This is a genomic window from Streptomyces sp. AC627_RSS907, assembly GCF_019049165.1.
The window spans coordinates 1-46,416 of sequence record NZ_JAGMUE010000052.1; the positions used below are offsets into that span (position 1 = coordinate 1).

35 protein-coding genes and 2 pseudogenes are annotated in these 46,416 nt (G+C 71.8%); 21 read left to right on the forward strand and 16 right to left on the reverse strand.

Translation table 11 applies throughout. The annotated features are described in order from the left end of the window. The coding region (locus KUM32_RS14510) for a DEAD/DEAH box helicase (protein WP_254405553.1) at positions 1 to 1,909 on the reverse strand (1,909 nt) is incomplete at its 3' end. A gap of 508 nt (positions 1,910 to 2,417) precedes the next feature. Here KUM32_RS14510 and KUM32_RS14515 point away from each other — a divergent pair. Next, positions 2,418 to 3,155: a ferritin-like domain-containing protein gene (locus KUM32_RS14515; RefSeq protein WP_217142282.1), complete on the forward strand. Its 738-nt coding sequence runs from the start codon at positions 2,418 to 2,420 to the stop codon at positions 3,153 to 3,155. 213 nt (positions 3,156 to 3,368) lie between these two features. On the opposite strand, the gene KUM32_RS14520 is transcribed toward KUM32_RS14515, so the two are convergent. The 4 genes from KUM32_RS14520 to KUM32_RS14535 all read right to left on the reverse strand — a co-directional run bounded on the left by KUM32_RS14520 (position 3,369) and on the right by KUM32_RS14535 (position 5,383). Continuing rightward, positions 3,369 to 3,638, reverse strand: a complete 270-nt coding sequence (locus tag KUM32_RS14520) for a hypothetical protein (RefSeq protein WP_217142283.1) — start codon at positions 3,636 to 3,638, stop codon at positions 3,369 to 3,371. Between the two features lie 287 nt (positions 3,639 to 3,925). Next, positions 3,926 to 4,153 (reverse strand): DUF3107 domain-containing protein, encoded by a 228-nt coding sequence (locus KUM32_RS14525; protein WP_217142284.1) that lies wholly within the window; start codon positions 4,151 to 4,153, stop codon positions 3,926 to 3,928. 158 nt (positions 4,154 to 4,311) lie between these two features. Continuing rightward, on the reverse strand, positions 4,312 to 4,953 hold the full coding sequence (locus KUM32_RS14530) for a TetR/AcrR family transcriptional regulator (protein ID WP_217142285.1): 642 nt from the start codon (positions 4,951 to 4,953) through the stop codon (positions 4,312 to 4,314). Positions 4,954 to 5,161: 208 nt separating this feature from the next. Continuing rightward, positions 5,162 to 5,383, reverse strand: coding sequence for a hypothetical protein (locus KUM32_RS14535; RefSeq protein WP_217142286.1), 222 nt, complete (start codon positions 5,381 to 5,383; stop codon positions 5,162 to 5,164). A 208-nt stretch (positions 5,384 to 5,591) separates the two neighbouring features. Between KUM32_RS14535 and KUM32_RS14540 the strand changes: the two genes are divergently transcribed. The 7 genes from KUM32_RS14540 (at position 5,592) to moeZ (ending at position 14,620) form a co-directional block, all read left to right on the forward strand. Continuing rightward, positions 5,592 to 6,614: an alpha/beta fold hydrolase gene (locus tag KUM32_RS14540; protein WP_217142287.1), complete on the forward strand. Its 1,023-nt coding sequence runs from the start codon at positions 5,592 to 5,594 to the stop codon at positions 6,612 to 6,614. A gap of 8 nt (positions 6,615 to 6,622) precedes the next feature. Beyond that, a complete protein-coding gene (locus tag KUM32_RS14545; protein WP_217142288.1) occupies positions 6,623 to 8,182 on the forward strand; it encodes a DUF3152 domain-containing protein in 1,560 nt (519 codons plus the stop codon). 238 nt (positions 8,183 to 8,420) lie between these two features. Next, a complete protein-coding gene (locus KUM32_RS14550; protein WP_308408654.1) occupies positions 8,421 to 10,133 on the forward strand; it encodes a DUF3492 domain-containing protein in 1,713 nt (570 codons plus the stop codon). After that, entirely contained in the window at positions 10,130 to 11,491 is a 1,362-nt protein-coding gene (locus tag KUM32_RS14555) for a hypothetical protein (RefSeq protein WP_217142290.1), read from the forward strand. The genes KUM32_RS14550 and KUM32_RS14555 overlap by 4 nt, the downstream gene beginning before the upstream one ends. 100 nt (positions 11,492 to 11,591) lie before the next feature. Continuing rightward, positions 11,592 to 12,641: an NAD-dependent epimerase/dehydratase family protein gene (locus tag KUM32_RS14560; protein ID WP_217142291.1), complete on the forward strand. Its 1,050-nt coding sequence runs from the start codon at positions 11,592 to 11,594 to the stop codon at positions 12,639 to 12,641. Next, positions 12,629 to 13,378 carry a spherulation-specific family 4 protein gene (locus tag KUM32_RS14565; protein WP_217142292.1) on the forward strand — a complete coding sequence of 250 codons (750 nt, stop codon included), beginning with the start codon at positions 12,629 to 12,631 and terminating at the stop codon, positions 13,376 to 13,378. Before KUM32_RS14560 ends, KUM32_RS14565 begins: the two co-directional genes overlap by 13 nt. Before the next feature lie 63 nt (positions 13,379 to 13,441). After that, the gene (gene moeZ, locus KUM32_RS14570; protein WP_100048931.1) at positions 13,442 to 14,620 is read left to right on the forward strand and encodes an adenylyltransferase/sulfurtransferase MoeZ; all 1,179 of its coding nucleotides are present in this window, start codon (positions 13,442 to 13,444) and stop codon (positions 14,618 to 14,620) included. A 71-nt stretch (positions 14,621 to 14,691) separates the two neighbouring features. On the opposite strand, the gene KUM32_RS14575 is transcribed toward moeZ, so the two are convergent. The 3 genes from KUM32_RS14575 to KUM32_RS14585 form a co-directional block, all read right to left on the reverse strand. After that, positions 14,692 to 16,233 carry an alpha/beta hydrolase gene (locus tag KUM32_RS14575; protein WP_217142293.1) on the reverse strand — a complete coding sequence of 514 codons (1,542 nt, stop codon included), beginning with the start codon at positions 16,231 to 16,233 and terminating at the stop codon, positions 14,692 to 14,694. Positions 16,234 to 16,371: 138 nt separating this feature from the next. Beyond that, complete coding sequence (locus KUM32_RS14580) at positions 16,372 to 17,919, reverse strand: alpha/beta hydrolase (protein ID WP_217142294.1); 1,548 nt, start codon at positions 17,917 to 17,919, stop codon at positions 16,372 to 16,374. Positions 17,920 to 18,036: 117 nt separating this feature from the next. Next, on the reverse strand, positions 18,037 to 20,811 hold the full coding sequence (locus KUM32_RS14585) for a YbhN family protein (protein ID WP_217142295.1): 2,775 nt from the start codon (positions 20,809 to 20,811) through the stop codon (positions 18,037 to 18,039). 185 nt (positions 20,812 to 20,996) lie between these two features. Between KUM32_RS14585 and KUM32_RS14590 the strand changes: the two genes are divergently transcribed. From KUM32_RS14590 to nudC, 5 genes are all read left to right on the forward strand, one after another. Continuing rightward, positions 20,997 to 21,383 carry an MGMT family protein gene (locus KUM32_RS14590; RefSeq protein ID WP_302185144.1) on the forward strand — a complete coding sequence of 129 codons (387 nt, stop codon included), beginning with the start codon at positions 20,997 to 20,999 and terminating at the stop codon, positions 21,381 to 21,383. A 365-nt stretch (positions 21,384 to 21,748) separates the two neighbouring features. Then, positions 21,749 to 25,420, forward strand: a complete 3,672-nt coding sequence (locus KUM32_RS14595; protein WP_217142297.1) for an ATP-dependent DNA helicase — start codon at positions 21,749 to 21,751, stop codon at positions 25,418 to 25,420. Between the two features lie 132 nt (positions 25,421 to 25,552). Beyond that, a complete protein-coding gene (locus KUM32_RS14600; RefSeq protein WP_217142298.1) occupies positions 25,553 to 29,188 on the forward strand; it encodes an ATP-dependent DNA helicase in 3,636 nt (1,211 codons plus the stop codon). A gap of 10 nt (positions 29,189 to 29,198) precedes the next feature. Continuing rightward, entirely contained in the window at positions 29,199 to 30,611 is a 1,413-nt protein-coding gene (locus KUM32_RS14605) for a dipeptidase (protein ID WP_217142299.1), read from the forward strand. A 161-nt stretch (positions 30,612 to 30,772) separates the two neighbouring features. Next, complete coding sequence (nudC, locus tag KUM32_RS14610) at positions 30,773 to 31,717, forward strand: NAD(+) diphosphatase (RefSeq protein WP_217142300.1); 945 nt, start codon at positions 30,773 to 30,775, stop codon at positions 31,715 to 31,717. Between the two features lie 104 nt (positions 31,718 to 31,821). On the opposite strand, the pseudogene KUM32_RS14615 reads toward nudC, so the two are convergent. Beyond that, positions 31,822 to 31,917 (reverse strand): annotated as a pseudogene (locus tag KUM32_RS14615) (NrdH-redoxin); the annotation flags it as partial. Positions 31,918 to 31,969: 52 nt separating this feature from the next. On the opposite strand from KUM32_RS14615, the gene KUM32_RS14620 reads away from it, so the two are divergent. Further along, complete coding sequence (locus KUM32_RS14620; protein ID WP_308408655.1) at positions 31,970 to 33,673, forward strand: recombinase family protein; 1,704 nt, start codon at positions 31,970 to 31,972, stop codon at positions 33,671 to 33,673. A 54-nt stretch (positions 33,674 to 33,727) separates the two neighbouring features. Here KUM32_RS14620 and KUM32_RS14625 read toward each other — a convergent pair whose 3' ends face one another. Then, a complete protein-coding gene (locus KUM32_RS14625) occupies positions 33,728 to 34,345 on the reverse strand; it encodes a helix-turn-helix domain-containing protein (protein ID WP_217142302.1) in 618 nt (205 codons plus the stop codon). Positions 34,346 to 34,937: 592 nt separating this feature from the next. Between KUM32_RS14625 and KUM32_RS14630 the strand changes: the two genes are divergently transcribed. After that, a complete protein-coding gene (locus tag KUM32_RS14630) occupies positions 34,938 to 35,522 on the forward strand; it encodes a recombinase family protein (protein WP_217142303.1) in 585 nt (194 codons plus the stop codon). A gap of 741 nt (positions 35,523 to 36,263) precedes the next feature. Here the strand turns inward: KUM32_RS14630 and KUM32_RS14635 are convergent. The 4 genes from KUM32_RS14635 to KUM32_RS14645 form a co-directional block, all read right to left on the reverse strand. Then, complete coding sequence (locus KUM32_RS14635) at positions 36,264 to 37,097, reverse strand: helix-turn-helix transcriptional regulator (protein ID WP_217142304.1); 834 nt, start codon at positions 37,095 to 37,097, stop codon at positions 36,264 to 36,266. After that, positions 37,094 to 37,609 (reverse strand): DUF6879 family protein, encoded by a 516-nt coding sequence (locus KUM32_RS14640; RefSeq protein ID WP_217142305.1) that lies wholly within the window; start codon positions 37,607 to 37,609, stop codon positions 37,094 to 37,096. Before KUM32_RS14640 ends, KUM32_RS14635 begins: the two co-directional genes overlap by 4 nt. Next, positions 37,593 to 37,799, reverse strand: a complete 207-nt coding sequence (locus KUM32_RS43460; RefSeq protein WP_254405556.1) for a hypothetical protein — start codon at positions 37,797 to 37,799, stop codon at positions 37,593 to 37,595. Before KUM32_RS43460 ends, KUM32_RS14640 begins: the two co-directional genes overlap by 17 nt. Positions 37,800 to 38,053: 254 nt before the next feature. Then, a complete protein-coding gene (locus KUM32_RS14645) occupies positions 38,054 to 38,311 on the reverse strand; it encodes a mycoredoxin (RefSeq protein ID WP_145867355.1) in 258 nt (85 codons plus the stop codon). A 166-nt stretch (positions 38,312 to 38,477) separates the two neighbouring features. Here KUM32_RS14645 and KUM32_RS14650 point away from each other — a divergent pair, with 166 nt between their 5' ends. The 4 genes from KUM32_RS14650 (at position 38,478) to KUM32_RS14665 (ending at position 42,027) form a co-directional block, all read left to right on the forward strand. Further along, positions 38,478 to 40,679 (forward strand): ATP-dependent DNA helicase UvrD2, encoded by a 2,202-nt coding sequence (locus KUM32_RS14650; protein ID WP_217142306.1) that lies wholly within the window; start codon positions 38,478 to 38,480, stop codon positions 40,677 to 40,679. A 164-nt stretch (positions 40,680 to 40,843) separates the two neighbouring features. Continuing rightward, entirely contained in the window at positions 40,844 to 41,164 is a 321-nt protein-coding gene (locus KUM32_RS14655) for a hypothetical protein (protein WP_217142307.1), read from the forward strand. Between the two features lie 174 nt (positions 41,165 to 41,338). Continuing rightward, entirely contained in the window at positions 41,339 to 41,707 is a 369-nt protein-coding gene (locus KUM32_RS14660) for a WhiB family transcriptional regulator (protein WP_125504338.1), read from the forward strand. Beyond that, positions 41,704 to 42,027: a hypothetical protein gene (locus tag KUM32_RS14665; protein WP_217142308.1), complete on the forward strand. Its 324-nt coding sequence runs from the start codon at positions 41,704 to 41,706 to the stop codon at positions 42,025 to 42,027. Before KUM32_RS14660 ends, KUM32_RS14665 begins: the two co-directional genes overlap by 4 nt. Before the next feature lie 112 nt (positions 42,028 to 42,139). Here KUM32_RS14665 and KUM32_RS14670 read toward each other — a convergent pair whose 3' ends face one another. Continuing rightward, positions 42,140 to 43,525, reverse strand: coding sequence for an AarF/ABC1/UbiB kinase family protein (locus KUM32_RS14670; protein ID WP_217142309.1), 1,386 nt, complete (start codon positions 43,523 to 43,525; stop codon positions 42,140 to 42,142). After that, positions 43,518 to 44,733, reverse strand: a pseudogene (locus KUM32_RS14675) (TOMM precursor leader peptide-binding protein). Before KUM32_RS14675 ends, KUM32_RS14670 begins: the two are co-directional and overlap by 8 nt. 268 nt (positions 44,734 to 45,001) lie before the next feature. On the opposite strand from KUM32_RS14675, the gene KUM32_RS14680 reads away from it, so the two are divergent. Together KUM32_RS14680 and KUM32_RS14685 are read left to right on the forward strand one after the other, a co-directional pair. Next, positions 45,002 to 45,598, forward strand: a complete 597-nt coding sequence (locus tag KUM32_RS14680) for a M48 family metallopeptidase (protein WP_217142310.1) — start codon at positions 45,002 to 45,004, stop codon at positions 45,596 to 45,598. Positions 45,599 to 45,734: 136 nt separating this feature from the next. After that, positions 45,735 to 46,416 (forward strand): TerD family protein (locus tag KUM32_RS14685; protein ID WP_217142311.1); only part of this gene is annotated, 682 nt, incomplete at its 3' end.

Below are 46,416 nucleotides of genomic sequence, written 5' to 3' on the forward strand. Positions count from 1 at the left end.
GTGCCTGTGCTGCTGTCTCGGTCACGGTCTGGGGGGCCTCGGCCGTCTTGCGGGTGCGGCGGCGGGGCTTGGTTTCCGTGGCTTCGGTGGTGTCGGCGGCGGTTTCTGCTGTGGTGGCCGTCTTGCGGGTGCGTCGGGGCTTGGGCTCGGTGGTTTCCGGTGCCTGTGCCTGTGCTGCTGCCTCGGTCACCGTCTCGGGGGCCTCCGCCGTCTTGCGGGTGCGGCGGCGCGGCTTCTCCGCGGGGGCCTCGGCCGCCGGGGCCTCGACGCCCGCCGGTTCGACGGCGGCAGGCTCGACGACCGGGGTGGTCTCCAGCGGGCCGGCCGACGCCTCGGCCGACTTGCGGGTGCGGCGGCGACGCGGCTTCACCGGCGTCTCCGCGGCCTCCGGGACTTCGGCGACCTCGGGCGCGGTGTCCTCCGGCGTCTGTGCCGCGGGAGCGTCCGCCGGAACGGCCGTCACCGGCTGGCGCGACGGCTCGCCACCGCGCGTGCGGCGCCGGCGGCGCAGCGTGCGGGGTCCCTGGGCGGCGTCCGTGTCCGTGGCGCCGTCCGCACCGGTCACTGCCTCGGGCGCGGCGGTCGCGGAGACCTCCGCGTCCACCGGCGCACCTCCGCGCATCCGGCGGCGGCGCCGCGGCGTCGTACGGGACGAACGCTCGCGCTCGGCGGATCGGGACTCGTCCCGGCCGCCGCGCGCGCGGCCCCCGCGTCCGCCCGGCTCACCCAGGTCCTCCAGCTCTTCCGCGTCGAGCCCGGCGCGCGTGCGCTCCGAGCGCGGCAGGACACCCTTGGTGCCCTCGGGGATGCCGAGGTCGGTGTACAGGTGGGGGGAGGTGGAGTACGTCTCCGGCGGGTCGTTGAAGCCCAGGTCGAGCGCCTTGTTGATCAGCTGCCAGCGCGGGATGTCGTCCCAGTCGACCAGCGTGATCGCCGTACCCTTCGCGCCCGCGCGGCCGGTGCGGCCGATGCGGTGCAGGTACGTCTTCTCCTCTTCCGGCGACTGGTAGTTGATGACGTGCGTCACGCCCTCGACGTCGATGCCGCGGGCGGCGACGTCGGTGCAGACGAGCACGTCCACCTTGCCGTTGCGGAAGGCGCGCAGGGCCTGCTCGCGGGCGCCCTGGCCGAGGTCGCCGTGGACCGCGCCGGAGGCGAAGCCGCGCTGCTTGAGCTGGTCGGCCAGGTCGGCCGCCGTGCGCTTGGTGCGGCAGAAGACCATGGCCAGTCCCCGGCCCTCGGCCTGCAGTATGCGCGCCACCATCTCGGGCTTGTCCATGTTGTGCGCGCGGTAGATGAACTGCTTCGTGTTCGCGACCGTCGCGCCCTCGTCGTCCGGCGAGGTGGCACGGATGTGGGTGGGCTGCGACATGTACCGGCGGGCGAGTCCGATGACCGCGCCCGGCATCGTGGCCGAGAACAGCATGGTCTGGCGCCTGGGCGGCAGCATGTTGATGATCTTCTCGACGTCAGGCAGGAAGCCCAGGTCGAGCATCTCGTCGGCCTCGTCGAGGACCAGGCACTTGACGTGCCCCAGGTTGAGCTTCTTCTGGCCCGCCAGGTCCAGCAGGCGGCCCGGGGTGCCGACGATCACGTCGACGCCCTTCTTCAGGGCCTCCACCTGCGGCTCGTAGGCCCGGCCGCCGTAGATCGCGGTGACGCGCACGTTGCGGACCTTGCCGGCGGTCAGCAGGTCGTTGGTGACCTGCTGGCACAGCTCGCGCGTCGGGACGACGACGAGGGCCTGCGGGGCGTCGGTCAGGGACTCGGGCGCGGCGCGACCGGCCTCCACGTCGACGGGGACGGTGACGCGCTCGAGGAGCGGAAGGCCGAAGCCCAGCGTCTTGCCGGTGCCGGTCTTGGCCTGGCCGATGACGTCCGTGCCCGACAGGGCCACGGGGAGCGTCATCTCCTGGATGGGGAAGGGAGTGGTGATGCCGACGGCTTCGAGTGCTTCGGCGGTCTCGGGGAGGATCCCGAGGGATCGGAACGTCGTAGTCAGGGTGCTGCCTCTTCTGTGTACGTGGTGCGAGGCGAGCGCGCGGGTCGTGCCGGACCGTGTCGGGGACGTCGGCCGCCTTGCGGGGCCGTAGGACACGGGACCTCTGTCGACGCTCCAGCGCTCGTACCACTGAGGGTCCCCCTCCGGGTCCCGGACGCAGTGGGCGTACGGGAGGAGGGCTGTCGGGTCGGAGCCGATCGGGCCACCGACCGGGCATCCTCATGCGTGCGGCCCGACGACGATGTCACGTACCCGTACGTCACATACTCGGCAGGCGCATTACCACCATACCCCGGATTCGCGCACACGCGATGGCCGATTTGGTCACGTAGTCGTCGTCACACTGCCCGACCAGCGGCACTCAGCGCCCACCGGGGGCCTTCCGGCGGGCGACGGGCGGGCTATTGTGCGCTGCATGACGAGCTCTGACAAGCCTGGCAACGCCCCCGCCGAACCCACTTCGGTCGCCGCCCGGGACTGGGCGACGGCCGCCGCCGACCCTCAGTACCGCGCCGCTGTCGTGGACCTGCTCGGCGCTCTCGCGTACGGCGAGCTGGCGGCGTTCGAACGGCTCGCGGAGGACGCCAAGCTGGCGCCCACGCTGGCGGACAAGGCGGAGCTGGCGAAAATGGCGTCGGCGGAGTTCCACCACTTCGAGCGGCTGCGCGACCGGCTCGCCGAGATCGGTGAGGAGCCGACGGCGGCGATGGAGCCCTTCGTGGCCGCCTACGACGGCTTCCACCGGCAGACGGACCCCTCCGACTGGCTGGAGGGGCTCGTCAAGGCCTACGTCGGCGACTCCATCGCCAGTGACTTCTACCGCGAGGTCGCTGCCCGCCTCGACTCCGACACCCGCGAGCTGGTGCTCGCCGTCCTCGACGACACCGGGCACGCCGGTTTCGCCGTGGAGAAGGTGCGCGCGGCGATCGACGCGGACCCGCGCGTGGGCGGGCGGCTCGCGCTGTGGGCGCGGCGGCTGATGGGTGAGGCGCTCTCCCAGTCCCAGCGGGTGGTGGCCGACCGGGACGCGCTGTCGACGATGCTCGTGGGCGGTGTCGCGGACGGGTTCGACCTCGCCGAGGTGGGCCGCATGTTCTCCCGGATCACCGAGGCGCACACCAAGCGGATGGCGGCGCTCGGGCTGGCGGCCTGATCGCCCCCGTGGGCGACCCCGGCAGGCGGCGGCAGCGGCGGACGCCCGGACGGCGACGGGGGCTGGTCGCCGACGGGCGAGTGAGGACGCGTGTTGCGCGTGTTTGATCGTCGCGCGTGTTCGATCTACGCGCGGCTGGTCGCCGATGAGAGGCCGGCCGCCCCGGGGCGGCTGAAAGTCGTCAGTGCGGGCGCCACCGCGGTCGGCGGCCGGTCAGGCGGTCGCCGACCGGCGGCGGAGTCTTCCCGCGGGGCGCAGCAGCAGCGACAGCGAGGCCGCGGAGAGGGCCGCCGAGCCCAGGAGAACCAGCAGGAGACCGCCGGCACCCAGCGCGGTGTGCGTCACGAACGCCCCGAAAAGGGCCCCGGCGATCCCCGTCGGCAGCACCAGGACGCGGGCCGGGAGGCGGTGCGGCAGACGGTGGGCGGCGGCCCAGGCCAGCGCGAAACCGAGGATCGTGGCGCTGAGCGCTTCCAAGAGCATGTCGGGGTCCCTCCCAGATGGCCGGCCTGCCCTGACGGTCACAGCCGTCTTACCCCTGACCTGCGGAATGCAATCCTCCCCCTGTGGGTGAACTGTGCTCCGCACGTGAACGGGAAGTCCGCGCGCGAAATACCGGAACTCGCGCGTGAAGCGCGGGGAGTCCGAGCGTGATGCGCGGGGAGTCCGAGCGTGATGCACGGGGAATCCGCGCGTGAAGCACGGGAGGGCCCGGCGGTGACTCACCGCCGGGCCCTCCCGTTCCGCGTCGTTCGTACCGCGTCCGCCGACTACAGCGCGCCGAAGCCCACCTTGCGCGGGGACGGCTCGCCGATCTCGACGTAGGCGAGACGGTCGGCCGGCACCAGGACCTTGCGGCCGTGGTCGTCCACGAGGCTCAGCAGCTGCGACTTGCCGGCCAGTGCCTCGGCCACCACGCGCTCGACCTCCTCGGCACTCTGACCGCTCTCCAGAACGATCTCGCGGGGCGCGTGCTGCACGCCGATCTTGACCTCCACGGCTATGTCCCTCCGACGGTCAGTGAAGTGCGCGATCTTCCGCGCCGTACCCAGCACACATTAGCCCGGTGAGGGGACGTACACGGTGCGCCGGAGAACGCCAGGAGCGAACAGCCGACGGGAACAGAACCGGCGCACGCCCCGGAGCGCCGCGACGGTCAGTGCTGCTCGCTGCCGTGCAGGGGGAAGCCGGCGATGCCCCGCCAGGCCAGCGAGGCCAGCAGCTGGACCGCCTGGTCGCGCGGCACGCTGCGGTCGCTGTGCAGCCAGGAGCGGGCCACCACCTGGGCGAGGCCACCCAGCCCGGAGGCCAGCAGCATCGACTCGGCACGCGAGAGACCGGTGTCCTCGGCGATCACGTCGCAGATCGCCTCGGCGCACTCGTTCGTGACCTTGTCGACACGCTCGCGCACGGCGGGCTCGTTCGTCAGGTCCGACTCGAACACCAGGCGGAAGGCGCCGCCGTCGTCCTCGACGTACGCGAAGTAGGCGTCCATCGTCGCGCGGACGCGCTGCTTGTTGTCGGTCGTCGACGCGAGCGCGTGCCGTACGGACTGGATCAGGGCCTCGCAGTGCTGGTCCAGCAGGGCGAGGTAGAGGTCGAGCTTGCCGGGGAAGTGCTGGTAGAGCACCGGCTTGCTGACACCGGCCCGCTCGGCGATGTCGTCCATCGCGGCCGCGTGGTAGCCCTGGGCCACGAACACTTCCTGTGCGGCGCCCAGCAGCTGGTTGCGTCGGGCACGGCGGGGAAGGCGTGTGCCCCGCGGGCGTACCGCCTCTGTCTGCTCGATGGCTGTCACGCCGCCTCCCATAGTCGTCCACGTGCGGTGTGCGCCGCCTCACCATCGTACTTTTCGGTAACCGTGCTGTGCGCGGTGCGGGCGCAGAATTTCACGGACCGGACGGTGATGAAAGCCGCACAACAGGTTTCAAAAGGGATCAGGCCGGGCAGAATTCGGCCTCCCTCCTGCTCGGCGGGTCTCTCGGCCGCCTTCGCGGCACCACGCCTCAGCGGTAGTCGTCCTCGTCGTGGGAGACGACGCGGGCCTGTTCCACCAGGTCGGCCTCGTTGGCGTGGCCCGGTTCGACGCCGGTCAGCGAATCGTCGCGCTGCGGCGCGATGTCCGTCTGCTGCTCGGCCGCGTCGGCGTCGGGCGCCTCGACGTCGAACTCCTGGGGTTCCTCTGTCTCCTCGTCGAAGGTGTCGGGGTCGGTCGGGTCGACGGTCATGCTGGGCTCCCTTCCTACGGACGTCCCTGAAGATGCAGGGGCCACACGCGGGTGCCCACTCCACGAGCGTAGGAGACACCCGATCCGGACGCCATGTGTCGTCATGCCCCGGGACGCGGCCATGAGTACCCGCCTCCCGCGTCGGCGCACGCCTCCCTGTGACGGCGAACACATGAGCCACTGCGTGATCGTCTCGTAACATTGCCGCATGTCTTCGACCGAGCTGCCGCCCGTGCCGCCCGCCAACGTGCTGCCGAAGGTCACAGCCGTCAGGGTCGCGGACGGTGAGCACCTCAGGTCGGTCCGCCTGCCCGGTATCACCCTGGCGGTGCGCTCCAGGCGACCGGTGCGCCAGGGACTCCCGCCCGCGCTGTACGTCCACGGCCTCGGCGGCTCGTCGCAGAACTGGTCGGCGCTGATGCCGCTGCTGGACGACGTCGTCGACAGCGAGGCGGTGGACCTGCCGGGCTTCGGCGACTCCCCGCCGCCGGACGACGGCAACTACTCGGTCACGGGCCACGCGCGCGCGGTCATCCGCTACCTCGACGCCTCCGGGCGCGGCCCCGTGCACCTCTTCGGCAACTCGCTGGGCGGCGCCGTCGTGACCCGCGTCGCCGCGGCGCGGCCCGACCTCGTGCGGACGCTGACCCTCGTGTCGCCCGCGCTGCCGGAGATCCGCGTGCAGCGCAGCGCCGTACCGACGGGGCTGCTGGCGCTGCCGGGCGTGGTGTCGCTGTTCACCCGGCTCACCCGGGAGTGGACCGCGGAGCAGCGGGTCCGCGGTGTGACGGCGCTCTGTTACGGCGACCCGGGGAGGGTGACGCCGGAGGGTTTCCGCAACGCCGTAGAGGAGATGGAGCGGCGGCTGCAGCTGCCGTACTTCTGGGACGCGATGGCGCGCTCCGCACGCGGGATCGTCAACGCGTACACGCTGGGCGGCCAGCACGGACTGTGGCGACAGGCCGGGCGGGTTCTCGCTCCCACGCTCCTGGTCTACGGTGGACGGGACCAACTCGTCGGCTATCGCATGGCCCAGCGGGCTGCCCGCGCCTTCCGTGACTCCCGGCTGCTGACCCTGCCGGACGCGGGACACGTGGCGATGATGGAGTATCCGGAGACCGTGGCCACGGCGTTCCGCGAACTCCTCGCGTACGCCGGCGAGTCGACGGCCGATGACAGGACCGGCGGGATCGTCGACGACGAGCCCGCCCAGCAGACCACAGGAGGCTGAGGCGCGACGTGGGACGCCACAGCCGCCGCGGACCCGCCCCCAGGGCCGACGACGCGAACACCGCGGCGACGCGGGAGACCCGGTCCGGGTGGCCGGCCCGCCGTCGGGCGCCGGGCCCTCCGGCGGGGGAGCAGGCGCCACCGGCGAGCGGGAGGCCCGGTGCGGCGCCCCATGGGGCGCCGGACGGCACCCCGGGGCACCGCCAGGGACAGACGGGGCACGGCCAGGGACAGACGGGGCCGGGCCGTCGGCTGCCGGACGAGGCGCCGGCCCATGGGTTTCCGCGGGCGGGCGAGGGTACGCCCGCGCAGGGCGTCGCCGGATTCCCCGACGGCAGCCCGGCGCACGGTGCGCCCCAGGTCCGCGGTGGTCACCCCGAGCAGCATGAGACCGGCGGCGGCTGGGGCGAGTTGAGCGGGCGGACCAGTGCCGGGTACGGCACCCCCGCGGGGCCGCCGAAGGGTGCCCCAGCGCAGCACCCGGGCCGGTCCGTGCAGTCCGGCCCTCCCTTCCCGCGGCAGCGGCAGGCGCCTTCGGGAGGGCCGCGCCAGGAGTACCTGGACGCCTTCGGCGAGGGCGGCGACGCCGTCGGGGGCCGTGCCTCGCGACGCCGAGCCCGCCTCACCGATCAGCCCGCCGACCCGTACGCCTCCGTCACCGGCCGGAGCGCCGACGGCGGAAGCGGCGGCAGCGCGGGCGGCGGCAGCGCGTCCGAAGCGGACGACACGCCGCCCACCGGTGAACCCGCGCCGGCCAGGGGTGCCAAGGGCCGGACCTTCACCGGTGTCGCCGCGGCCGCCGTCACCACGGTGCTGGCCGTCGTCGTGGCCGGCCAGGTCGCCGACGGGCCGCCGGGCGAGGACGTGCGGACGCAGGCCGCCACCGACCAGGCCCGCCACGCCCGGGACTCCGCGTCGCGGACGGACGAGCGGCCGACGCCGTCCGCCCCCGCGGCGCCCGCGCTGACGTACGAGCAGAAGATGGGCAAGAGGTACCCGCTCGGCGCCACGCTGAAGGGTTCCGGGAAGTTCGACGCGATCCCCGGCATCGCCAAGGGGCCGGGGACGGGACGGAAGTACACCTACCGCGTGGACGTGGAGCAGGGGCTCGGTCTGGACGGAGAACTCTTCGCCGAGGCCGTGCAGAAGACGCTCAACGACAACCGGAGCTGGGCCCACAACGGCGCGCGCACCTTCGAGCGCATCCACTCCGGGCAGCCCGACTTCGTGATCACGCTGGCCAGCCCCGGCACCACCGCCGAATGGTGCGCCAAGTCCGGACTGGACACCACCGTGGACAACGTGTCCTGCGACTCGGCCGCCACCGAGCGCGTGATGATCAACGCCTACCGTTGGGCGCAGGGTGCGGAGCCGTACGGCGACGAGCTCCACGCGTACCGGCAGATGCTGATCAACCACGAGGTCGGCCACCGCATCGGCTTCAACCACGTCACCTGCGACAAGGACGGCGAACTCGCCCCGGTCATGCAGCAGCAGACCAAGTTCGTCGACCACGACGGCATCGACTGCCGCCCCAACCCCTGGGCATACCCCAGCAGTGACGACTGACCCGGCGACAGCGGTGTCGCCGACCGGCTAGCCCTGGCCGGAGCGTGGCGCACGGTGACGCCGTGATCTCTTAACGCGACCGAACGCGTCCCGCACGGGAAAGTTACGTCCGTTCACCCCTTTTGGTGGCGCGATGGACAACCGTCCGTCGCGCCACCGGCTTGTCCGCATACGTTCGTCCCGCTGCGAGCCGCCGGGCCAACGGCGGCTCCCCACACGGGAGATCGGGGGTGCGCGCGTGCGCATCGGACTGCTTACGGAGGGCGGCTATCCGTATGCGAGCGGTGAGGCCGGGCTCTGGTGCGACCGGCTCGTGCGCGGGCTCGGACAGCACGAGTTCGACGTCTACGCGCTCAGCCGCAGCGAGCGTCAGGAGGCCGCGGGATGGGTCCCGCTGCCGCCGCAGGTCAACCGGGTGCGCACCGCGGCGCTCTGGGGCGCCGAGGAGGACGGGATCGTCCACGGGCGGCGCGCGCGCCGTCGCTTCGCCGAGCACTACGGCGAACTGGCCGCGGCTCTGAGCGTCACCGCCCCCGGGGACTCGTCCGGGGCCGCGGAGGATGCGTCGGCCCATGAGGCGGACCGTTTCGCCAACGCGCTGTACGGGCTCGCCGAGCTTGCCCGCGACGAGGGCGGACTGTCCGGCGCACTGCGCTCGGACACCGCCGTACGCGCACTGGAACGCGCCTGTCGCGCGCCCGGCGCCCACCGCTCCGCCCGCGAGGCGCGCGTCCCCGAGCTGCTCGCCGTCGCCGGGCGCCTCGAAAGCGCTCTGCGCCCCCTGTCGCTCGACTGGTACGAGGGTGACGGCCTGGGCGCGGTCGACCTGTGCCACGCGGCTTCCGGCGGCACGGCGGCCCTTGTGGGCCTGCTCGCGCGGCACTTCTGCGACGTGCCCCTGCTGGTGACCGAGTACGGGGTGCGGCTGCGTACGCACTACCTCACGGAACCCGACTCCCCACCGGCGATACGGTCCCTGCTGGCCGCCTTCCACGGCAGGCTGGCCGCCGAGACCTACCGGCGCGCGGCCGTGATCACGCCCGGCGACACGCACGCCCGCCGCTGGCAGGAGCGCTGCGGGGCCGACCGCGCCAAGCTCCGGACGGTCTACCCGGGGACGGACGGGGCCCCCTTCGCCGAGGCGGGTGAGTCGCCGCAGGGCGCCGACCCGCACACCCTCGTCTGGGTCGGCCGCGTCGAGCCCGCCAAGGACCTGGTCTCGCTGCTGCACGCCTTCGCGGAGATCCGCGAGGAAGAGCCCGGAACACGCCTGAAGATCATCGGCGCCCCCGGCGGTCCCGAGGGCGCGGCCTACCACGCCCACTGCAAGGGCCTGGCCGCGCAGCTCTTCCCCGACGAGGCCGACGGCCCGCACGCCGTCGGCCGCAATCCGGTCTCCTTCGAGGAGACCGGCGGGCCGGAACTGCCGTCCCGCGCCGAGGCGTACGCCTCCGGCGCCCTGGTCGTCCTCTCCAGCGTCGCCGAAGGGTTTCCGGCCGGCCTGGTGGAGGCGATGTTCTGCGGTCGCGCGACGGTGTCCACGGACGTCGGCGCGGTGGTGGAGGCCGTCGGCGGCACCGGGCTCGTGGTACCCCCGCGCAACCCGCGGGCGCTCGCGGAGGCGTGCGTCGCCCTGTTGCGCGACCCCGAGCGCCGTGAGCGACTCGGTGCCGCCGCGCGTGCCCGCGCACTGGAGCTCTTCACCGTGGAGCAGAACGCCGCCGCGTTCCACGGCATCTACCTGGACATCCTCGCGCGCACCCCGCAACGCCGCGTCGTCCTCGACGGCACCGGCGGGCCCCTGCCGTTCGCCGTCCCGGCCGAGGCTCACGTCCCCGGCCGTTGGACCGACCCGACGGCCCGTGTCGTGGCGCGGGGCGGCCCCGGCTGGGCGACGGACGCTCCGGTGCGGGCCACGACCTCCCTCTCCGCGACCGAGGGGGCGCGATGAGCGGCCTCGGTGAACTGGACCGCCCCGTGGACCGCCCCGCGTCGCCGGGCAGCCCCGGAGCCCGGGGCGAGACAGGCGGGGATCGTCTCTCGGGTGCGGGCCGGCCGTCGGGTGCGGGCGGATCGCCGAAGCCGGACCAGGACCGGCGGGCGGGCGAGACGCTGCGGCCGGGCGAGGGGCGGCCTCCCGAGGAGGGCGGACGGGCACGCGAGGGAAACGGTGGCGCGGCGGCCGACGGTCGCGAGCAGTCACCGTCCGCCGCTCGCCGCGCCGCCGCGGACCCCGTGAAGGCCCTGATGCACCGGCACCGCGACCTCTGCGAACGGGCCGTGGACCCGTTGGACATCGCCGCGGGCCTGGAGGCGCGCGGCGTCACCGACCGGAGCGCGGCGCACTTCCGGCACCGGGACGTCTTCGCCCTCGCGGAGGAGATGTACGCCCGCGTACCGCGCGAAGCCGAACCCTCTCCGCCCGCCGCGGACCCGCCGACCCCCCGGGCGGGCGTCGCGTGGCTCGTCCTCGCCCTGCTGCCGGGCGTGCTGTGCGCCGCGGCCGTGGCCGGCCTGCGCCTCACGGACGGCCGGCCGCGCCTGATCGTGGCCGCCGCCGGCGCTCTCGCGGTGACCCTGGCCCTGCGCGCCGCCCTGCGCCGGGGTCCGCTGACCGCCCCGACGCGCACGACCGCCACCACGCGCACCACCGGCCCCTGGGCCTGCTGGCTCCTCGGCTACGCCCTCCTCGGCGACGGCCTGCTCGGCGCCGCCCTCACGGGTGGCCCCGACGGTCTGCCCGACGGCACCACCGACGGTCCGTGGCCCGTCACCGTCGTCCCCGTCCTGGCCCTCGCCCTCGCCTGTGCGCCCGCGGCCATGAGCGCACACTTCTTCGCCGTGCGCGCGCGCCGCAAACTGACGGACAGCCGCGGCCTGGCCGACTTCTCCGCCTCCGTACGCCCGCTGCTGCTCGGCACGTTCGCCCTGTTCCTGGCCGCCCTGACGGCCTTGCTCGCGCTGACCGGCGCGGTCCTCGACGAGCCCGCCCGCTACCCGCAGGCGCTCACCCTGGGCGCCCTTCTCCTGCTCGCCCGCCTGCTCACCGCGCACGGCCACACCCATGCCCCCGCGCTCGTCCTCACCGCCGCCGCCACCGCCGAGGCAACCGCCCTGGCGACGCTCTTCGCCGGCCGCCTTCCCGGGTGCGACTTCCTGGCCGTCCCCGTGGAGGCGCTCGTCGCCGCCTGCGGCCCGGCCGGCGTTCCGGCGGCGGCCTGCGGCACCGGCGCCCTCACCCTCCTGATCCACGCGACCCGCCGGCTGACCAGGGCGTCGGCCCACGCGGCCACGGAGCAGCAGCGGTGACCGCGCGCCCGGACAGCCACCCACACATCCGCACCACTCTCCGAAGGAGCCCCCAGATGACCACCTCCCGACCCGACGTCTCGGCACCGGGAGCCGCCCGATGAGAGTCCTGCTGATCGGAGCCAACGGCTACATCGGCCGCTTCGTCGCCGACCGTCTGCTCGCCGACCCCGCCGTCCAGCTCACCGCCCTCGGCCGCGGTGACGACGCCGACGTCCGCTTCGACCTCGCCACCGGCAGCCCCGGTGCCCTCACCCGTTTCCTCGACGCGGTCCATCCCGGTGTCGTCGTCAACTGCGCCGGTGCCACCCGCGGCGGCGCCCGCGAACTCACCCGGCACAACACCGTCGCCGTCGCCACCGTCTGCGAGGCCCTGCGCCGCAGCGGCTGCGGCGCCCGCCTGGTGCAGGTCGGCTGCAGCGCGGAGTACGGCCCCAGCCAGCCCGGTTCCTCCACCGCGGAGGACGCCGTGCCCCGCCCCGGCGGCCCCTACGGCGTCAGCAAACTCGCCGCGACCGAACTGGTCCTCGGCTCCGGCCTGGACGCCGTCGTCCTCCGCGTCTTCTCGCCCGCCGGGCCCGGCACCCCGGCCGGTTCACCACTGGGCCGCCTCGCCGAGGCCATGCGCCGCGCGATGCAGTCCGGCGACGGCGAACTCCGGCTCGGCGGACTCGGCGTGCAGCGTGACTTCATCGACGTCCGCGACGTGGCACGCGCCGTCCACGCCGCATCCCTCTCCGCCGCGCAGGGCGTCATCAACATCGGCTCCGGCCGTGCCGTCCGCCTGCGCGACGCCGCCGCCGTCCTCGCCCGTGTGGCCGGCTACGGCGGCGCCCTGCACGAACTCGACGGACCGCCCGGGGCGCTGCGGCCGAGCATCGGCCACCCTCGCGCCGAGTCCGCCGGCCACCGTGCCGACTCCCTCGGCCACCACCGCACCGACACCCTCGGCCATCACCGCCCGGAGCCTCTCGGGCACCGCGCCGACACCGAGCACGCGGCCCCGGTCGCCCACCCCTACCCGGACGGCTGCGGCAGCTGGCAACAGGCCGATGTGCGCACCGCGCGCGACCGGCTCGGCTGGCGGCCCCGGATCGCCCTCGAAGAATCCCTCGCCGACATCTGGATGGAGGCGGCATGCCGTATCTGACCAGTACGAAAGCGGGCACGGCGAGTACTGGCGTCCGCACCGGCCTCGGTGTCCCGGGCCTGGCCCACCCCCTCCTCGCCCCTGGTGAGTGGGCCGGCCTCACCAAGCCGGGCACACCCCTGCACTGGGTCGTCCTCAACGTCGCCGAGGGTCCCGGTGTCCACCCCGATCCACAGTGCCTGGAGGCGGCGGGCCGCCTGCGCAACGCGGGTGTCCGTGTCCTCGGCCACCTCGACACCGCGTACGGGGCCCGGAGCTTCGGCGCACTGATCTCCGACGCACACCGCTATCTCGACTGGTACCGGGTCGACGGCTTCCTCCTCGACCGCTGCCCGGCCGAACGGGCCGCACTCCCCGGGGTTCGCCGCACGGTCACCACGCTGCGGGTGATCCGCGACGGCGCCCACATCGTCCTGGGGCACGGCACCCACCCCTACCCCGGCTATGCCGAGAACGCCGACCAACTGGTCACCTTCTCCGGCGCCTGGAGCGATTACCGCTGGTCCCAGGCAGCCGACTGGAGCGCGGACCACCAGCCCGAGCGCTTCTGCCACTTCGTCCACGGCGTCCCCCGCGGACATCTGGACGAGGCGCTGCGCATCGCCCGCTGGCAGGGCGCCGCGACGATCTACTTCACCGACCGCACGGACCGGGGTGGCCGAGCCGTCCCCTGGGAGACGATGCCCGGCTACTGGGACGAGATCGTCTCGCGGGTCGGGACGGGTGTCTCGGAATGAAAAAGGCCGTGGCAGTGTTACGAGGAGAACAACCGTAATCACTGACCGACCAACGGAGTCCCCGTGTCGCTGCCACCCCTGGTCGAGCCGGCCCCCGAGCTCACCGTAGACGAGGTCCGCAGGTACTCCCGCCACCTGATCATCCCCGACGTGGGGATGGACGGGCAGAAGCGGCTGAAGAACGCCAAGGTGCTCGCCGTGGGCGCGGGCGGTCTCGGCTCGCCCACCCTGATGTACCTGGCGGCAGCCGGTGTCGGCACGCTGGGCATCGTGGAGTTCGACGAGGTCGACGAGTCGAACCTGCAGCGGCAGGTCATCCACAGCCAGGCCGACATCGGCCGCTCCAAGGCCGAGTCCGCCCGCGACACCATCAAGGGCATCAACCCGTACGTGGACGTGGTCCTTCACCAGGAGCGGCTCGAGGCCGACAACGTGATGGACATCTTCAGCCAGTACGACCTGATCGTCGACGGCACGGACAACTTCGCGACCCGCTACCTGGTCAACGACGCGTGCGTGCTGCTGAACAAGCCCTACGTCTGGGGCTCGATCTACCGCTTCGACGGCCAGGCGTCGGTCTTCTGGTCCGAGCACGGTCCCTGCTACCGCTGCCTCTACCCGGAGCCCCCGCCCCCCGGCATGGTCCCCTCCTGTGCCGAGGGTGGCGTCCTGGGCGTGCTGTGCGCGTCCATCGGCTCCATCCAGACCAACGAGGCCATCAAGCTCCTCGCCGGCATCGGTGAGCCACTGGTCGGCCGCCTGATGATCTACGACGCACTGGAGATGCAGTACCGCCAGGTCAAGGTCCGCAAAGACCCCGACTGCGCGGTCTGCGGCGAGAACCCGACCGTCACCGAGCTCATCGACTACGAGGCCTTCTGCGGCGTCGTGTCCGAGGAGGCCCAGGCGGCGGCCGCCGACTCCACGATCACTCCCAAGCAGCTCAAGGAGTGGATCGACGACGGTGAGAACATCGAACTCATCGACGTCCGCGAGCCGAACGAGTTCGAGATCGTCTCCATCCCGGGCGCTCGGCTGATCCCGAAGAACGAGTTCCTCATGGGTTCCGCCCTGGAGAGCCTCCCGCAGGACAAGAAGATCGTCTTGAACTGCAAGACGGGTGTCCGCAGTGCGGAAGTCCTGGCGGTCCTCAAGTCCGCCGGCTTCTCGGACGCCGTACACGTCGGCGGCGGCGTGATCGGCTGGGTCAACCAGATCGAGCCGGAGAAGCCCGTCTACTGACCGGTCCCGCGACCCGTTTCCCGGACGGCGGGGGTTTCGCGCACCGTGGGTGCCCGAAGCCCCCGCCGCCGTCATGAGCAGGTCTTGCCGTCCCTCGGCACCGAGCCCTTCAGCAGATAGGCGTCGACCGTCGAGTCGACACAGTCGCTGCCGCTGCCGTACGCCCCGTGTCCCTCGCCCTCCCAGGTGAGCACCACTGCGACCCCCTTGCCGAGCTCGTCCGCCATCCTGCGGGCGCCCTCGTAGGGCGTGGCCGGGTCGCCGGTGTTGCCGACCACCAGGATCGGAGCCGCTCCGGGCGCGCTCACCTCCGGGGTCTCGTGCTGTCCGGTCACCGGCCAGGCGTGACACCAGCCCGCCGTGTCCCACCCGAGGAAGGCGCCGAACACGGGCGAGACCTTCTCGAACCTCGGCAGCAGCTTCCTCGTCTCCTCGACGGTCGGCCGCTGCCTGTCGTCCAGGCACGATATGACCCGCTGGGAGTGGGTCGCCGTGCCGTAGCGCCCCGAGGAGTCGCGTTCGTTGTAGCCGTCGGCGAGCGCGAGCAGCTCCGAGCCGTCGCCGTCCTCTGCGGCGGCCAGTGCGCTGGTCAGGGCCGGCCAGCCGTCCTTGCTGTACAGGGGCAGCACGATGCCGGTGAGCGCGAGGCTCTGCGTCAGCTTCCGCCCCGGCGACGACGTCGGCAGCGGCTCCGCGTCGAGCCGCTCCAGCAGACCGGCGATCTTCCGTGACCCCTGCTCCGGGTCCTGCCCGGTGGATGTGAGGTAGTCGTCCAGCGCGCGCTGGAAGCCCCTCGCCTGGTTCTCGGCATGGCCCATCGTGTCGGCGCTCGGGTCCACGACCGCGTCGAGGACCACACGCCCCACGCGGTTCGGGAACAGGTGGGCGTAGACACCGCCGAGTTCGGTGCCGTACGAGATGCCGAAGTAGTGCATCTTCTCGTCGCCCAGCACGTGCCGCATCAGGTCCATGTCGCGGGCGGTGTCCGTGGTCGAGACATGGGCCATCAGCTTGCCGGCGGCCTTTTCGCAGCCCTTCGCGAAGTCGGCGGCGTCCTTCAGGTACGCCTGTTCCTCGGCCGGGGTGTCCGGCGTGGAGTCCACCGACTCGGCGTCCTCGATCGCCTCGTCGCCGCGGCAGCGGACGCCCTCACTGGCCGCCACCCCGCGCGGGTCCCAGCTGACCAGGTCGTACCTCTTGTGGAGGGAGGAGACGGTGTCGGCGTAGGACGGCATCATGGACACACCCGAGCCGCCGGGGCCGCCGAAGTTGAACAAGAGGGAGCCGATCCGCTCGTCCCCTGTGGCCTTCGCCCGGATCAGCGCGAGGCGGATCGTCTCGCCGTCCGGCTCGGCCCAGTCCAGCGGCGCCTCGAGTGTGGCGCACTGCCAGTCGCCGCCCGGCGCGGGGGAGTCCGCGGTGGCCTTGCAGCGGCCCCAGTCCAGCGTCTGGGAGGCCAGCGACGCGGGCACTCCCGACGGTGCTGCCGCCGACGGTCGCGCGCCGCTGTCACCCCTGTCGCCCTTGTCGTCCTCGGACGAGCCGCCGCTGCAGCCCGCCGTCAGCAGTGCGGCGGCGGCCGTCAGAGCCGTCCACCGTCCGAGCCGCGTCATGTGCTCTCCCCCTCACGAGCCGTCCGCGCCGTGCGGCGGATGGCGGTCATGCCATGGTAGGCGGACCGTGCAACGCCCGCTGCGCCCTGTGGATAACGTTCTGAGCTGCGGATACGGAGGGGTTTGGGCATCGTGGGGTCAGGAGCAGACGGTCCCGGCGGCCGGCACCCTTCCGTCCAGCAGATAGCCGTCCACCGCGTCCCGTACGCACGGGTTCTTGCTGTCGTAGGCGCCGTGCCCCTGGCCCTCGTAGGTCAGTTCCACACCGACGTCCTTCCCCAGCGCGTCAACCATCCTCGCCGCGCCCTCATAGGGCGTCGCCGGGTCACCTGTGTTGCCGATGACCAGGATCGGCGGCGCCCCGGGCGCGCTGACGTCGGGATGGTCGGCAGCGCCGGCGACCGGCCAGCCGGTGCAGCTGATCATGGACCAGGCGAGGTAGTCGCCGAACAGCGCGGACGCCTTCCGGAACTCGGGCAGCCTGCGCTCCACGTACGCCGGGTCGTACCGCGGTTTGTCGTCGGCGCAGTTGATGGCGACGTTGGCCGCGGTGAGGTTGCTGTACTCGCCGTTCTCGTCACGCCCGTTCAACGAGTCGGACAGCACCATCAGAACCCTGCCGTCCCCGTCGTACGCCTGGGCCAGGCCCTCGGTGAGGTACTCCCAGAAGTCCTTCGAGTACAGCGCCTGCGCGATGCCGCTGGTCGCGGCGGTCTGGGTGAGTTCACGGGGGAAGACGCCCGGGATCGGTTCGCGGTCGAGGTCCTTCAGCAGCCGGGCGATGCGGTTCTTGACGTCCTGGGCGCTGTCGCCGACGGGGCACTCCTCGACCTTCGACACGCAGTCCTCGGCATAGTTGTCGAGCGCCAGCTGGAAGCCCTTGGCCTGGCCGAGCGTCCCCCGTTCCGAGGTCTGGGTCGGGTCGACGACCGCGTCGAAGACGGCGCGGCCCACCGTCCCAGGGAACAGGTGGGCGTAGACGCCGCCGAGTTCGGTGCCGTAGGAGATGCCGAAGTAGTGCAGCTTGTCGTCGCCGAGGACCTGGCGCATCAGGTCCATGTCGCGGGCCGCGTCGGTGGTGGCCACGTGCGGCAGGACTTTCTTCGAGTTCTTCTCGCAGGCCGCGTTGAACCTCTTCGTGTTGTCCAGCAGCTCGGTGCGCTCGGCCGCGTCGTCCGGGGTGGCGTCCTGCTGGAAGTAGGTGTCGAGCTGCTTGTCGTCCAGGCATTCCACGGGCGCGCTGCGGCCGACCCCGCGGGGGTCGAAGCTGACCAGGTCGTAGCGGGTGCGCAGTTTCGCGTAGTCCTGGCCGAAGGCGGGCAGTGTGGTGACACCTGATCCGCCCGGTCCGCCGAAGTTGAAGATCAGCGAGCCGATCCGCCGGTCCGCCTCGCCGCTCGTCCTGGCCCGGATCAGCGCCAGGTCGATCGTGTCGCCCTTGGGGTCGTCCCAGTCGAGCGGCGCCCTCATGGTGGCGCACTGCCACGTGTCACCGTCCGGCAGCGGGGAGGGGGCGGTGCCGCCGCCTTCGGCCTCCGACGGTGCCGGGCAGTCCCTCCAGCTGAGCTTCTGGTCCGGCAGGTCCTCGTCCTCCGGGGAGTCGCCGCCGCAGCCCGCCAGCAGGGCGGACAGCGCTACTACGGCGGCGGTCAGAGCGGCGGCACGCAGCCGGACGGGTTTCGGCATGCGTCCATCGTGCGGTCGCGCGGGCCCGTGCGCGCGGGGCAGGGGCCGTACGGGGTAGGGGCCGTACGGGGTAGGGGCGGTTCGCCGGGCCGGCGGCCCCGGACGGCTCCGGGGCCGCTACAGCGCCTCTTTCCGCGACAGGTGGTTGAAGGCCAGCCAGCCCGGCAGTACCGGCAGCCACAGCGTGAGCAGACGGAACAGCAGTACCGCGGGTGCGGCGACCTCCTTGGGCAGGCCCACGGCGATCAGACCGACCGTCAGGGTGGCCTCCACCGCGCCCACCCCGCCCGGCGTCGGAGCGGCGGATCCCAGTGCGTTGCCCGCGAGGAAGACCACGGCGACGCTCGCCAGGCTGATCGACGTCGACTCGTCCCCGAAGGCCCGGATCGAGGCGTCCAGGCACATCACGAAGCAGGCGGTGAGCAGCAGCATGCCGCCGATGCCGGTGACCAGCTTCTGCGGCCGTTGCAGCACGTCCAGCATGCGCGGCACGACTCCGGCGAAGAGCGACCGCACGCGCGTGACGACGAATTTCCGCAGGAACGGTACCGAGGTCACCACGAGTACGAGCACCGCCACCGTCAGCAGACCCGCGATGACCGTCCGGGAGGGCGACAGCGACGGCGTCTTCTCGGTTCCGGTCAGATAGCCGAAGGACAGCAGCATCAGGATGTGACAGCCGAGTCCGAACAACTGCGAGGCGCCCACACTCGCCACCGCGAGCCCCGGCCGCACCCCCGCACGCTGGAGGAACCGCGTGTTCAGGGCGACACCACCGACCGCCGCGGGGGCGACGATCTTCACGAACGACCCGGCGACCTGTGCGGCCACGGTCCGCACGAACGGCACCCGCTCCGGTACGAATCCCAGGAGGGCCATCGCCGCCGCGACGTAGCTCGCCGCCGAGAACAGGGCGGCCGCGATGACCCACCCCCACTCGGCGTTCGCGATCAGCGGACCGAACTCGATGTGGGTGAGCTGAGTCAGCAGGAAGTACGCGCCGATCGCACCGGCGATGAAACTGATCAGCGTGCGTGGCCGGACGCGCTCCAGACGGGCCGGCTCGACGGGCGCCTGTGGCCTGATCCGCAGGACGGCATGGCGGATCTGTGTGAGCAGGTCCTCCTCCCGCGCCCCCTCCAGCGCCTCGTCCACGGCCCGCTTCTCGGCCCGCTGCTCGGCGCGCACGGCCTTCTTGTCGGCCTTCCCCTGCTTCCCGGGCCTGGCCTTGTCGTGATCCTCGCGTACGGGTCCACGGTCGTCGGCTCCGGCCGCCTCCGCGCGGGCCAGCTTGGCCTGCCGGGACGACTCCAGGACCGCCTCCCGTTCGCGCTGGGCCCGTTCCCGGGCCAGCTTGCGCAGGGTCGCGCGCGTGGAGCGGCTGAGCGCGATGGGCTGGAGCATCGGAAGGCAGTCCGCCACGGCGTCGGGACCGAGCACGTCCACCGCCGAGGCGACCGCGCGTTCGGCACCCACCCGCAGGCCGAGCGTCACCAGAAGCTGGGAGACGTCCATGCGCAGCAGCAGGTCCCCGGCGGCGATCTCACCGATGCGCAGGTCGGTGAGGATCACCGAGCCGGAACGATCCACCAGGATGGCGTCACCCACCAGCCTGCGGTGCGCGATGCGACGGGACTGCAGAGCCCGCACCTGTTCCCAGGCGCCACGCAGCAGGTCGTCGGTGATCTCCTCGTCCGGCAACGAGTCGAGGGTGCGCCCGCCGGTGTGCTCGTAGACGAGCATCACGGCGTCGGGACCCAGTTCGGACGTCGCGATCAGCTTGGGGGCGTTGGCACCCGCCGCGATCGCCGCGTAGGCGAGCAGCGCCTCCTGCTCCAGGGCCTGCCGCAGCGACGGGAGACTGCTGCGGGTGGCGAAGCCGCGCAGGGTCAGGTTGCGCCACGCCCGGTAGAAGAAGCCCTGGGCCTGCTGCTCCCGGTCCACCACCGTCACGTCCAGCGGCCGGCCGTCCTCCAGTGTGACGAAGTAGTGCCGGCCGCGGTCACCGGTCTCGGCGCTGTCCGACGGCACCTCCTCGCGGGCGGCGGTCACCGGGTGGAAGCCCACGGTCCGCAGGCCCGCCATCAGCGTCCGCCCGGTGGGCCGGACGTTCGGGGAGCCGACCGCGTACAGCGTTCCGTAGGCCACGGACCAGCCGATGAGGACCGTCAGAATGATCGAGAACGGCGTCGTGTAGCCGGTGACGAGCATCGAGAAGGCGTCGAGGAGCAGCACGATCCACAGCACCGCGCGCCAGCGTGGTCTGCGGGACATGCCGACGGCCGTCATGTAGGCGATGACCGGCGCCAGGTAGCCGTGCACGGGATCGGTGAGGGCGTGGACGTCCCCCGGGGACGGCTGAGTGAGCGCGTCCTGGATGGAGCCGGGGGCGGCCTTGGCGACCCACAGGTCGGTGGCGAGGGTCACACCGTGTGCGAGGACCGCCGCCAGCACGCCGTCGGCGATCCGCAACCCGTCCCGTTTGACCAGCCGCTCGATCGCGAACGCGACCGGCACCAGAAGGATCGCGATGCTGGAGGCCAGACCCGCGATCTTGATCAGCAGGTCGGGCGCCTGCCCGGTGCCCTTGCTGATGTCCTGCTCGAGACCCGAGGTGGTGCCGTGCGCGAAGGCGGCGACAGCGAGCAGCGCGCCGACGGCGAGCACGCCCACCAGGAGCCGCATCAGGTCCGACGGACGGTGCACGCGCGCGGGGAGCAGCGGTTCGTCGCCCTCCACCTCGTCGATGTGCGCCACGTCGTCGGGGTCGGCGGCCGTCGCCGACCTGCCTCCCGCCGCACGCTTCTCGTCGCTTCCGGCCGCGGTGCCCGGGCGCGACGAAGAGCCGGAGGTGCCCTCGGCGTCCTCGGGGTGCACACCCTGCTGCTTCATCGCCTCTTCTTGCTCTCGTATCACTGGTCACCGCCCGCACGATGGTGGCATGCCCCGTCGGCCTGCGGAGGCATCAGGGTGCCCGCGCGGGCCGCACAGTCTGCCCGACGCGCCGCTCCCGGGCGAGGGACGCGCACCGTCGGGAGCGCGTCGCGTTGTCGGTGGGGTGGGGCAGGATGGGACGGATGAGCGAGCAGAGCCTTCCGGACGACGCCCGCCCGGAGTACGCGGACGCGCTGCCCGAGTACGCCGAGCGCGTACTGGACGTGACCGAACTGATTCCACCGGGCCGCGTCATGACGTACGGGGATGTCGCCGAGTACGTGGGGGAGGGCGGACCCCGTCAGGTCGGGCGGGTGATGTCCCTCTATGGGGGCGGAGTGCCATGGTGGCGTGTCGTGCGCGCGGACGGAGTGCTGCTCGCGGGGCACGAGCTCGAGGCGCTCGGCCGCTACCGGGAGGAGGGCACGCCTCTGAGAGAGGCGGGCAGAACGGCGGAGGACCACCTGCCGCGCCTCGACCTGAAGCGGGCGCGGTGGGACGGCGGCGAACGCGCACAGGGCCACATCTGACAGCTTCCGGCATCCAGCCGGCCGATGTGTGACCCGTGATCCGCATGAGCGAAACGGGACAATACGGGCATGCTCGTGACATGACGTACGTTCGTGGGGCGGGAGACTCCCGCGCCGCGAGCGGCCGGAGGGAAGAAGGGGCGGAAGCCCTGCTTCCGCCTCGTTCGCCGGCGCGGTGTCGCCCGCGCGGGAGACCCTCATCCCGCGGCCACCGCCGTCCCCGCAGCGCGGACGGCCCACCCGTACACCCACCAGGACCGGCGAACCACGTGAGCTCCTCTTCCTCCACCGGACACCCGTCGCACCCCCAGGTGCGACGGGGGAGCCGTGGCGCCTACCGGCTGGTGCGTACCCCGCCGGCGCGCATGGACCCCCCTCGTCTGGACGCCGCTCAGCGCGCCGTGGTTGACCACAGGACCGGACCACTGCTCGTCCTGGCAGGCCCGGGTACCGGCAAGACGACCACGCTGGTCGAGTCCGTGGCGGACCGGATCGCCCGCGGCGGCGACCCCGAGCGGATCCTGGTGCTGACCTTCAGCCGCAAGGCGGCCGTCGAGCTGCGTGACCGGATGGCGCTGCGCATGGGCGCCGCGCGCGCTCCCCGGGCGACGACCTTTCACTCCTTCGGCTACGCCTTGGTCCGCGCACACCAGGACACCGCCCTGTTCGTGGAGCCCCTTCGGCTGCTCTCCGGCCCGGAGCAGGACGTGACGGTGCGCGAGCTGCTCGCCGGGCAGGTCGACCTGGAGCGGCTGGGCCTGGCCCATGTGCGCTGGCCCGACGAACTGCGCGCCTGCCTGACCACCCGGGGCTTCGCCGACGAGGTGCGCGCGGTCCTCGCCCGCAGCCGCGAACTGGGCCTCGGCCCGGAAGCCCTGGGAGCCTTCGCCCGGCGCATCGGCCGCCCGGACTGGCGGGCCGCCGCCGTCTTCCTCGCCGAGTACCTCGACGTGCTCGACCTGCAGGGCGTGCTCGACTACGCGGAACTCGTCCACCGCGCGGTGCTCCTCGCCCGCCGCCCCGAGGTCGCCGCACACCTGGCCGCCCAGTACGACGCGGTGTACGTCGACGAGTACCAGGACACCGACCCCGCCCAGGTGCGGCTGCTGCACGCCCTGGCGGGCGGCGGACGTACCCTCGTCGCCTTCGGCGATCCCGACCAGTCGATCTACGCCTTCCGGGGCGCGGACGTCAACGGCATCCTCGACTTCCCGGACGCCTTCCGGCGTGCGGACGGCCGCCCGGCGCCGGTCGAGGTACTGCGCACCTCGCGCCGGTCCGGAGGGGCACTGCTGGCCGCCACCCGGCTGCTGACCCAGCGCATGCCGCTGACCAGGCTCCCCGCCGACAAGGTGCGCGCCCACCGCGATCTCGCCCCGGCACGGGACGGGGGACGCGTGGAGGTGTACACGTACCCGACGCCGGGCACCGAGACGGACAACATCGCCGACATCCTGCGCCGGGCCCACCTGGAGGACGGCGTCCCCTGGGGCGACATGGCCGTCCTGGTGCGTGCCGGCTCCCGCACCATCCCCGCGGTCCGCCGCGCCCTCACCGCGGCCGGCGTCCCCCTGGACGTCGACGGCGACGACCTCCCCCTGCGCCACGAGCCGGCGGTGGCGCCCCTGCTGACGGCACTGCGGGCGGTCGCGGAGGCGGAGGCGGCGGCCGGCGAGAGGCCGGGGGCGGGCGCCGGTGGCCGGCCGGCGGCGGAGGCCGGACGTGGGGCGGAGGCCGGACGCGGGGCGGACGGCGATGCGGTGGGGGAGGAGCCTCGCAACGGCGCGGGTGCCGATGCGGTGGCGGACACCGTGACGGGGGCGGATGCCGAGGCGGCGGCGGATGCCGAGGCGGCCGACGCCGTCGTCGCGACGGCTGCTGACACGGCGGCCGAAGATGCCGCATCGGCGGGTACCGCCACGGCGGTGGACGCTGTGGTGGGCGAGGATGCCGGCACCGCGGCGGACGCTGCGGCACCGAAGGGCGCGGGTCCGGCGGTGGGCGCCGTGGTGCCGGCGGGTGGCGATGCCGAGGTGGTGTCCATGGCCGGGGCGGTCGCCGACACGGCGCCGAAGACAGCCGCAGCCGCGGGAGACGCCCGCACGGCGGTGGAACCGGCGTCCGGCGATGGTGCCGACCGCGCGGCGGACGCCTGCTGGCTCCCCACCGACACCGCCCTCACCCTGCTCGGCTCACCCCTCGCCGGCATGGACGCCGCCGACCTGCGCCGCCTCGGCCGCGCCCTGCGCGAAGAGGAGCGCGCCGCCGGGAACCCCCTGCCGCCGCCCTCGGACGAACTGCTCGCGCGGGCGCTGGCCGAGCCGGAGCGGCTGGCGGTGCACGACCCCGCGTACGCGCGTGGCGCCCAGCGGCTCGGCGCGCTGCTCCGCAGGGCCCGCGAGCGCCTGGCGGGCGGCGGCAGCGCCGAAGAGGCACTGTGGGACCTGTGGGAGGGCACCCCGTGGCCCAGCCGCCTGGAACGGTCCGCCCGGCGTGGCGGCGCGGCCGGACGCAACGCCGACCGAGACCTCGACGCCGTGTGCGCGCTGTTCGCGACGGCCGCCCGCGCGGAGGAACGCACCGGAGGCCGAGGCGCCCTGAACTTCCTGGAGGAGATCGACGCCGAGGACATCGCCGCCGACACCCTCACACGGCGTGCCGTACGCCCCGACGCCGTCCGCCTGATGACCGCGCACCGCTCGAAGGGGCTGGAATGGCGGCTGGTCGTCGTGGCGGGCGTCCAGGAAGGCCTGTGGCCGGACCTGCGCCGCCGCGGTTCGCTGCTGGAGGCCGACCGCATCGGCCGGGACGGGCTCGCCGAACCCCTCACGCCCGGAGCACTGCTCGCCGAGGAACGCCGCCTGTTCTACGTGGCCGCCACGCGCGCGCGTGAACGGCTCGTCGTGACCGCCGTGAAGGCACCGGCCGACGACGGCGACCAGCCCTCCCGGTTCCTGACCGAGCTCGGCGTCGAACCCGTCGACGTCACGGGCCGCCCCCGCCGACCCCTCGCCGTCGCGGCGCTCGTCGCCGAACTGCGCGCCACCACGGTCGACCCCCGCGTCTCCGAACCCCTGAGGGAGGCGGCAGCCCGCCGCCTGGCCCGCCTCGCCGCCCTCGCCGACGAGGACGGCCGTCCCCTGGTGCCGTCCGCCCACCCCTACCGCTGGTGGGGCATGTGGGACCCGACCGAGAGCAAGGTGCCGCTGCGCGACCGCGACCAGCCCGTCACACTCTCGGGCAGTGCCCTGGACCAGTTGGCCAACACCTGCGCCCTGCAGTGGTTCCTGGGCCGTGAGGTGAAGGCCGACGCACCCGCCACCGCCGCCCAGGGCTTCGGCAACGTCGTGCACGTCCTCGCCGACGAGGTGGCCTCCGGGCGCACCCCGGCCGACCTCGCCGTCCTCATGGAGCGCCTGGACTCCGTGTGGAACGCGCTCGCGTTCGACGCGCCGTGGAAGTCGGCGCAGGAGAAGGCCAACGCGCGCGTGGCACTCGAACGCTTCCTGAAGTGGCACGTCATGGACCGCGCCGGGCGCACACCGGTGGCGAGCGAGCACGACTTCGACGTGACCCTGGAGGCCGGCGACTACGAGGTGCGCATCCGCGGCCAGATGGACCGCGTCGAGGCCGACGGCGACGGCCGTGCCTACGTCGTCGACTTCAAGACCGGCAAACAGGCGCCCACCTCCGCCGAGGTGGCCCGCCACCCGCAGCTCGCCGTCTACCAGCTCGCCGTCCGCGAGGGCGCCGTCGACGAGGCCTTCCAGGGCGTACGCCCCCAGCCGGGCGGCGCCGAACTCGTCCAGCTGCGCCAGGGAGCGCCCAAGCGGGACGGCGGCGAGACCCTGCCCAAGGTGCAGGCGCAGGATTCCCTGGAAGGGGCGGCGGGCGAGTGGGTGGGCGACCTGCTGGCCACGGCCGCCGGCAAGGTCCTCGACGAACGGTTCACCCCGACCGTGGGCCAGCACTGCACCCACTGCGCCTTCCGGGCGTCGTGCAGCGCGCGTCCCGAGGGCCGGCACGTCGTCGAGTGAGTCGCCCCCGGCGGGCCACGGGAGCGGGAGAACCAGTGTGATAAGACGCACCCACCGGCCTGACCTGCGCATCTCTCGGATCCGAAGGCGACCCGGCACCCACTGTCAGTGCCCGCCGCTAGCCTCTTCGACGTGCCCGCCCATCTCACCGATCCCGATCAGCTCAAGGAGCTCCTCGGCATCCCCTTCACCCCGGAGCAGACGGCCTGCATCGTGGCGCCGCCCGCCCCGCAGGTGATCGTGGCCGGAGCCGGTTCGGGCAAGACGACGGTGATGGCGGCACGCGTGGTGTGGCTGGTCGGCACCGGCCAGGTGGCCCCGGAACAGGTCCTCGGCCTCACCTTCACCAACAAGGCCGCCGGCGAGCTCGCCGAACGCGTCCGCAAGGCGCTCGTCAGAGCCGGCGTCACCGACCCGGACGTGATCGACCCGGACAACCCGCCCGGCGAGCCGGCGATCTCGACGTACCACGCCTTCGCGGGCCGCCTCCTGACCGACCACGGTCTGCGGCTCGGGCTGGAACCGACCTCCCGCCTCCTCGCCGACGCCTCCCGTTACCAGCTCGCCGCGCGGGTCCTGCGCGAGGCCCCCGGCCCCTACCCGGCGCTCACCCGCTCCTTCGCCGACCTGGTCAGCGACCTCCTCGCCCTCGACGCCGAGCTCGCCGAGCACCTCGTACGCCCCGAGGACCTGCGCACCTGGGACGCCGGCCTCCTGGACTCCCTCCAGGGCGTCAAGCTCAGCAACGCCGACCTGCGCAAGGTCCCCGAGGCCGCCGCCGCGCGCCGCGAACTCGCCGACCTGGTGATCCGCTACCGGGCCGCCAAACGCGAACGGGACCTGCTCGACTTCGGTGACCAGATCGCCCTGTCCGCACAGCTGGCCGGGCTGCCCGAGGTGGGCCGCGTCCTGCGCGACGAGTTCCGGGTCGTCCTGCTCGACGAGTACCAGGACACCTCCGTGGCCCAGCGGATCCTCCTGGCGGGCCTGTTCGGCGGCGGCACCGGCCACCCCGTGACCGCGGTGGGCGACCCCTGCCAGGCGATCTACGGCTGGCGCGGTGCGTCGGTCGCGAACCTCGACGACTTCCCCGAGCACTTCGCCCGCGCGGACGGCCGCCCGGCCACCCGCCAGGCGCTCAGCGAGAACCGCCGCAGCGGCGGCCGTCTCCTCGACCTCGCCAACGGCCTCGCCGAGCCCCTGCGCGCCATGCACGCGGGCGTGGAGGCCCTGCGCCCCGCCCCGGGCGCCGAACGCGACGGCATGGTGCGGTGCGCCCTGCTGCGCACCCACGCCGAGGAGATCGACTGGCTCGCCGACTCCGTCGCCCACCTCGTGCGCACCGGCAAGGCGCCCGGTGAGATCGCCGTCCTGTGCCGCACGGCGACCGACTTCGCCGAGATCCAGGGCGCGTTGGTGGCCCGCGACGTCCCCGTCGAGGTCGTGGGCCTGTCCGGACTGCTGCACCTGCCCGAGGTGGCCGACCTGGTCGCCGTCTGCGAGGTCCTCCAGGACCCCGGCGCCAACGCCCCCCTGGTCCGCCTGCTCACCGGCCCGCGCTGGCGCATCGGCCCCCGCGACCTCGCCCTTCTCGGACGCCGGGCCCGGCTCCTGGTGGCCCACGCGCGCGTGGACGGCGACGACGACCCCGACCGGAGGCTCGCCGAGGCCGTCGAGGGCGTCGATCCGGCCGAGGTGATATCGCTCGCGGACGCCCTCGACACCTTCCTGGAGACGCCCCTGGACGGCTCCGGGGACGACGACGGACTGCCCTTCTCGCCGGACGCGCGCGTGCGCTTCGCACGGCTGGCCGCCGAACTGCGCGACCTGCGCCGATCCCTGTCCGACCCGCTCATGGACGTCCTGCACCGCGTCCTCGCCGTCACCGGCCTGGAGGTGGAGCTGTCGGCGTCCCCGCACGCCCTGGCCGCCCGGCGCCGCGAGACCCTGTCGAACTTCCTCGATGTCGCCGCGTCCTTCGCCGCGAGCGACGGCGAGGCCACCCTGCTCGCCTTCCTCGGCTTCCTGCGCACCGCCGCCCAGTACGAGAAGGGCCTCGACAACGCCCTGCCCGGCGGAGAGAACACCGTCAAGGTGCTGACCGCGCACAGGTCCAAAGGCCTGGAGTGGGACGTCGTCGCCGTACCCGGGCTGGTCACCGGCACCTTCCCCAGCGGCCAGGGCCGCGAGAAGTGGACCGCGCAGGGCAAGGTGCTGCCGCACGGCCTGCGCGGCGACGCCGACACCCTGCCCGACGTCGACTCCTGGGACTCCCGGGGCCTCAAGGCCTTCCACGAGGCCATGAAGGATCACCAGCACACCGAGGAACTCCGCCTCGGCTACGTCACCTTCACCCGTCCCCGCTCCCTGCTGCTGGGCTCCGGCCACTGGTGGGGCCCCGCCCAGAAGAAGCCCCGCGGACCGTCCGCCTTCCTCACGGCCCTGTACGAGCACTGCGCCGCCGGACACGGCGAGATCGAGGCCTGGGCGGACGCACCCGCCGAGGACGAGGAGAACCCGGCCCTGCAGCAGGCGACCGCCGACCAGGCCTGGCCCCTGCCCCTGGACGACGAGGCCCTCGCCCGCCGCCGGGCCGCCGCCGAGACGGTTCTCGCCCACCTGGACGACCTCGCCTCCCAAGAGGACGGCCGTCCCGCCGCCACGCACGACCCGGACACCTACGACGACCCGGACTGGCCGCCGCCTCCCGGGGACGACGAGGCACTCCTGGAGGAGGAAGAGGACCCCGGCCGGGCCGAAGGCCCCGCGGACTGGGACTCCTGGACCACGGACCGGCCCGCCACACCGCCGCCGGGCCCGACCGCCGCACCGCCGCCGGGCCCGACCGCCGCACCGCCGCCGGGCCCGACCGCCACACCGCCGACGGACCGCCCCACCACACCGCCGACGGACCGCCGCCCCGTGATCCCGCACCAGACGGCACCTTCCGTACCGCCCGGCGACACCGAGGGCGCTCGCCCGCATCCCCGGACGCCGGAACCGGCACCCGCCTCCCGAGAGCCCGCATCCGCTCGCCTGACCCCCGAGGAGGCCCGCACGGTCGCCTCCTGGGACCGCGACCTGGACGCCCTCACCGGCGAGCTCCTCCGCGCCCGCGAGAGCGTGACCGAGGTGCGTCTCCCGGCGTCGCTGACCGCCTCCCAGCTGCTGAGCCTGGCCGCCGACCCGGACGGCTTCGCGCAGGAGCTGGCCCGGCCCATGCCCCGCCCGCCCCAGCCCGCCGCCCGCCGCGGTACCCGTTTCCACGCCTGGGTGGAAGCACGCTTCGAACCGCTGACGCTGCCCCTGCTGGAACCGGAGGAGCTGCCCGGCGCCGACGCCGAGATCGCCGACGAGCGCGATCTGGAGTTCCTCAAGAACGCCTTCGAACGCACCGAATACGCCCGGCGCACCCCCTACCGCGTCGAGGCGCCGTTCCAGCTCTCGCTCGCCGGCCGGGTCGTACGCGGTCGCATCGACGCCGTCTACAAGGAAGGCGACGGCCGCACGGCAACGTACGAGATCGTCGACTGGAAGACCGGCCGCGCCGCCACCGCGGACCCGCTCCAGCTCGCGCTCTACCGCCTGGCCTGGGCCGAGCAGCAGCGCGTACCCCTGGAGTCGGTGACGGCCGCCTTCCTGTACGTACGCACCGGCGAGGTCGTCCGGCCCGACGGGCTGCCGGACCGCGCCGCGCTGGAGAGTCTGCTGCTGGCCGAGCCGGTCGGTGACGAACAGCACGGTCGGGGTGTCCGCGCGGGCCGATAGGCTCGTGGGCATGAGCCACCCCGTTGACAATGCTGTCAGCGCTGTCCGTACGTACATCGAGCAGCACCGCGCCCGCTTCCTCGACGACCTCGTCGACTGGCTGCGCATCCCGTCCGTGTCGGCGCAGCCGGACCACGCGACCGACGTACGCCGCAGTGCCGACTGGCTCGCCGCCAAGCTGAAGGAGACCGGTTTCCCGACCGCCGAGGTATGGCCGACGCCAGGCGCCCCGGCCGTCTTCGCCGAGTGGCCCTGCGGCGACCCTGAAGCACCGACGATCCTCGTCTACGGCCACCACGACGTGCAGCCGGCGGCCCGTGAGGACGGCTGGCACAGCGAGCCCTTCGAGCCCGTCGTCCGCGAGAACCGCCTCTACGCGCGCGGTGCGGCCGACGACAAGGGGCAGGTGTTCTTCCACACACTCGGCGTCCGCGCCCACCTCGCCGCCACCGGCCGCACCGCCCCGGCGGTCCACCTCAAGCTGCTGATCGAGGGCGAGGAGGAGTCCGGCTCGCCCCACTTCCGGGCCCTCGTGGAGGAGCGTGCCGAGCGGCTCACCGCCGACGCGGTGATCGTCTCCGACACCGGCATGTGGTCCGAGGACACCCCCACGGTCTGCACCGGCATGCGTGGCCTCGCCGAGTGCGAGATCCAGCTGCACGGCCCCGACCAGGACATCCACTCGGGGTCCTTCGGCGGCGCGGTCCCCAATCCGGCCACGGCCGTCGCCCGCCTCGTCGCCGCCCTGCACGACGACCAGGCGCGCGTGGCGATCCCGGGCTTCTACGACGGAGTGGTCGAACTCACCGACCGCGAACGCGCACTCTTCGCCGAGCTGCCCTTCGACGAGCGGCAGTGGCTGCGCACGGCCAAGTCGTACGCCGCCCATGGCGAGGCCGGACACACCACACTGGAGCGGATCTGGGCCCGCCCCACCGCCGAGGTCAACGGCATCGGCGGCGGCTACCAGGGCCCGGGCAGCAAGACGATCGTCCCGTCGTCCGCCATGGTGAAGCTCTCCTTCCGGCTGGTCGCGGGCCAGGACCCCGACCACGTCGAGAAGGCGGTCCGCGCCTGGGCCGCCGAGCAGGTGCCCGCCGGCATCCGCTGCGAGATCACCTTCGGCGCGGCCACGCGGCCCTGTCTGACACCGCTGGACCACCCGGCGCTGCAGTCGGTGGTCCGCGCCATGAGCCGCGCCTTCGAGAAGCCGGTCCGCTTCACCCGCGAGGGCGGCTCCGGACCGGCCGCCGACCTCCAGGAGGTCCTCGGCGCACCCGTGCTCTTCCTCGGCATCTCCGTCCCGTCCGACGGCTGGCACGCCCCCAACGAGAAGGTGGAACTGGACCTGCTCCTCAAGGGCGTCGAAACCTCCGCCCACCTGTGGGGTGACCTGGCGGAACACTGGCGCCATGCGCCCTGAGCGCCCAGTACGGACCTGGTCCGGACCGGCCTCGGGCGCGCGGCACACTGAAAGGGCCGCCGCGGGCAGCAGAGCCCTCCCGGACCCGGCCGCCACCCGCCGTACGACCCGCTGAACCGCCTGCCGAAAAGAACCGCTCACCGGGGGAGTTGGAAGCACCCGTGACCACCTGGACCGACCACACCGCCGACCGTCCCATTTCGCTCACCGCTCCGAGCGGTATCGACCGCGCCGCCCACCACCGCCTCGACGAGGCCTGGCTCGCGGCGGCGTGGAGCCACCCCTCGACGCGCTGCTTCGTGGTCTCCGGAGGCCAGGCCCTCATCGACGAGACGCCCGACGGGCGTACCGAACTCGTCATGACCCCCTCCTTCGAGGCCCCGCTCACCGAGGCACACCGGTACTTCCTGGGGACCGACGAGGCCGGAGTCAGCTACTTCGCCCTCCAGAAGGACTCCCTGCCCGGCCGCATGGACCAGTCCGCGCGTCCGGCGGGCCTGCGCGAGGCCGGCCTGCTGCTGTCGCCCCGGGACGCGGGCCTGCTGGTGCACGCGGTGGCCCTGGAGAACTGGCAGCGTCTGCACCGCTTCTGCTCCCGCTGCGGCGAGCGCACCGTCATCGCCGCCGCGGGCCACATCCGCCGCTGCCCCGCCTGTGGCGCCGAGCACTATCCGCGCACCGATCCCGCGGTGATCATGGCCGTCACCGACGCCGACGACCGCATCCTGCTCGGCCGCCAGGTCCACTGGCCCGAGGGCCGCTTCTCGACGCTGGCCGGTTTCGTGGAGCCCGGCGAGTCCATCGAGCAGTCGGTGCGCCGCGAGGTGCACGAGGAGGTCGGCATCACCGTCGGCCCCGTCGAGTACGTCGCCAGCCAGCCCTGGCCCTTCCCGTCCAGCCTCATGCTGGGCTTCACGGCCCGCGCCACCTCCACCGACATCAACGTCGACGGCGACGAGATCCACGAGGCCCGCTGGTTCTCCCGCGACGAGCTGGGCGCCGCCTTCGAGTCCGGCGAGGTGCTCCCGCCCTACGGCATCTCGATCGCGGCCCGCCTCATCGAGCTCTGGTACGGCAAGCCCCTGCCGACGCGCGGCTTCGTCTGAGGTACCACGACGCGGAGGGGTGGCCCCCTCCCGCACGCAGAGGGGTGGCCCTCCCGCACGGGGAGGGCCACCCCTCTGCTCACACCGTCCGTCCGGCCGCTCGCTTACGCGCCGACCTTCTGCTTCACCTGCGCCAGCGACGGGTTGGTCAGCGTCGAGCCGTCTAGGAAGAGGACGGTCGGCGCGGTCTGTAAACTTCCCGCTGCGTGAGGGCGGCCAGGGAGGGCCGCCCCTTGTGGGGGAGGTAAGAGCGTGAGCGAGAAGCCCAGGGCTCTTGGCGTGGTCCGTCTGTCCGTCGGCAACGAGAACCAGACGGGGGAGGACACGCAGCGCACCCGCATCAGCAAGCGTGCGGACGCGGAGGAAATGGAGTTGGTCGACTTCGCCGTCGACATCGACGTGTCGGCGTCCATCTCGCCGTGGGTACGCCCGTCCCTGGGGGACTGGCTCAACAACAAGAAGGACCAGTTCGACCACATCATCATCCTGAAGATCGACCGCATCGCACGGTCGGTCCGCCACCTCTCGGACATCATCGAGTGGTGCGAGGCGAACGGTAAGGGCCTCATCTCCTGCGAGGAGGGATTCGACCTCTCGAAGCCGTGGGGCAAGACCATCGCCAAGATCCTGGCTGTGGTCGCAGAGGCCGAGCTGGACGCCATCAAGGCCCGCAACAAGGCTTCCCGGGAGACCATGCGGAAGACCGGCCGTTGGCCGGGTGGCCTTGTCCCGTTCGGACGTAGAGCAGTGAAGGGCGACGCAGGCTTCACTCTGGAACTCGACCCCGAGTACGGCCCGACGCTGATCGAGATGATCCGGCGCTTCATCGAGAAGCCGAGCTTCTCGGCCGTCGCCGACTGGTTGAACGAGCAAGGTGTACCCACGGCTCAGGACATCGCTCGCATCCGCGCGGCGGCAGGCGAGAGCACAACTCGGCTGGCCGACCCGAAGCCTCGGGGAGCCAGGTGGACACCTACCACAGTGCAAGCCGTACTGATCAGCCGCTCCCTGCTCGGGGAGTACGTACGCGCCAGTGGCGCCGTAGCCCGCAACGACGACGGCACACCTGTCATGCGCTCTGAGCCGGTACTGAACGAGGAGGAGTGGACGAAGCTGTCGGAAGCCGTCGCCTCGGTCAAGTACAAGAAGCAGAAGGGCTCTACGTCGCCGACGGTGGGCGTGACGTTCTGCCTGTTGTGCGGAAGCGCCCTCTACTTCGTGAAGGGCGACCCGGCCAAGGGCAAGCGCGAGCGGTACCGCTGTCACGGCAACAAGAGCAAGGGCATCCAGGCATGCCCGAAGCAGAGGTTCTGGGCCGAAGACCTGTACCCCTGGCTGGAGTTGACCCTGTTGGGCGAGATCGGCCACTTGGAACGGATGGAGTCGAAGACGACCATCGACGACAGCCGTGCGGCGAAGCTCGCCGTGATCGACGGCAAGATGAACCAGCTCCTGAAGGAACTCCAGCAGGACGAGCTCAGCGCCGTCGCGTACGCCTCGCAAGTCGCCAGCCTTGCCCAGGACCGAGAGAAGGTCACCAACCAGGAGGGGCCGAAGCCGGTGACCGTGTGGACGGGTACGGGCGAGAGCTACGCGGAGTGGTGGGAGCGGTCGAGTGTCGACGAACGGCGTGAATGGCTGAAGAAGCACAAGGTCAAGGCGTACTTCGGACATGACGTCCTGGCCGTCGATCCCGGCGACCTGATCGAGAACATCAAGCAACAGGGCATCTCGTACTGGGACCTGCCCTCCAAGTCTTCTCAGGTGCTCTCACCGATCACGCCGATCTCGTTGCACGGAAAGCCGTACGAGAAGCCGAAGCCGCTTGCGGGTGTGGAGTGGGCGATCGTCAGCCGCTGGGAGGACTTCGACGCGGAACGGGCAGCGCAGCGGGCGAAGGCTGAAGGGGAAGCCAAGGGAGCAGAGGGAGCCGAGATGGTTCCGATCTCTGCCTGATGCAGCTGAGCAACCGAGGAAGGCCCCCGGCCTGGGGGGCCTTCTGTCTTGCGATCAGAAGGGCGGCGGCTCGTGCCCTGCTTCTTGGAGCCGGTCGGTCAAGCTGTCGTAGTCGAAGTCCACCGGCACGGGAGATGCATACGCGTCTCCGAACCAGCGTCGACGCTGTTCCTCTTGCTTGACCTTGCCAAGATCTACGAAGGACAAGTTGGGGGCCGAAGGCCCCCCAAGGGAGCCAGCGCCTTCGTCTTCCTGCTGGGGGCCGCTTACGCGGCCCACCTTCGCCGGCTGCTTGCGCTCTTCGTCTTCGCCCTGTCGGCCCCCCTTCGGGGGCCGCTCTTCGCCTACCGGCTTGCTCTTCGCCGCTGGCTCCTCACTCCTACCGCCGTCGCTCTTGAAGGTATGTAGGTTGTATGGCTCCTCAGCCATACCCCCCTGCCTTGGCAAGGTGAGTCGGTAGATCACCGGACCGTCCGGCACCTTGCCCGTCTTCGTAAGCCAGCCAGCCTTACGCAGCCTGCCAACGATCTTGTTGACCGTCTGCTCCGGAGCCTTCCCGCCGTAGCCGAGTTCCTTGGCGATCGTCCCGTTCGACGGACACACGTTCTCGCCCGTCTCGTAGTCCGCATACAACGCCATGGCGACGCCGACCAACTTCTCTGCGTGCTTCATGTTCGAGCGCACCAGCGCACGACGCCATACGTGCTCCTGTATCGCGGGCTTCCCTTCTCCGAAGACTCACAAGGACTCCAAAATCTACAGGCCTCCAGGGGTAAAAGCGCAGGTCATCGCATGTGAGGCGCCTCTCAGGCGGACCCCAGAACCGTGGCAGGATTTGAGCCGCCAAGACACGGCGGTCGAGTAAGGACCCTTCAAGGGGTCATGCCCCACCCCCTTCGCCGTCGTCTTCCCTCCGCCGTCGAGAGGCTGGCCCGTTCCACATGGGCAGGCGAACGGCTGTGCGCCCGCGTGAGCGGCTGGCAGGCTGCGCCTCTGGCAGGCAGGCAAGAGCGCAGCGATAGGCAGGCAGACAGGCGCACGCCCCGTTGCCGTGGCCGACAGGGCGCAGCGCTGGCCGACGCAGGGCAGAGACACAACCCCGACCGTGGCGCAGCGTGACCAGTAACAGGCGTCTCGAAAACCAAGGTTTGTGAGACGAGACGGTAGGCACCCCGAAAGGGGAACCCAGCACTGTTCAAAACCCGTCTCGAAACTTCCGTCTCAGGCTTGACGTATTGAGACGAGTTCTGAGACGGTCCCGTCCATGACGACGAACACGATCACTGGCCAGCTCATCGGTTACGCCCGCGTCTCCACCGACGACCAGGAAGCGCAGCTTCAGCGCGACGCACTGACGGCCGCAGGCTGCGCCCGGATCTTCGAGGACAAGGCATCGGGCAAGAACACCGACAGGCCAGAGCTCACGGCCGCACTGGACTACGCCAGACCCGGCGACACCCTGTGCGTGTGGAAGCTGGACCGGTTCGCTCGGTCCCTCATCGACCTTGTGACCATGGTCGACACCCTTCGAGAGCGGGGCATCGGGTTCAAGGTGCTCACGGGGGCACTGGCCAACATCGACCCCGGTACGGCGGACGGCCGTCTCATGCTTCAGGTGGTCGGGGCCATGGCGGAGTTCGAGCGCAGCCTCATCAAGGAGCGCACCCGTGCAGGACTCGACGCAGCCAAGGCGCAGGGGCGTACCGGCGGACGGCCGTCCGTGGTCGATGAGGACGTGCTCACCGTGGCCCGTGCCAGGAAGGCGAAGGGCGAGAGCGTAAGCGCCATCGCCAAGGCACTCGGCATCTCCCGTGCCACCTTGTACCGCCACCTTGGAGAGAGCGCCTGAGACAGGCGCACAACGGCTTGCGACAGGCCCTCGGCTCACGCCGGGGGCCGTTGTCATGCACGACGTGTGACGCCGTCTGGCAGGCGTAACGATGCCTGCCCCTGCCGACCACGGGGGGAGTCGACAGGGACAGGCACAGGGGGTGCAGGTCGCTCGAACCGCTCCCCCTTCCGGCGCACCTCGGTCGTGGTGCTCGCCGTCCCTCAGAGCGTCGGGGGCCTGTCGGTCACTCGTCCCGGACCACCATCGCGAACGACGTACAGACACGCCGGAAGCCCTTGTGTCCGCTCCGGCCTGTGTGGCTCATGCACGCCACGTCGACCGCCGCGCCGTCCGTGGCGGGCGTGGCCGTCCACTTGCAGTGAAGGCACTCCGCTTCGAAGGTCACGTCAGTGTCTGGGTGCTGCGTGATCCTGTGCCTCACGTATCGCATGAGGGAGCGCACCATCACTCGGCCCCGTGCTCTTCCCGCAGGTGCGTACGGAGAACGACGTTCGCATCGGACACCTTCGAGTAGTCCCCGACTGATCGGGCGTTGGTTCGAGTCACAGCGATGCCGAGGCATACGCCGCAACCTGCCACAGAGTCCGGCTCCCTGACCGGAGCTGTCACATGCACCGGCCCCGTCATCGTCGTCTTCGGTGTGCTCATCCCGTACGGCCTCCCGACTGGGTGTCTGCCGAAAGATGATCCCTTGGAATACGCACGGGTCCGCGCTTCATGCGCGTTGTGGACTGAAGATCATGAACGGCACGCAGCCGACCACTCGGCAAGCCTTACTCGAAGCTCCTCCCCGAACAACGCGGATTCTTCGTACCCCTCAAATTCCTTCGAGTAGCTCTGAACATCTCGGCCGTCGCGCAAGACAAGACTTCCCGCTGAGGTTTCCATGGTGACCAAGGAAGTGTCGTAGATGGTGAAGGTATTCAGTGGAGTTCTGGGCGTTGTCGCCCCGAGAGGAATCACGCCGATACGTACGTTCGGAAGGTAGGACAGGGAAGACAGGCGGTCCATCTGTTCGGCCAACGCCAACGCGGAGACGACCGGCCAGCGAATCGCCTGCTCGGTCAGGAGGAACGTGAATCGCTTCGACGTGTCGTAGAGGATGGCTTGCCGTTCCAGCTTCCCCGCTACCGCCTTGCTCGTATCCGCCGGGGAGTGAGCGAGGCTGGCCCGTACGTATTCCGGCGTGGCCAGTAGCCCGGTAATCATCGAGAGCAGGAAGTAGCGCATGTGCGTCGAGGACGCTTCGAGCGCCTTCAACTCCGCTTGCCGTGTCCCCAGCCCCTTACGGCGTAGCTCTCGCAGATTCCGCCACTCGGTGTTGGCCAGCCTGGCGAGTGCGGAAACCTCGGCGACCAGTTCCGGTGGTGCTTCAAGGGCTCTCAGGATCTGTTCCACGTCGACAAGGGATGGACGCGTCTTGCCGTTCTCGATCCGGCTCACCTTGGACTGAGACATGTTGCAGCGCGCCGCGAGCCGATCCCCGGAGAGACCGGCTCGCTTGCGCAGATCTCGGAGTAGCGAAGCAAGTTCCGGACCGGACTCGCCAAGCTGCTCGGCTTCGAACGTCACTCCTTCACGTACTCCAGGAAGGGAATCGATTCAGTGATGGCGATGCGCTGGTACTCGATGAAGTCCGCCGGCTCACCCTCGTACAGTTCACGGCTGATCTGCGTCCCATCGCTCTCGTAGTGCATGATAACGACCGTCGAGTGATCGAACATCCAGAAGTCCCGAACGCCCGACAACGGATTCTCTCGGTCCGTCACGTCGAGGATTCGCACGTCTTCTCCGGCAAGTGCGTGAGGGGCGTAGTACCGGGAGAATTCGAAGCGCAGGTATTCGGAGAGCGGCCGAGTCACGATGTGTACGCGACCCTTGCGCTTCCCTTCACCGCGAAGTCGCTTTAGGTCTTCTGTGTATGTGGACGAGTAGGTGTGCGGGTCGATTCGCTTACCGGCCCGGAAGGCTTCGAGCTCTCCGGATTCCTGCGGTACGAGGTATTGGGGCAGAGTCTCCAAGCGCCATGCCTCCGATTGGAACTCCCGGAGCATCGCCCGCCACTCGTCACCATCCAAGAGCACGAACAGCCTCCCGAAGAACGCTCTCGGGAATCTCCACAAGCCCTTCCCCCTGCGGCGGGACGAAGGCGTCGGACGTATCGCCCTGCACAACGAACGTTCCCCGCTGCGTGCGGTACACGTTCGGGCAGTCGTCTTCGCCGCACTCCCCATTCCCGTTACCGGTAAGCCGAGTCAGCTCTTCGCGCGCCATGCGAAACCCCCTTGTTCGTGGCCCCGGTTGGGCCGCTGGACACGACCGTATGAGGGGCACGCTCGGGCGTCCATGCACGAACCTGGGTATGCACGTTGTTGCATGAAGTACCCCGGCGAGGCGCCGCACAGGACTGCGGCGGCATGTCTTGATGGCGGGTGACTGGCTGTGCGCGGGCTCGCTGTCCGCTTCCCCTACATACAGAGCGCCCCCTCCGGTGACCTTGACCAGAGGGGGCGAAGCGCTGGAGAGCGTCAGACCGCGAGCGCCTGCTTCACCTGGGCAAGGCTCGGGTTCGTCATCACGACCTCGTCGCCACCAGTGGCGGGAACTACCCGAACAGTGGGCACCGTCTGGTTGCCGCCGTTCGCCTTCTCCACGAACGCGGCGGACTCCGGGTCCTGCTCGATGTTGATCTCGGTGTACGCGATGCCCTCGCGGTCCATCTGGCTCTTCAGCCGACGGCAGTAGCCGCACCACGTGGTGCTGTACATCGTCACAGTGCCCGGCATGTCTCTCGCGCTCCTTCGGCGGCTCGGGGATGAGGTCGCAGGTGGGGAACGTCTGCGGCGGCGCCACCATTCCCGCCGCGTGACACTTGTCGCATTGGTACGACTATCAGTGCGTGCCTGTGGACAACCGACTCACCCGTCTCCCGCGACCTGGCAGCATGGCGGTGTGACAGCAGCAACGCACTCCACCCTCTTCCCGCAGGTACCGGACTCGGCCGACGCGGTGCTCGAAGGGCTCGACCCCGAGCAGCGCGAGGTGGCGACCACCCTGCGCGGCCCGGTGTGCGTGCTGGCGGGCGCGGGTACGGGCAAGACCCGGGCGATCACCCACCGCATCGCCTACGGGGTGCGGGCCGGCGTCCTCCAACCCTCCAGCGTGCTCGCCGTCACCTTCACCAACCGCGCCGCCGGGGAGATGCGCGGCCGGCTGCGCCAGCTCGGCGCCGTCGGAGTGCAGGCCCGCACCTTCCACTCGGCCGCCCTGCGTCAGCTCCAGTACTTCTGGCCGAAGGCGATCGGTGGTTCACTGCCCAGGCTCGTCGACCGCAAGATCCAGCTCGTCGCCGACGCGGCCGCCGCCTGCCGCATCCGCCTCGACCGGGGAGAGCTGCGCGACGCCACGGCCGAGATCGAGTGGTCCAAGGTCACCCAGACCGTCCCCGCCGACTACGCCCTCGCGGCCGCCAAGGCCGGCCGCGAGGCGCCCCGCGACCCGGCCGAGATCGCCCAGCTCTACTCTGCCTACGAGGACCTCAAGCGCGGGCGCGGTGTCATCGACTTCGAGGACGTGCTGCTGCTGACGGTGGCCGTCCTCCAGGACCGGCCGGACGTCGCCGAGCAGGTCCGGGCCCAGTACCAGCACTTCGTGGTCGACGAGTACCAGGACGTCAGCCCCCTCCAGCAGCGCCTGCTGGAGCTGTGGCTCGGTGACCGCGACGACCTGTGCGTGGTCGGCGACGCCAGCCAGACGATCTATTCGTTCACGGGAGCAACCTCCGACCATCTGCTCGACTTCCGCACGCGCCATCCTGGTGCCACCGTCGTCAAGCTGGTCCGCGACTACCGCTCCACCCCGCAGATCGTCCACCTCGCCAACGGCCTGCTCGCCCAGGCCCGCGGCCGGGCGGCCGACCACCGTCTGGAGCTGGTCTCCCAGCGCCCCGCCGGCCCCGAGCCCGTGTACACCGAGTACACCGACGAACCGGCCGAGGCAGAGGGTGCCGCCCGCCGCATCCGCGAGCTCATCGAGTCCGGCGTTCCAGCCGCCGAGATCGCGATCCTGTTCCGGACCAATTCCCAGTCCGAGACCTACGAGCAGGCTCTCGCCGACGCCGGGGTCCCCTACCAGCTGCGCGGCGCGGAGCGGTTCTTCGACCGTCCGGAGGTACGCAAGGCCAGCAGTTCCCTGCGGGCCGCGGCGCGTTTCGGCGGCAACGACTCCCTTCTCGACGACGCCGTCGACCTGCCCTCCCAGGTGCGAGCGGTGCTGTCGGGGGAGGGGTGGACCCCGCAGCCCCCGGCCGGTTCCGGCGCTGTCCGGGAGCGCTGGGAATCCCTGGCCGCCCTGGTCAACCTCGCCCAGGACTTCGCCGCCGCCAGTCCCGGCGCCACCCTCGGGGACCTCGTCGCAGAACTCGACGAGCGGGTGAACGCCCAGCACGCCCCGACGGTGCAGGGCGTCACCCTCGCCTCCCTGCACTCGGCCAAGGGCCTGGAGTGGGACGTCGTCTTCCTGGTGGGCGTCGCCGAGGGCATGATGCCGATCACCTACGCAAAGACCGACGAACAGATCGAGGAGGAACGCCGCCTCCTGTACGTCGGTGTCACCCGCGCGCGCGAACGTCTGCATGTGTCCTGGGCGCTCGCCCGTGCGCCCGGTGGCCGGCCGAGCCGCCGTCCGAGCCGCTTCCTGAGAGGGCTGCGGCCCGGGTCGGGCACTGCCGGCGGGCGCACGGCCGCGGGCGGCTCGGGGGGTGTCGAGCGCGGCTTCGGCAACGGCGGCACCGTGGCCGCCGCCCCCAGACGGACGCAGCGGACCCCGGCCCGCTGCCGCGTCTGCGGCCGCACGCTCACCGACGCCGGCGAAATGAAGCTGATGCGTTGCGAGGGCTGTCCCTCCGACATGGACGAGGGCGTCTACGAGCGGCTGCGTGAGTGGCGTGCGGTCCAGGCGGGGCGCAGCGGGCAGCCGGCGTTCTGCGTCTTCACCGACAAGACGCTCATGGCGATCGCCGAGTCCGTCCCGGACGACGAGCGCGAGCTGGCGCGCATCCCAGGGGTCGGGGCCCGCAAGCTCAACCGTTACGGAGCCGACGTCCTGGCCATCTGCGCAGGCCGGAGCGTCGAGGGGGTTGACGAGGAGAGCTGATGCGAACTCGTCGAAAAAATAGTTTGCGCATGCCCCGGGAATCCCCATAGGTTCTTGGTCACGGGAGCAGCGGCCTTCCCGGAGGCCCTGAATCCGTGCTGTACTTGCATATCCGCGGACTGGTTCGTCCCAGTCCCCCGAGACGCCGAGAGGAGGCGAGCCCAGTGATCAGCATCAGCTTCAGCACCACCGCCAAAATGACCGATCTCTCGGCCGTCTCCCTGCGCACGCTCGGCGCTTCCAACCGCGGCACCGGTCTGTCCGGCATTCGTGCTGTGCGCCCGGCCTCCGCCTCCGTTGCTCCCGCGGGCCTCCCTGTCCGTGAGCGCGATGAGCGACCGACCCAGGCACTGGAAGCAGCAGTAGTGGCACAGGCGAAGGCCTATGCCTTTACCGCGACCGGTGCCGGATTCCGGAAGCAGACGACGCAGCACCACCTGATGTGGGCCTTCCGTGGGCCAGAACCCTGGAGTGATCCAGCCTGATCGCCGATCAGGCCGGCGCCTTCAGGGCCGCGGAACCCCATCCGGGATCCGCGGCCCTTCTGTTTTCCCCGAACGGGGACGACGGCAAGAAGGAGCCTCGGGACAAGAAAAGAACCCGGTACCACGCCGCCACCCGGCCAACCGGCCGGAACGACCAGACGAGGAAGACCACCCGTGCAACTCGAAGCGCACGCCCCGTCCGTACCGCCTTCCGACACGATCCCCAAGCCCGGCTCCACGGAGGACCCCACCTTGACCCCGCTCACCGCGCTCACCGCGCTCGACGACGCCATCGAGAACCTCGGCGTGCCCGTCCCCTGCCGTTCCTACGACCCGGAGGTCTTCTTCGCGGAGTCGCCGGCGGACGTCGAGTACGCCAAGTCCCTCTGCCGCACCTGCCCGCTCATCGAGGCCTGCCTCGCGGGTGCCAAGGAGCGGCGTGAGCCCTGGGGCGTCTGGGGTGGCGAGCTGTTCGTCCAGGGTGTCGTCGTCGCCCGGAAGCGGCCCCGTGGCCGCCCGCGCAAGAACCCGGTCACGGCATGAACATCACAGGAACGATCGACCATCCCCTCACGCACGACCCCGAGAAGCAGGCCCCGATGAAGCCGTCCGCCCACGACATCGCAGGCACCACGCCTGAAGCCTTCACCACCAGCGGCGCGAAGGACTCGCGCCAGAACAGGACCCGAGAGATGCAACTCATCCCAGAAGCCCTGGCACGTGCGCATATGCACGACCGCCTGCAAGAGGCGGAGCGGGAGCGCCGGGCCCTGCGCCTGGCGACCGCTCGCCGGATGCAGCGCCGGGCCGAGCGCGCCTCGATGCGTGCCCGGCGTGCGCTCGCCATGGCGGTCATGCAGTAACCGAGTACACACCCGAAGCGGTGGCCCCCCCGGCCAGGGGGGGGCGAGCTCTCCCTGTGGGGGCCGGTCCGTCCGACGGACCGGCCCCCACGCGGCGTTCACCGTCGGCGGCTCACGCCTCCGCCGCCACTTCCTCGGCCTCGGCCGCTTCCTCCTCCCCCTCTTCCTCGGGGAGGAACCCCACCAGCCACTCCTCCAGCTCCTCGCGCAGCCGCACTGTCGCTCCCAGCTGACACAGCACGCCGATGGTGCTCAAGGTGACGCGGTGGATCAGAAGGTAGGCCGGCGGCAGGTTGAGCTGCTTGGCCAGCTGGTAGGCGGGGGAGCGGGGGTCGGCGATCCGGGCCGCCTGGCTGCGCATCCAGCCGCGGGTGAAGGTGAACGCGTCGACCCGGGCCGGTTCGATGATCGGCAGGAGGTAGTCGAGGACGGCGTCCGGGTCCAGTTCTATCGACTCCTTGACGAAGCCTTCCGCGCAGAGCATCTCGTAGACGGCCTCCGCCTCGCCGTCCAGCGTCATGCGCAGGGCCTCCCCGATGGGCTCGGGCAGGCCACCCGGGAGCCGGTCGACCGTGCCGAAGTCCAGGACGCCCAGACGCCAGCCGTCCTCGCCGTCCGGCCCGCCGGGCAGCAGACGGAAATTGCCGGGATGCGGGTCGGCGTGCAGGAGGCCGGTGCGGGCCGGGCCCGAGAACAGGAAGTGGGCCAGAAGCTGGCCGGCCCGGTCGCGCTGTTCCGGGGTGCCGTCCGTGATGATCTCCGACATCGGGATGCCGTCGATCCACTCGGTGATCAGCACCTGCTCGCACTGGTGGACGACGTCCGGCACCACGATGTCCAGGTCGTCCGCGAACTCCTCGGCGTGGGCCTGCTGGGCCTGCGCCTCCAGGGCGTAGTCCAGCTCCTCCGAGACCCGGTCCTTGAGCTCCGTGATCAACGGCTTGACGTCCATGCCGGGAACCAGCGGGCCCAGCAGGCGGGCGAAGCGGCTCAGCTGGTTCAGGTCGGACAGCAGTGCCTCGCCGGCGCCCGGGTACTGCACCTTGACCGCCACCTCGCGGCCGTCGTGCCACACCCCCCGGTGCACCTGGCCGATCGAGGCGGCCGCGGCGGGCTTGTCCTCGAACTCCAGGAACAGGTCGTGCCAGTCCTCTCCGAGCCGTTCCGCGAGCACGGAGTGCACCGTGCGCGTCGGCATCGGCGGTGCCGCCTCCTGCAGCTTGGTCAGCGCCGCCCGGTAGGGGCCGGCGACCTCCTCGGGCAGCGCCGACTCGAAGACGGACAGGGCCTGGCCGAACTTCATCGCCCCGCCCTTGAGCTCGCCGAGTACCTTGAACAGCTGCTCCGCGGTGCGCTGCTGCAGCTGCTGGCCGACGATCTCCGCGGACTCGCCCACAATCCGCTTGCCGAGCCCCCAGGTCGCCCGCCCGGCGAAGCCGAGCGGGAGCGCGGCGAGTTTGGCGGTCCGGGTGACCGCCTTGCGCGGAAGATCAGACATGCGCCCTCCAAGTCACAGCCGGCCGCGCCGTTTCTGCCCCACGGCGTACTTCTGCTGACGGCCATTGCCCAGCCATTGTCTCGCGCCGATCCCCTTCCTCGGGGGTGTGTTCCTGCTTACCTTTCCGGGCGGCTCCGCACGGGCAGGCCGGATGCGGCCGGACCGGCCGCGTCCGCCACCGCAGTCCGGGCAGTGAGACCTCCCAGCGCTCGCCGACGCTCGCGGGTGTCCGGCCGTCCAGGAAGGAGAGCGCGTGGGCTGCCGCCAGTCCGGCCACGGCCGTGGCCAGCGTGAGGTCACAGGGCCGTACCTGGTGCTGCCCGCCGGAGCGCCACTGCGCCACCAGCCGCGGCCAGGCCGCGTCCCGGTCGGTGCGGTCCGCGTGCAGACAGCCCGCGCACCCTGTCTCGCCGGGCAGGACCAGGGGGCCGACGACGCCGGTGCCCTCCACGACACCGGCGTACAGATGGGGCGTACCCGAGGCCAGCAGGGGCTCCGCGGTGGCTGGGTCGGGCGCGTGCACCGCGACGTCGTCGCGCGGGGCGAGGACCACCAGGGAGAAACCCGGGTCGCCCTCCTCCGGCGGAGTCGTGGGACCGCGGCGCGGTGGCCGGCCGGGGGCGGCCCGGCGGACCAGGCGGCGGGCCGTCTCGTCCCGGCGGTCGCCGACGGCCTCGGCGGGCAGCCCGCCCGGGGCGACGTCCCACGGCTCGACGCGTCCGCCGTCGCGCACGTCGATCTCGCCGACGCCCGCGCCCGACAACAGGCAGGACAACACCGCGCCCACCCGGCCCGCCCCCTTCACCCGCACCCGCTGGGCGCGCCGGGCGGCCAGGTGCCTGATCGCATCCCCGGGCTCGGCGGTGGTCAAGGACAGTGAGGCCAGATCGGGGCGGAGCCGGTCGAGTACCTTCCTTCTTCTCCCGCAGGGCCTCCGCCTCCGGTCCACCGCCGCGCGAGTCGTCGAGGAGCCCGGCCCGCGCCAGCCGTTCCACCACCCGGTCGACATGCCCGTCCGGCAGGTCCATGCGACGACCCTCCTCGCGCAGGAGTGCCGGGCCGCGGGTGCCGTTGAGCAGTTCGAGGAAGCTGCCCGTCGCCGTGTCCACCGGGCCGAGCGTCAGCGCGTGCGCCGGCGTCATACCGAACTGCACGGTGTTGAGATCGCGCCAGCCGCGCCTGAGCGCGGGCTTCACCATCGGATGCATGGAATGGTCCCCCGTACGTCGTCGCACGTCTTCGAACGTCCCCGTGTGTCCGGCGGGTGGTCGGTCGCGTACCGGGTCGTGCGGTCGGTCGCGAATCCGCCGGCGAGTGCCAGCATGCCCGGATCCGCGACCGGGCGTCGAAAGTTGTCCACAGGTGGGGGGTGTTCGTCGTACAAATCAGTCGCACGACTCGAAAGTGGGGTGGCGGATCGGCACCGAACCATTCCGGAGCCGGGACTTCCCCGTGTGCACCGGGTAACGTCGGGGCGTGTCCGCCGACCCACTGCACCGCGCCGGGGCGCCCCAGCGCACACCGACGAATCCGCTGTCGAACGGCTCGGGGGCGAGCGCGATCGAGGTCCGTAGGAGCACCCGGCGACGCCGGACGGTTTCCGCGTACCGCGAGGGCGATCGCACCGTCGTGCTGATCCCCGCCCGGATGTCCGAGGCGGAGGAGCAACGCTGGGTGAGCCTCATGCTGGACAAGCTGGCCGCCCAGGAGAGCAAGCGCGTCCTCGGCGACGCGGAGCTGGCCGAGCGGGCGGAGCGCCTGTCGGCCCAGTTCTTCGACGGACGGGCCCGGCCCTCCTCGGTCCGCTGGGTCACCAACCAGAACACACGCTGGGGCTCGTGCACTCCTTCCGAGGGGAGCATCAGGTTGTCGCACCGGCTCCAGGGCATGCCCGAATACGTCGTCGACTACGTCCTCCTCCACGAGCTGGCACATCTGCTCGTGCCCGGGCACGGGCCCCGGTTCTGGCGGCTGCTGGACGCGTATCCCCGGACCGAGCGGGCCCGGGGATACCTGGAGGGCGTGGTCGCCGCCGACCGGCTGCCGCACGTACCCGGGGCCCGCAGCGAGTAGCGCGCACCCCGGCGGGGCGTCCGACACGGCCGCGCACGGGTTCTGTACCGGGTCTGTACCGGCTTCCTCCGGTGTCAGGGATTGCCGTTAGCCTGGCGCGACGCACTCGCATTCGGATGGGGGACGGTCGTAACGCATGGCCAGGGAATTCCAACGCGGCCACAAGGCCAGGATCAGTGATCTCACCGCGGGCACGGATCTGTACGTAGGCGTGCAGATCTCAGGCCCCGGGCTGAGCTTCGACATCAGCTGCTTCGGCCTCGACGCCGACGAGCGGCTGTCCGACGACCGGTACTTCGTGTTCTTCAACCAGCCGAAGACCCCCGAGGAGTCCATCCAGCTCCTGGGTGCGCAGGCGGGCGACACGGAGTCCTTCCGGGTCACGCTCGACCGGATCCCGGCACAGATCCAGAAGCTGTCCTTCACCGCGACGATCGACGGCGCCGGGCAGATGTCGCAGGTCGGCCCCGGGTACCTCCGGATCGTCGCGGGCGGCGAGGAAGTGGCCCGCTACCCGTTCAGCGGTTCGGAGTTCTCCACCGAGCGGGCCGTGATGCTGGGCGACTTCTATCTGAAGGACGTGTGGCGGTTCGCCGCCGTCGGGCAGGGCTTCGACGGCGGGCTCGACGCGCTGCTGAGGAACTTCGGCGGAGAGGTGGCCGAGGAGGAGGCGCCGGCGGCGCAGCAGCCCCAGGCCGGCGCCGTCCCGGGCTTCGCCCCGCCCGCCCAGGCCGCGGCGCCGCCGGCGTTCGGTGCCCCCGCCGGCCCCGCCCCGGCGCCCGCCCCCGCGCCGCAGCCCGCTCCGCAGGGCTTCGCCC

What these genes read in the sequence shown, in the direction of transcription:
- KUM32_RS14515 (WP_217142282.1), top strand. Translation starts at nt 2,418, where the DNA reads ATGACGAGCTCTGACAAGCCTGGCAACGCCCCCGCCGAACCCACTTCG.
- KUM32_RS14520 (WP_217142283.1), bottom strand. Translation starts at nt 3,638, where the DNA reads ATGCTCTTGGAAGCGCTCAGCGCCACGATCCTCGGTTTCGCGCTGGCC.
- KUM32_RS14535 (WP_217142286.1), bottom strand. Translation starts at nt 5,383, where the DNA reads ATGACCGTCGACCCGACCGACCCCGACACCTTCGACGAGGAGACAGAG.
- KUM32_RS14540 (WP_217142287.1), top strand. Translation starts at nt 5,592, where the DNA reads ATGTCTTCGACCGAGCTGCCGCCCGTGCCGCCCGCCAACGTGCTGCCG.
- KUM32_RS14555 (WP_217142290.1), top strand. Translation starts at nt 10,130, where the DNA reads ATGAGCGGCCTCGGTGAACTGGACCGCCCCGTGGACCGCCCCGCGTCG.
- KUM32_RS14560 (WP_217142291.1), top strand. Translation starts at nt 11,592, where the DNA reads ATGAGAGTCCTGCTGATCGGAGCCAACGGCTACATCGGCCGCTTCGTC.
- KUM32_RS14565 (WP_217142292.1), top strand. Translation starts at nt 12,629, where the DNA reads ATGCCGTATCTGACCAGTACGAAAGCGGGCACGGCGAGTACTGGCGTC.
- KUM32_RS14575 (WP_217142293.1), bottom strand. Translation starts at nt 16,233, where the DNA reads ATGACGCGGCTCGGACGGTGGACGGCTCTGACGGCCGCCGCCGCACTG.
- KUM32_RS14580 (WP_217142294.1), bottom strand. Translation starts at nt 17,919, where the DNA reads ATGCCGAAACCCGTCCGGCTGCGTGCCGCCGCTCTGACCGCCGCCGTA.
- KUM32_RS14585 (WP_217142295.1), bottom strand. Translation starts at nt 20,811, where the DNA reads ATGAAGCAGCAGGGTGTGCACCCCGAGGACGCCGAGGGCACCTCCGGC.
- KUM32_RS14590 (WP_302185144.1), top strand. Translation starts at nt 20,997, where the DNA reads ATGAGCGAGCAGAGCCTTCCGGACGACGCCCGCCCGGAGTACGCGGAC.
- KUM32_RS14595 (WP_217142297.1), top strand. Translation starts at nt 21,749, where the DNA reads ATGGACCCCCCTCGTCTGGACGCCGCTCAGCGCGCCGTGGTTGACCAC.
- KUM32_RS14605 (WP_217142299.1), top strand. Translation starts at nt 29,199, where the DNA reads ATGAGCCACCCCGTTGACAATGCTGTCAGCGCTGTCCGTACGTACATC.
- KUM32_RS14625 (WP_217142302.1), bottom strand. Translation starts at nt 34,345, where the DNA reads ATGAAGCACGCAGAGAAGTTGGTCGGCGTCGCCATGGCGTTGTATGCG.
- KUM32_RS14630 (WP_217142303.1), top strand. Translation starts at nt 34,938, where the DNA reads ATGACGACGAACACGATCACTGGCCAGCTCATCGGTTACGCCCGCGTC.
- KUM32_RS43460 (WP_254405556.1), bottom strand. Translation starts at nt 37,799, where the DNA reads ATGGCGCGCGAAGAGCTGACTCGGCTTACCGGTAACGGGAATGGGGAG.
- KUM32_RS14645 (WP_145867355.1), bottom strand. Translation starts at nt 38,311, where the DNA reads ATGCCGGGCACTGTGACGATGTACAGCACCACGTGGTGCGGCTACTGC.
- KUM32_RS14665 (WP_217142308.1), top strand. Translation starts at nt 41,704, where the DNA reads ATGAACATCACAGGAACGATCGACCATCCCCTCACGCACGACCCCGAG.
- KUM32_RS14670 (WP_217142309.1), bottom strand. Translation starts at nt 43,525, where the DNA reads ATGTCTGATCTTCCGCGCAAGGCGGTCACCCGGACCGCCAAACTCGCC.